This is a genomic window from Vibrio fortis, assembly GCF_024347475.1.
In the GTDB taxonomy this organism is placed as follows: domain Bacteria; phylum Pseudomonadota; class Gammaproteobacteria; order Enterobacterales; family Vibrionaceae; genus Vibrio; species Vibrio fortis.
Genome location: NZ_AP025487.1, coordinates 1,095,758 through 1,153,428 on the forward strand (window position 1 = coordinate 1,095,758; position 57,671 = coordinate 1,153,428).

At 44.2% G+C, this 57,671-nt stretch carries 46 protein-coding genes and 1 riboswitch (2 of these 47 running past the window's edge); of the genes, 24 read left to right on the forward strand and 22 right to left on the reverse strand.

Features of this window, described 5'->3' with window-relative positions; genetic code table 11:
• Both pflB and OCV50_RS05010 read right to left on the reverse strand, forming a co-directional pair.
• Positions 1–83: the start of a formate C-acetyltransferase gene (gene pflB, locus OCV50_RS05005; RefSeq protein WP_239840570.1), read on the reverse strand. The gene continues 2,194 nt to the left of window position 1, outside the view; only the first 83 of its 2,277 coding nucleotides appear in the window; its start codon is at positions 81–83; the stop codon falls past the left edge of the window.
• 342 nt (positions 84–425) lie between these two features.
• Positions 426–1,967, reverse strand: a complete 1,542-nt coding sequence (locus OCV50_RS05010; RefSeq protein ID WP_032549480.1) for a DUF3360 family protein — start codon at positions 1,965–1,967, stop codon at positions 426–428.
• Positions 1,968–2,407: 440 nt separating this feature from the next.
• On the opposite strand from OCV50_RS05010, the gene OCV50_RS05015 reads away from it, so the two are divergent.
• The 6 genes from OCV50_RS05015 to OCV50_RS05040 all read left to right on the forward strand — a co-directional run bounded on the left by OCV50_RS05015 (position 2,408) and on the right by OCV50_RS05040 (position 10,248).
• Complete coding sequence (locus tag OCV50_RS05015; RefSeq protein ID WP_261903861.1) at positions 2,408–3,940, forward strand: hypothetical protein; 1,533 nt, start codon at positions 2,408–2,410, stop codon at positions 3,938–3,940.
• Between the two features lie 246 nt (positions 3,941–4,186).
• Entirely contained in the window at positions 4,187–4,957 is a 771-nt protein-coding gene (locus tag OCV50_RS05020; protein WP_261903862.1) for an ABC transporter ATP-binding protein, read from the forward strand.
• A 107-nt stretch (positions 4,958–5,064) separates the two neighbouring features.
• Positions 5,065–5,835, forward strand: a complete 771-nt coding sequence (locus tag OCV50_RS05025; protein ID WP_032549476.1) for an ABC transporter substrate-binding protein — start codon at positions 5,065–5,067, stop codon at positions 5,833–5,835.
• Between the two features lie 79 nt (positions 5,836–5,914).
• On the forward strand, positions 5,915–6,655 hold the full coding sequence (locus tag OCV50_RS05030) for an ABC transporter permease (RefSeq protein ID WP_239840573.1): 741 nt from the start codon (positions 5,915–5,917) through the stop codon (positions 6,653–6,655).
• A 2-nt stretch (positions 6,656–6,657) separates the two neighbouring features.
• Positions 6,658–7,338 carry an ABC transporter permease gene (locus OCV50_RS05035; RefSeq protein ID WP_239840574.1) on the forward strand — a complete coding sequence of 227 codons (681 nt, stop codon included), beginning with the start codon at positions 6,658–6,660 and terminating at the stop codon, positions 7,336–7,338.
• Positions 7,339–7,515: 177 nt separating this feature from the next.
• Complete coding sequence (locus OCV50_RS05040; protein WP_261904123.1) at positions 7,516–10,248, forward strand: ImpA family metalloprotease; 2,733 nt, start codon at positions 7,516–7,518, stop codon at positions 10,246–10,248.
• Positions 10,249–10,295: 47 nt separating this feature from the next.
• On the opposite strand, the gene xthA is transcribed toward OCV50_RS05040, so the two are convergent.
• The 3 genes from xthA to emrD form a co-directional block, all read right to left on the reverse strand.
• Positions 10,296–11,102, reverse strand: a complete 807-nt coding sequence (xthA, locus tag OCV50_RS05045) for an exodeoxyribonuclease III (RefSeq protein ID WP_261903863.1) — start codon at positions 11,100–11,102, stop codon at positions 10,296–10,298.
• Between the two features lie 161 nt (positions 11,103–11,263).
• A complete protein-coding gene (locus OCV50_RS05050) occupies positions 11,264–13,354 on the reverse strand; it encodes a S9 family peptidase (RefSeq protein ID WP_261904124.1) in 2,091 nt (696 codons plus the stop codon).
• Positions 13,355–13,686: 332 nt separating this feature from the next.
• Complete coding sequence (emrD, locus tag OCV50_RS05055) at positions 13,687–14,892, reverse strand: multidrug efflux MFS transporter EmrD (protein WP_261903864.1); 1,206 nt, start codon at positions 14,890–14,892, stop codon at positions 13,687–13,689.
• 453 nt (positions 14,893–15,345) lie between these two features.
• Between emrD and OCV50_RS05060 the strand changes: the two genes are divergently transcribed.
• Positions 15,346–17,463, forward strand: a complete 2,118-nt coding sequence (locus tag OCV50_RS05060; protein WP_261903865.1) for a methyl-accepting chemotaxis protein — start codon at positions 15,346–15,348, stop codon at positions 17,461–17,463.
• A gap of 73 nt (positions 17,464–17,536) precedes the next feature.
• Here OCV50_RS05060 and OCV50_RS05065 read toward each other — a convergent pair whose 3' ends face one another.
• The 5 genes from OCV50_RS05065 to dinG form a co-directional block, all read right to left on the reverse strand.
• On the reverse strand, positions 17,537–18,670 hold the full coding sequence (locus OCV50_RS05065; protein ID WP_239840579.1) for a ribosomal protein uL16 3-hydroxylase: 1,134 nt from the start codon (positions 18,668–18,670) through the stop codon (positions 17,537–17,539).
• 56 nt (positions 18,671–18,726) lie between these two features.
• Positions 18,727–18,897 (reverse strand): pleiotropic regulatory protein RsmS, encoded by a 171-nt coding sequence (rsmS, locus tag OCV50_RS05070; RefSeq protein WP_239840580.1) that lies wholly within the window; start codon positions 18,895–18,897, stop codon positions 18,727–18,729.
• Positions 18,887–19,435 carry a primosomal replication protein gene (locus tag OCV50_RS05075; RefSeq protein WP_261903866.1) on the reverse strand — a complete coding sequence of 183 codons (549 nt, stop codon included), beginning with the start codon at positions 19,433–19,435 and terminating at the stop codon, positions 18,887–18,889. Before OCV50_RS05075 ends, rsmS begins: the two co-directional genes overlap by 11 nt.
• A gap of 18 nt (positions 19,436–19,453) precedes the next feature.
• Positions 19,454–20,233: a sulfite exporter TauE/SafE family protein gene (locus OCV50_RS05080; RefSeq protein ID WP_239840582.1), complete on the reverse strand. Its 780-nt coding sequence runs from the start codon at positions 20,231–20,233 to the stop codon at positions 19,454–19,456.
• Positions 20,234–20,343: 110 nt separating this feature from the next.
• Entirely contained in the window at positions 20,344–22,419 is a 2,076-nt protein-coding gene (gene dinG, locus OCV50_RS05085; protein WP_261903867.1) for an ATP-dependent DNA helicase DinG, read from the reverse strand.
• A gap of 514 nt (positions 22,420–22,933) precedes the next feature.
• Between dinG and OCV50_RS05090 the strand changes: the two genes are divergently transcribed.
• Positions 22,934–23,899, forward strand: coding sequence for a porin (locus OCV50_RS05090; protein WP_261903868.1), 966 nt, complete (start codon positions 22,934–22,936; stop codon positions 23,897–23,899).
• A gap of 93 nt (positions 23,900–23,992) precedes the next feature.
• On the forward strand, positions 23,993–24,655 hold the full coding sequence (locus OCV50_RS05095; RefSeq protein WP_390905125.1) for a YccT family protein: 663 nt from the start codon (positions 23,993–23,995) through the stop codon (positions 24,653–24,655).
• 62 nt (positions 24,656–24,717) lie between these two features.
• Here OCV50_RS05095 and OCV50_RS05100 read toward each other — a convergent pair whose 3' ends face one another.
• Positions 24,718–25,455, reverse strand: coding sequence for a pseudouridine synthase (locus tag OCV50_RS05100; RefSeq protein ID WP_261903870.1), 738 nt, complete (start codon positions 25,453–25,455; stop codon positions 24,718–24,720).
• Between the two features lie 317 nt (positions 25,456–25,772).
• On the opposite strand from OCV50_RS05100, the gene OCV50_RS05105 reads away from it, so the two are divergent.
• Positions 25,773–27,998, forward strand: a complete 2,226-nt coding sequence (locus OCV50_RS05105) for an NADP-dependent isocitrate dehydrogenase (RefSeq protein WP_261903871.1) — start codon at positions 25,773–25,775, stop codon at positions 27,996–27,998.
• Between the two features lie 124 nt (positions 27,999–28,122).
• On the opposite strand, the gene cspD is transcribed toward OCV50_RS05105, so the two are convergent.
• A complete protein-coding gene (gene cspD, locus OCV50_RS05110; RefSeq protein ID WP_032549456.1) occupies positions 28,123–28,344 on the reverse strand; it encodes a cold shock domain-containing protein CspD in 222 nt (73 codons plus the stop codon).
• 544 nt (positions 28,345–28,888) lie between these two features.
• Between cspD and clpS the strand changes: the two genes are divergently transcribed.
• Both clpS and clpA read left to right on the forward strand, forming a co-directional pair.
• The gene (gene clpS, locus OCV50_RS05115; protein WP_032549455.1) at positions 28,889–29,209 is read left to right on the forward strand and encodes an ATP-dependent Clp protease adapter ClpS; all 321 of its coding nucleotides are present in this window, start codon (positions 28,889–28,891) and stop codon (positions 29,207–29,209) included.
• A 42-nt stretch (positions 29,210–29,251) separates the two neighbouring features.
• On the forward strand, positions 29,252–31,522 hold the full coding sequence (gene clpA, locus OCV50_RS05120; protein ID WP_239840589.1) for an ATP-dependent Clp protease ATP-binding subunit ClpA: 2,271 nt from the start codon (positions 29,252–29,254) through the stop codon (positions 31,520–31,522).
• Positions 31,523–31,724: 202 nt separating this feature from the next.
• On the opposite strand, the gene infA is transcribed toward clpA, so the two are convergent.
• From infA to aat, 3 genes are all read right to left on the reverse strand, one after another.
• The gene (gene infA / locus OCV50_RS05125) at positions 31,725–31,943 is read right to left on the reverse strand and encodes a translation initiation factor IF-1 (protein ID WP_001040192.1); all 219 of its coding nucleotides are present in this window, start codon (positions 31,941–31,943) and stop codon (positions 31,725–31,727) included.
• Positions 31,944–32,025: 82 nt separating this feature from the next.
• Positions 32,026–32,724, reverse strand: coding sequence for an arginyltransferase (locus OCV50_RS05130; RefSeq protein ID WP_261903872.1), 699 nt, complete (start codon positions 32,722–32,724; stop codon positions 32,026–32,028).
• Positions 32,721–33,434 carry a leucyl/phenylalanyl-tRNA--protein transferase gene (gene aat / locus OCV50_RS05135; protein ID WP_261903873.1) on the reverse strand — a complete coding sequence of 238 codons (714 nt, stop codon included), beginning with the start codon at positions 33,432–33,434 and terminating at the stop codon, positions 32,721–32,723. The genes OCV50_RS05130 and aat overlap by 4 nt, the downstream gene beginning before the upstream one ends.
• A gap of 50 nt (positions 33,435–33,484) precedes the next feature.
• Between aat and OCV50_RS05140 the strand changes: the two genes are divergently transcribed.
• Together OCV50_RS05140 and aroA are read left to right on the forward strand one after the other, a co-directional pair.
• On the forward strand, positions 33,485–33,940 hold the full coding sequence (locus OCV50_RS05140) for an outer membrane lipoprotein (RefSeq protein ID WP_261903874.1): 456 nt from the start codon (positions 33,485–33,487) through the stop codon (positions 33,938–33,940).
• Positions 33,941–34,103: 163 nt separating this feature from the next.
• Positions 34,104–35,384 (forward strand): 3-phosphoshikimate 1-carboxyvinyltransferase, encoded by a 1,281-nt coding sequence (aroA, locus tag OCV50_RS05145; RefSeq protein ID WP_261903875.1) that lies wholly within the window; start codon positions 34,104–34,106, stop codon positions 35,382–35,384.
• Positions 35,385–35,523: 139 nt separating this feature from the next.
• On the opposite strand, the gene OCV50_RS05150 is transcribed toward aroA, so the two are convergent.
• Entirely contained in the window at positions 35,524–35,769 is a 246-nt protein-coding gene (locus OCV50_RS05150; RefSeq protein ID WP_239840592.1) for a YciN family protein, read from the reverse strand.
• A 437-nt stretch (positions 35,770–36,206) separates the two neighbouring features.
• On the opposite strand from OCV50_RS05150, the gene topA reads away from it, so the two are divergent.
• The 4 genes from topA (at position 36,207) to OCV50_RS05170 (ending at position 43,070) form a co-directional block, all read left to right on the forward strand.
• Positions 36,207–38,837 carry a type I DNA topoisomerase gene (topA, locus tag OCV50_RS05155; RefSeq protein WP_261903876.1) on the forward strand — a complete coding sequence of 877 codons (2,631 nt, stop codon included), beginning with the start codon at positions 36,207–36,209 and terminating at the stop codon, positions 38,835–38,837.
• Positions 38,838–39,366: 529 nt separating this feature from the next.
• Entirely contained in the window at positions 39,367–40,584 is a 1,218-nt protein-coding gene (gene glgC, locus OCV50_RS05160; protein WP_261903877.1) for a glucose-1-phosphate adenylyltransferase, read from the forward strand.
• Positions 40,574–42,028, forward strand: coding sequence for a glycogen synthase GlgA (gene glgA / locus OCV50_RS05165; protein ID WP_261903878.1), 1,455 nt, complete (start codon positions 40,574–40,576; stop codon positions 42,026–42,028). Before glgC ends, glgA begins: the two co-directional genes overlap by 11 nt.
• Positions 42,029–42,272: 244 nt before the next feature.
• The gene (locus tag OCV50_RS05170; protein WP_032549440.1) at positions 42,273–43,070 is read left to right on the forward strand and encodes an alpha/beta fold hydrolase; all 798 of its coding nucleotides are present in this window, start codon (positions 42,273–42,275) and stop codon (positions 43,068–43,070) included.
• Between the two features lie 91 nt (positions 43,071–43,161).
• Here the strand turns inward: OCV50_RS05170 and OCV50_RS05175 are convergent, their stop codons facing one another.
• The 5 genes from OCV50_RS05175 to torD all read right to left on the reverse strand — a co-directional run bounded on the left by OCV50_RS05175 (position 43,162) and on the right by torD (position 47,249).
• Positions 43,162–43,482 (reverse strand): DUF2007 domain-containing protein, encoded by a 321-nt coding sequence (locus tag OCV50_RS05175; RefSeq protein ID WP_261903879.1) that lies wholly within the window; start codon positions 43,480–43,482, stop codon positions 43,162–43,164.
• A 14-nt stretch (positions 43,483–43,496) separates the two neighbouring features.
• Positions 43,497–44,177, reverse strand: a complete 681-nt coding sequence (locus tag OCV50_RS05180; RefSeq protein ID WP_239840596.1) for a TVP38/TMEM64 family protein — start codon at positions 44,175–44,177, stop codon at positions 43,497–43,499.
• 124 nt (positions 44,178–44,301) lie between these two features.
• A complete protein-coding gene (locus OCV50_RS05185; protein ID WP_239840597.1) occupies positions 44,302–44,892 on the reverse strand; it encodes a TfoX/Sxy family DNA transformation protein in 591 nt (196 codons plus the stop codon).
• 128 nt (positions 44,893–45,020) lie between these two features.
• Positions 45,021–45,105, reverse strand: a riboswitch (cyclic di-GMP riboswitch).
• A gap of 171 nt (positions 45,106–45,276) precedes the next feature.
• Positions 45,277–46,281, reverse strand: a complete 1,005-nt coding sequence (purR, locus tag OCV50_RS05190) for an HTH-type transcriptional repressor PurR (protein ID WP_239840598.1) — start codon at positions 46,279–46,281, stop codon at positions 45,277–45,279.
• Between the two features lie 320 nt (positions 46,282–46,601).
• Positions 46,602–47,249, reverse strand: a complete 648-nt coding sequence (gene torD, locus OCV50_RS05195) for a molecular chaperone TorD (RefSeq protein WP_261903880.1) — start codon at positions 47,247–47,249, stop codon at positions 46,602–46,604.
• A 256-nt stretch (positions 47,250–47,505) separates the two neighbouring features.
• Between torD and torR the strand changes: the two genes are divergently transcribed.
• On the forward strand, positions 47,506–48,219 hold the full coding sequence (gene torR, locus OCV50_RS05200; protein ID WP_239840600.1) for a two-component system response regulator TorR: 714 nt from the start codon (positions 47,506–47,508) through the stop codon (positions 48,217–48,219).
• Between the two features lie 112 nt (positions 48,220–48,331).
• On the opposite strand, the gene elyC is transcribed toward torR, so the two are convergent.
• Positions 48,332–49,207, reverse strand: a complete 876-nt coding sequence (gene elyC, locus OCV50_RS05205) for an envelope biogenesis factor ElyC (RefSeq protein WP_261903881.1) — start codon at positions 49,205–49,207, stop codon at positions 48,332–48,334.
• Positions 49,208–49,322: 115 nt separating this feature from the next.
• On the opposite strand from elyC, the gene cmoM reads away from it, so the two are divergent.
• The 5 genes from cmoM to fdhF form a co-directional block, all read left to right on the forward strand.
• Positions 49,323–50,105 carry a tRNA uridine 5-oxyacetic acid(34) methyltransferase CmoM gene (cmoM, locus tag OCV50_RS05210; RefSeq protein WP_239840982.1) on the forward strand — a complete coding sequence of 261 codons (783 nt, stop codon included), beginning with the start codon at positions 49,323–49,325 and terminating at the stop codon, positions 50,103–50,105.
• Between the two features lie 136 nt (positions 50,106–50,241).
• Positions 50,242–51,579 (forward strand): chromosome partition protein MukF, encoded by a 1,338-nt coding sequence (gene mukF, locus OCV50_RS05215; RefSeq protein ID WP_239840602.1) that lies wholly within the window; start codon positions 50,242–50,244, stop codon positions 51,577–51,579.
• On the forward strand, positions 51,560–52,324 hold the full coding sequence (gene mukE, locus OCV50_RS05220) for a chromosome partition protein MukE (protein WP_239840603.1): 765 nt from the start codon (positions 51,560–51,562) through the stop codon (positions 52,322–52,324). Before mukF ends, mukE begins: the two co-directional genes overlap by 20 nt.
• Complete coding sequence (gene mukB / locus OCV50_RS05225; RefSeq protein WP_261903882.1) at positions 52,321–56,775, forward strand: chromosome partition protein MukB; 4,455 nt, start codon at positions 52,321–52,323, stop codon at positions 56,773–56,775. Before mukE ends, mukB begins: the two co-directional genes overlap by 4 nt.
• 243 nt (positions 56,776–57,018) lie before the next feature.
• On the forward strand, positions 57,019–57,671 hold the 5' end (the start) of the coding sequence (gene fdhF / locus OCV50_RS05230; protein WP_261903883.1) for a formate dehydrogenase subunit alpha. The gene runs 3,571 nt beyond the window's last position; the window shows 653 of its 4,224 coding nt (coding positions 1–653); its start codon is at positions 57,019–57,021; the stop codon falls past the right edge of the window.

Here is a 57,671-nt window from a genome sequence, read left to right on the forward strand (position 1 = left end):
TGAATGAAATCACGAACGTTTACTTCGTTTTGCCACTCACCTGCAGCAAAACCTTCCCAAGCTTTAGCAAATTGCTCTGCCATGACATACCTACCTTTTTAGTAGAAAAAACACGTACTTTAACGCTGTTGAGCCAGCGCCCCTGTATAGGGTAGTACACTCTTATTAATAACAATATGTATTATCACATTGGATTCATATGATTATATATATTGTCATTACTTTTTAAATGGTGTCTCACTTCGATGTATTCAAGACTACGCTAAAAAAAATCTGCAAACCTTAAACTAAATCAATAAATGCTAAAAAAAGTTGAGAAAAAAGGGGTGGTGACTTTCACCACCCAAACTTTTTTTGAATTTACTCTGTTTATTTGAATCCAGCTGTGATGGCTAGATACGTTTGGTCAGAGTATTCAGACCAACTTACAGCCAAGCTTTAATGCCGTATTGGCCTTCAAGCATACCAACTGCAAGCATTGCAACAAGACAGATAACAAGTACGCCTACAGGGATAACAATCTTGTCTACAAAAGATAGACGCTTAGGACGCTCTTTGTCACCGATCAGACCGTTGTTATCTAGAAGCATCGTTAGAGCCCATGCAAGAACTGGGTTAACAACCGCTGAACCGAAGATACAGATACCAGCCGCTTGTGAATCTTTGCTGTCTTTTACCATTTGCATGCCTGCTTCAAGTAGAGGAAGAGATACACCAACTAGAAGTGCAACACGCATCACTGGTGGCCACACTGCAACATCCATTGGGAAACCAAGAATCGCAACGATGATACATAGAGAGCCAAGTAGGATTGCACCGCCTGGGATAGGACGTTTAGCGATCGCTGCTGGAATCATGTAAGTACCCCAAGATGAAGTGATGTTACCGCCACCTACAGCTGTACCAACCATTTGACGAACAGAACACATAGTCATTGTGTCATCTACGTCCATTAGTACTTTTTCAGATTTTTTAGGGTAGTTCAGTTCTTGGAAGATACGGTGACCTAAGAAGTCTGGTGACCACATAGCTACCGCAAGGATTGCAAATGGTAGAGACGCGATGAAGTGTTCCATGTTTGGAAGACCTAGCATCCAACCTTCTTCAGTAGAACCCCACCAGTAAACTGGGTTTAGGTTTGGAAGACCTGTTTCTGTAACGAATTTAATGTCGAAGCCTGCACCAAGAACTAGAGCAATCGCTAGACCAGTAAAGGCACAAACAGGAATCGCTAGCCAACGCTTGTTCACTTTAGCAAGGAAAGCGTAAAGACCGATGGTAACGGCAAGTACAATAAGACCAATGTAACCCATGCTGCCTGCTGCAACTGTGTCTGATTCAAGACCAACTGCCCAAGCTTGGATTGAGTTAATTTGGCTCATGGTACCTGTTAGACCTAGGAAGATGAGCAAGCCACCGGCCGTACCTTCAGAGGTGAGGTTTACCAGTTTAGAGCCGCCTTTCAGTAGACTTAGGATTAAACCAAATACACCGATAAGGATTGCCAATGCCAGAGGGTGAGCACCTGCAAGAGCAATGGTACCGATAAGTGGGATCATTGGGCCGTGGTTACCGGCAAGGTTTGCTTTCGGGTTGAAGAAACCAGAAGCAAGAATACAGAAGAGTAGTGCAGGAATAAGCATTTCTACACGAGCCACTTCAATGGCGAAGTCTTTGCCTAGGTTTACGTGGTCCCAAGCTTGCGTCAGACCTTCAGCCCAAGACATCATAACCGCTGAGTACATCGCGATGATGCCGATAGTACCAGCAAGCGCTGGAACAAGGTCTTCAAGTTCAAAACGGAAGTCACGACCAGGAAGGTTAAGGCCGAAGCGACGAGGCTTCATGATTTGCAGCTCGTGATCTAGATAGTCGGAGCGGCTTTCGAATTCAGAAGCAGGGCGGTGTAGCTCTTGATAGCTTTTTTCTTCTACTTCAGAGTTCGCATTGTTGACAACGTCTGACATAGATTCCTCATATTTTTATTTGGTAGTAATTCTAAAAATGAATTCTATAAATGCGCAAAACTGCGTCATCTCTTTTGTTTATAACTCATTAGCATAATGTTGCACATTTTTTATGTGCCTTATACGGCTAAGTTAAAAGAAACATTTGGCATTTTTATATGCCTTATTGTGTGTCGAGGAGTCTAACAAGCTTACCCTTTAGGGTGATTGATCTTGATCACTTTATGAGTTTATGTGAAAGAAAGCTACAAAATGACAAAGCTCAATAAGTAAACTTTAAAAAAACGTGTAATTTGTTTTCACAACTTGACGTTTATCTCACCCCGTCACATTTCTATCAGAAAAACAATTAAGCCTTTTAATGCTTGGCGTGTTTTTTGCTATATCTTCCGCAGAGACTAAATTTTGGCGCGCTGTTGCCACAAACAGGACGGAAATAGATGAAAAAGACACAAATGTTGCCACTAGCGGCAATGATCTCAGGACTACTTGTTGGCTGTGGCGGCGGAGGCGGCGGTGGCGGTGGAGGCGGTGGCGGTGGTAGTACGCCTTCTACACCTAAGTATACTTGGCAAATTGTCGAATTGGTTAGAGAGTCATCGCCAAGTTCTAGTTGCGCAACGTTTTATGAATACACAGATGTAAACAACAGCGCAAATAATTACTCAGTGATCGCGAGAATCGCAACTCGAGGATACAAGGTTCTGTTCCACGAGGAGGATGGAACAGTAATTAGTGAGCATACTATACAAGGTAGTGATATTCCTGCATCGGGGAGGGTCACAATTGATTCCGGCAACGTACCAGAAAATGGTTATGTGTCACTTGAAGAGACTGTTGGAGCAAACTCTGGAGACAGAGAATCTTATCAAATAGCTTTCCAGAAGCCGTTTTTGCAAGATATGACTCTCAGCGTTCGTCAAAGCCAGGACGGAAACTCTTGTATGAATGGGTCTAGGTACAACATAGAACCAAACTCTGATACAGCCCGCATTTCTGTTGTTTCTTCAGGCTCTGTGGAATATTTCCATGCAAGCGCTTCATCTCAGTTGATAACTGGAGCTGATGGTACATCGCCTCTAGATATACCGATAGCAGCCCGCAATCCTGCAGTAGAAAGAAAAATAGTAACGTCATACAGCAGAGAAAGATCTGCTAGCAACTTTGATACACTAAATAGCTATGTAGTTATTGATTCTAACAAGGTCTATGAATCTGGAAGCTCAGATCCAGACGTTTCAATTATGTCTACCAATGTGGATTCATTTGATATAAGTGTAGATAGCAGGCTCGTTCATTCGAGCGATGGTAATGTCACTACAGTCTTAGATAAGGCAGTATACTCTTGGCAACCAATTTATAATCAAACTGATAATTTAACATCTTCGGGTTACGCTCCGGGCGACAGTCAATTGTCTGGCTGGAACGTAAACTTTTTTGCTAATACTGACGCTTCAAGCGGGGCTTGGGAATACAAAGAGAGAGCGATCATAGATGGAAATACAGTGTCTATATCTCAACCGTCAAACATCTCTGATTTTAGCGCAACGAGTATTACAGCTACTGGCGTACTGACGACATCTTCTTATACGGATAGTGATTGGCAACTTCAAAGAACTCATGTTAGAACAGTATCGGATTCTAATGCTAGACCTATATTCCAATCTATCTACGCAGTGCCTAATAGTTCTCAACCGATGATGGGAAGTCCGACTGAATCGCTTGGCGACGTAACTACAGCGAAGATACACGTAAGTTTAGTTAAAGTAGAAGATAACTATTTGGACAATGTATTTGAGGAACTGCTTTCAAACTCGATTGATTACGAAGTAATGTCGGATAAAAACCATGATGTAGATTCTCATCAATATGATTTGAATGGGGCGGTCTATTGGCAAGACGAAATTATAGAACAACAAGTTGCATTGTCGGGTAATGAAGTAAAAATGGTTTCAAATAAACTAGGCTGGTAACGTTACCTTGCTTTGGTTAACAAAAATAAAACATAAAAGCTCCGTTAATCGGGGCTTTTTTATAACTACTATTCATGAAATTGAGAGGAAAACGCTACCTTGTGCATAATAAATCAGAGTGAAGTGCTATTTATTCCTAAATGATAGGTTAATAATTTGTTGCATGTTGCTGCGTTGGGTGCTAGTTTGTATCGCATGAAAAGGTCGGAGTACCTTGCATTTACACAAACTTGGGAGAGAAAGCGCATGAAAGATGTACCAGCGCTGGACATAAAGGACTTACACAAAACGTTTGGTCAAAATGAAGTTTTAAAAGGAATTTCGCTTTCTGCGCATAAGGGAGACGTGGTTTCAATCATCGGTTCCTCTGGCTCTGGCAAGAGTACCTTTCTTCGCTGTATCAACCTACTAGAAACACCAACTGCCGGCGAGATTTGGGTAAACGGCGAGCTTATCCAAATGAAAAATAACCGCCTTGGTGAATCAATTCCTGCTAATGAAAAACAAGTTCAGCGAATCCGTTCTCGTTTAGCGATGGTTTTTCAAGGCTTCAACCTATGGTCTCACCTAACGGTTCTTGAGAATGTGATTGAGGCGCCTGTCCACGTACTGGGTGTTCCTAAAGCGCAAGCGATTGAGAATGCAGAAATGCTGCTCAAGAAAGTGGGGCTTTACGAGCGTAAAGACTATTACCCTGGCCACCTTTCTGGTGGTCAACAACAGCGTGCCGCTATCGCGCGTGCATTGGCTGTTGACCCAGAAGTAATGTTATTTGACGAACCTACATCGGCACTTGACCCAGAGCTTGTGGGTGAAGTACTGGGTGTTATGCGCGATTTGGCCGAAGAAGGTCGAACCATGCTGGTGGTAACACACGAAATGGCGTTTGCGCGTGATGTTTCTAATCATGTGATGTTCCTACACCAAGGTCTAGTGGAAGAGCAGGGCGATCCAGCTAAACTCTTTACTAACCCTGAGTCAGAGCGTTTACAACAGTTCATCTCATCGATTTATTAACGTATTGCGAGTATCGCTATCAAGGTATGAGGCGATACTGTGTAATGAACACAACAACCAAACTATAAACACAACATTAAAAATATCTAAATCACAGGAGTAGGGATATGAAAAAGTGGTTACTGGTAGCAGCACTTGCTGCAACTGCTGCAACTGGCGTAGCTCAAGCAAAAGAGTGGAAAACAGTTCGTTTTGGTATTGAAGGTGCTTACCCTCCATTTAGCTGGACAGAGGCTGACGGCTCTCTAAAAGGCTTTGACGTGGATATGGCGAATGCACTTTGTACTGAGATGCAAGTGAAATGTAAGATTGTTGCGCAAGACTGGGATGGCATTATTCCTTCTCTACTTGCTCGTAAATATGATGCGATCATTGCGGCAATGTCTATCACTGAAGAGCGTAAGAAGAAGATTGACTTCACAGGTAAGTACGCTCTGATTCCAAACAAATTCATCGCGAAAAAAGGCGCTGGTCTAAACTTTGACGATCTAAGCGGTCAAAAAATCGCGGTACAGCGTGCAACAACGCACGACAAATACCTAACAGACAACTACGGTGACACTGTAGACATCGTTCGTTACGGTTCTTTCGACGAAGCTTACCTTGACCTAGCAAACGGTCGTGTTGCAGCGGTACTAGGTGATGCATCAGCACTTGAAGAAGGTGTTCTAAACAAAGCGGGCGGTGAAGCGTACGAGTTTGTTGGTCCATCTCTAACAGATCCAAAATGGTTCGGTGAAGGCTTTGGTATCGCAGTACGTAAGCAAGACAAAGACCTAACTAAGAAACTAGACGAAGCGATCATTTCGCTACGTGAAAAGGGTATCTACCAAGATATCGCGGCTAAATACTTCAACTACGACGTATACGGTCAGTAATATCCTGAGACGACTCTAGGGAGAGAGCACATCTCTCCCTTTCTCTCCCAACTTTTTCGCTGTTCTGTTGGAATTCATTATGTTTGATTTACAAGGGTATGAGGCTTCGATACTTAATGGAGCTGTACTCACAATTCAAGTTGCGTTGCTTTCGCTGTTTCTAGCTATGGTGCTAGGAATGTTAGGTGCATTAGCAAAACTAGCACCTTATCGATGGGCAAGAGCCATTGCCACACTTTACACCACCATTATCCGCGGTATTCCAGACCTCGTATTGATGATGTTGATCTTCTTTGGTGGACAGATCCTTTTAAACAACAGTTTGTATTCCATCAATGAGTGGCTCAATGAGTGGTTCACTTCAAGCGATCCAAATCATGAGTGGACCTCATACTTACCAGATTACATCGATGTGAGCCCGTTTGTAGCAGGTGTCCTCACTATCGGATTCATTTTCGGTGCTTACATGGCTGAAACGTTCCGTGGTGCGATCATGGCGGTTGATTCTGGCGAGATGGAAGCAGCAAAAGCTTACGGTATGAGCCCTGTAAAGGCATTTCACCGCATATTGCTGCCTCAGATGATTCGTCACGCATTACCGGGCTTTGGTAACAACTGGCTTGTACTGCTTAAAACAACTGCTTTGGTATCGATCATCGGCTTAGAAGATATGGTACGAGTCAGCGCGTTAGCGGCAGGCTCAACGAAGATGCCATTTACCTTCTACATGGCAGTCGCACTGATTTTCTTGTTCTTTACCAGTGTTTCAACAGGCTTGTTAAAGCTCGTTGAACGTAAATTTAGTATTCACGCGAGGTAACTATGGACTTTTCATTGATTGTTGAAAGTTTTCCAATTTACCTGAGCGGTCTTTGGACGACAGCGTGGATGGTAACAATAGCTCTGATTATTGGCCTTTTTGTCGCGATCCCATTAGCGATAGCGCGCAATAGCCACAATATGCTGATTAATGCACCTGCATGGTCATTTATCTACTTCTTCCGTGGCACGCCACTGCTGGTTCAGCTTTACTTGATTTATTACGGCATGGATCAGTTCTTCCCTGTGAAAGACACTTTATGGGAAAACGCTTGGTTCTGTGCGTTGGTGGCATTCATCCTGAATACTTCTGCCTACACGGCTGAGATCATCCGAGGTGCGATTAACGGCTTACCGAAAGGTGAAGTAGAAGCTGCGAAAGCTTATGGTATGAGTACGGCAAAAACTTACCGTCGTATTATCTTGCCAAGTGCATTAAGAAGAGCACTACCTGCATACAGTAACGAAGTTATCTTCATGCTGCACGGTTCAGCGGTTGCGGGTATCGTAACGATTATGGATTTAACAGGTGCAGCGCGTTTGGTTAATTCACGTTACTACGCTCCATTTGAATCTTTCCTAACGGCAGGCCTGTTCTATATGGCACTGACCTTTATCATCATCGCCGTATTTAAATATGCTGAGAAACGATTCTTGGCTTACCTAAGACCACTTAGTAGTTAATTAAACGGCGCCTTCGAGCGCCGTTTTACTTTGTTCTACGTTCATTCAAAAGCGGAACTATTACTTACCTAAAACCGTTAACTTCGTTCAGAACTCTCGGTGGTATTGAGTGTATAAATTGATTTAGAAAAAATGAAAGATACACTCAGCTCAATCTTATTAGAGTGTCGTACAGTAATGAAAAAAATCTCACTATTCTTATGCATGGCTATCCCATCTCTGTTGCTAACTGCTTGCGGAGGAGATAGCGGTTCTGGTGGTACAGCACAACCAAAAACGGCTGTACAGAAAGCACTTGAGAGTGGAGATGCCTCTATGGTCTCGGATAGCAACGAGTTTATATCCGCTAGCGAATCTTTAGTTGCAAATCTCAATCATCAATACAACCAGATCAAGACCCATTTAGTTCAAGGTGACAATGGGCAACCACTTAATCAGTTACATTGGGATCCAACCCATGATACGGCCATTATCTCTCCCACCTATGGCTTTAACGATACCATCCTTAAAACCAACAAAGCGATGAACGAGAACTATGCTGACCAAGAGCTCGTTATCGGTGTCGCCGGTTACTCGTCATCTCAAACTCGATATGCGGCATTAGCAAGTAATCCATTTCGAACCCAACAACGCTTCCCGGATTCAGTTAATGAGCAAATGGAGACATGGCTGAAGAACTTATTGAGCTGGACGAGTGGGACGGACAACCCAACCAAGATCGTGTTGGCTCAATTAGATCAGTCATACTACTTCCCTGATGACGGTGCGACACGAAATTGGATCAAAAACACAATCAATTCAGAAGCGTCGATCAACGAAGATGACGCATGTGACGCAGGCAAACTAAAGGCCTGTCTTGAGGATAAGCCAGATCTTCTCATCATTTCCCAAAAACTGAATGATGGAGACAACCTAAACGATGTAGTCGACGGTCTATTGTATGCATTCGAAAACCAGATCTCTGTGCTGTACTTGCACTTAGACGGAGGAATGACTGAGTTAGGTCGCGCTCTTTTTGCTGAAATGCACATCCAGTATGTCGGTGATAATTACTGGCGTAAATTAGGCTTGTCGGATTGGGACCCAAATCAATTAATCGATCAAATCCCAGACTCTATTGTGGCGGAGCAAGCTTTACTTAAACGCCTTAAAGATGACAGCTTCAATGTCGATCTTAAGTTATGTGACGATAAGTCGTGTAGCGATGAATCATTGATGGATGTTGAGTTTTACCAAGCCGCCAATACCATCCGTACTCACCTAAACAATCTGGATAAGCAAAAAGTTGACTTGTTTGCTAACAGTGATTACGAATATGAAAAATTGATACTGCTTTTGGCGGACAGCTATCGACAAGGTGTCAATTATCCGATGGATAAGAACAGCACTGAGCGAATCGATTTTCTAAAGTCCTATTTTAGTGATTATGTGCAGTATCAAAGTCGTTCGTTGAATCCCGCGCAACCAAGTTTAGGCAATTTCAGCACTAAAACATTCGAAGATGTTCAACTGAGCACTAAAACGGTGACACTGGAATCGAAACGTAATTTCCGCTCGGCGGGCTTGTATGCGTTACCCGGCCAAACAATCAAAGTCACACGTGTCGATAAGAATGATGTGAGTACTTCGATAGCATTCAACTCATTGCGCAGTGGTGCTACTCATGAGTTTTCAAAAGATGGCGGCTACGCAAGGCCAAAGTTCCTAACATCGGTCGCTTATCCTGTTGAACACGGAGAGACCATCACCTTGACCTCTGCTTATGGCGGGACACTTCAGGTGCATTTTGATAAGAACGATGTTGATGTCGAGTTGAAATTCGAGAATGTCGCTCAACATCCAGTTTGGCGGAGTGAAGATGATAATGAGCGTTTTGTCGCAGAGTTAGCGGAAGCGAAATTTGATTGGGCTGAATTGATTACTCCTGGGTTTGAGGTGCACTCAAAGCTAGACAAGATGCAAACATCCATCGGGTCTAGTGATTGGAATCAGCCACACGACATGGCGTTGGCAACCGAGCGGTACATGCACAATTTCCCACATGCGTTAGCAGGGTTTAGAGGCCCAGGCATCAATGAAATTGCTGAAATCCATACGTATGGAGATAACAAAGGTTGGCAAGTCGAGACGATTGATATCGTTAAACATATGAATGCTGACCAAGCGACTTGTGGCTATGGCTGTTCTGGTAACCCTTATGATGCATACTGGTCTTTTCATCCTTTAGGCCATGGAGATTTGCATGAGCTAGGCCATGGTTTAGAAAAAGGTCGTTTCCGTTTTAGTGGTTGGGATGGTCACGCCACAACCAACTACTATTCTTACTACAGTAAGTCTCAATACTATCGAGATACGGGTAAAGAATCTTCGTGTCAGAGTTTAGACTTTAAAGGTCAGTACGAACTGCTTCAACAAAGTCGCACTCAACCTGATCCCAATGCGTTTATGGCTCAACAAAATCAAACCAGCTGGAGTTGGGGAGCGCGTGTTTTCATTCAAATGATGATGCTAGCGCAAGATCAGGGCGTATTAGATTATGGTTGGCATATGTTAGGACGACTTCACTTGATTGAACGTGAGTTTAACCGCCTTAAATCCAGCGATGAGCTTTGGAACACCAACAAACAGACGATTGGATTTGATAGCTATTCTAGAGATGAAGCAAACCAAATCACCAATGATGACTGGTTGTTGATTGCATTAAGCTATGTGAATGAGCGTGATATGAGAAACTACCTAGACATGTGGGGCTTTAGTTTTACCGATAAAGCCAAGTCTCAAGTAGCGACTCTGAGCCTAACCCCAATGCCGTTGACCTACTTTGCAAGTTCGAGCAAAGGGTATTGTGTTGATGAGTTTGCTAAAACACCAATTAGTGTCGATGGTGTGACAGCTTGGCCGCTTAACTAACAAAAAAGGGGGAGCCTCTGTGGCTCCCCCTTTTACATAGAATCTGACTACTTAAACGTTGACCAAATCGGCGCGTGATCAGACGGTTTTTCGATGCCACGCAGTTCGTAGTCGATGCCTGCTTCAGTACACTTGTCGGCGAGCTTTTGAGTCGCTAGTACCACATCAATACGAAGGCCGCGGTTGTCGACAAAGCCCTTCGAGCGGTAATCAAACCATGAATATTGGTCCGTAACATCAGGGTGAAGCTGGCGGAAAGTATCAATAAAGCCCCAATCTAATAGTGTTTTCAACCATTGGCGCTCTTCTGGTTGGAATGAGCACTTGCCCGTTTTCAACCAACGTTTAGCGTTTGGCTCACCGATACCGATATCGGCATCAATTGGGCTAATGTTGATGTCACCCATAACAACAATCTGTTCGTCATTGCTGTGGTGATCGTTTAGGTAAGTCATTAGGTCTTTGTAGAACTGACGCTTGTATGGGAACTTAGTCTCATGGTTAATATTATCACCTTGAGGGAAGTAACCATTGAGTACGGTTGTCTTTTCGCCATTCTCATCTTCAAACGTTGCCATGATCATACGTTTTTGATGTTCTTCATTGTCTGTTGGGAAACCTTTCTGCACAGAGATAGGCTCTTGCTTACATAGCATCGCGACACCGTAGTGCGCCTTTTGACCGTGGAAGTAAACCTTATAGCCCATAGCTTCGACATCAGCGAGTGGAAAAGCTTCGTCATGAACTTTGATTTCTTGTAGGCCAATGACATCTGGTTGGTGCTTCTCGATCACTGCTTGCAGTTGATGAAGGCGGGCTCTTAGGCCATTGATGTTGAAGCTAATTACTTTCATTTATTTTTATACCTCTCGTAAACCTTTGCCTATAGTGCAGCAAAGATTATTTGATTTGGTGAGTTTCATAGTTAATCGTATTTAACCACGCTTCATAATGTATGTCGCCACTTGTAGAGACAAAATGGCGACATGAAATGGTGTGGATACTAACGTTGAATCTACTGAGTCTTGAGTAAATCTAAAAAGAACGCGTACTCCAGTGCATCTTCTTTCAGTCGTTTAAATCGACCTGATGCACCACCGTGACCTGCTTCCATGTCGGTTTTGAACACTAGTACGTTGTTGTCTGTTTTCATCTCACGCAGCTTCGCTACCCACTTCATAGGTTCAAAGTATTGTACTTGCGAGTCATGCAGACCTGTTGTCACCAACATATTCGGGTAATTCTGAGCTTTCACGTTGTCGTATGGCGAGTAACTCAACATGTAATCGTAGTAGGTCTTAATATTTGGGTTACCCCATTCGTCGTACTCGTTAGTTGTAAGAGGAATCGACTCATCAAGCATGGTCGTTACTACATCCACAAATGGAACATGAGCCCCAATGCCTCGATACAACTCAGGCGCTTGGTTGATGATTGCTCCCATCAACAGACCGCCCGCTGAACCACCTACTGCGAACACTTTATCTTTAGCGCCATAACCTTGTTCAACTAGGCCTTTGGTGACATCGATGAAATCATTGAACGTGTTTTGTTTAGTAAGCTTTTTGCCATCTTCATACCAAGGGCGCCCCAGCATCTCTGAACCACGAATATGTGCAATGGCATAAACGAAGCCTCGATCTAGCAGGCTAAGGCGAACTGAGCTGAAAGTCGGTTCTATGGTCGAGCCGTAAGACCCATAGCCGTATTGGTAAATTGGGTTAGTGCCGTCTTTCTTGAAGAGATCTTTGCGATAAACCAAAGAGACAGGCACTTGCTTGCCATCGCGAGCCGTAATCATGATTCGCTCTGATTGGTAATTATCCGCGTCGAAATCACCTAATACCGGCGTTTGCTTCATGATCTCAGATTGACCTGTCGTTAGGTCGAAGTCATAGTAAGTACCCGGAGTCGTTAAGCTGCTGTAATAGACTCGTACTTTTGAGTTATCTAACTCATAGTTGCTAGTTAGGTAGGTAGCAAAAGCGGTGTCATTGAACTCAAGTGGAAACTCTTTGCCTGTAGATAGTTGACGAACCTTCACTGTAGACAAGCCATTTGAACGCTGCTCGTAAACCAGATGATCATTAAACAGCTCAAAATCGACAAGCTGTGAGTTGTCGTCAGCTGGAATCACATCGACCCATTTTGAACGGTCATGCATATTTTCAGCCGTTGTTTTCATCAACCGGAAGTTGACCGCTTGGTAGTTGGTGTAGATGTAATACCAATCCTCTAGCTTGGCGATGCTGTACTCTATGCCCGTTTCTCTTGGGTAGAAGGCTTCTGCTTTTGCATTTGGGTTGTTGGCATCAATAATTGAAACACCACTGGTTTCAGTGCTCGAGTGCCAAATGTATACCTGCTGGCCATCTTTACTCTTACTGATGCTGGTGTAGTAAGCGCTGTCAGCTTCTTCGTAGATCAGCTCATCGCTTGTTTGAGGTGTGCCCAATACATGGCGGTAAACTTGATAGCCAAGTAGAGTTTGTGGATCTTTCTTGATGTAGTAGAAGGCTTGGTTGTCGTTTTGCCATGCGATAGCGCTCGAAGCCCCTTTAATTTCATCGTTTAGGTATTCACCTGTCGTCAGGTCTTTAATCTTAATGGTGTAAATACGGCGGCTCAGAGTATCCTCGCCATAGGCCAACATATTTTCGCTCGGGCTGACAAATAGACCACCAATACTGAAAAATTCATGTTCTTTGGCGAGTTCGTTAACGTCTAAGATGACTTGTTTGTCTATTCCTAAAAAGTGTTTTTCGCGCAAATGAACTGGGTATTCGTTGTCACCTGTGAGTTTATTTGAGTAGTAGTAGCTGCCTTTGCGAACCGGTACCGAATTGTCGTTTTTCGCGATTCGGCCTTTGATTTCTTCAAATAATTGTTTTTGAGATGCTTCTGTATGCTTCAGAACAGCCTCTGCATACTGGTTCTCTTGCTGGAGGTGCTGCAAGATCTCTGGGTCTTGGCGTTCGTCATCACGCATCCAATAGTAATCATCAATTCGTGCGTCACCATGAGTCGTCATTGAATGAGGGACTTTCTTAGCAACGGGAGCTTGGGTTTGTTGAGCGATGAGTTGCGATGGAGAGTAGTGGTTCATGGTTGTTTTTCCTTGATTGCTGCATCCGGCGACAAGCGCGACCGATACGGCTAATGTGGTTAAAGCGAAACGCATCTTTATATCCTTAGCGTGCAGCTTACTCGTTTTATTGCCAGCATCCTTTAGTGGTTAGTTTCCTTCCAGTGATATTATTTATAATTGGATTCTGGATATGCACTTTCATCGTAAGTGTCTGTTATTGTTTTTTAAAAATCAAAGTAATGTTTGATGAAATTAGTGGTAGACATGAGACGAGGGTAAACGGGTAATAAAAAAGGGACACACTTTTCAGCATGTCCCTCTTCTCTGTTTGGGCAAGGTTCGAGTTTGTTTTAGATAGCCAATGGCATTTCGTTTGAGTGATCAGGTTTACGATTAACCCAACGTAAACCAAGCATGGCGATAAGTGACATGGTAATCATCAAGCAACCCAGTGGCAGTTGGTCTTGAGCTGGGAAGAACGATGCCAACAGTGTTGCGATGCCAGCACCTAAATTCTGCATACCACCTAAGATCGCGCCGCCAGTACCTGCGTGGTATGGGAATGGCGAAAGTGCTCCCGTTGTTGCAGCTGGGAACAAAATACCAGCACCCAAGAAGTAAATGGTTGCGCCGCCAATCAAAGTTAATGCGGTTGTTTGACCAAACAGACCTGGGATAAGCACTACGGCTGAGCCTACCAAGATCGAAACTAAACCAACATTCAACGCGCGGCGCTCTGAGCGACGTTGCGCGATGTAACTCGATAGGCCAGCACCCACTAGGTAACCAGGAATCGGTAACACAAATAGCAAACTTACTGTGGTTGCTGGCAAACCAAGTACACCACCAAGCAATACACCTGCTGCTGCTTCGAACACTGCTACGCCTGCAAATGTTGCCACCAATACCAATAAGAAGCCTTGGAAGCGTTTGTCTGATAGAACAAACTTGTAGCTGTTGACGACCGACTCATTTTTACGTCGTTCTTTTGGCAATGTTTCCATCATGCTCGTCATCATGGTGATCACAACAGCGATACCAAACAGTGCAAGAAACAAGTAGCTAGAACGCCAGCCGAAAGCTTCTGTTAGGTAACCGCCCAGTACAGGTGCCATCAATGGGGAGAAAATCACACACATGCTGATTAAGCTGTTCGCACGGTGTAATTCAGCGCCCTCAAAACAGTCGCGAGTCAATGTACGAGACATCGCGCCGCCACAACCGACTCCCAGTCCTTGAATAAAGCTACCCGCCAAGAACCATTCGTATTCATGAGCGAATAGGGCGACTAAGGTACCTAGGATGTAGATGACTAAGCCTGCGACGATGATTGGTTTACGACCGAGGCGATCAGAAAGCGGACCGTAAACAAATTGCGACAAACCATAAGGGATCAGGTAACACGCCATCACTGCTTGAAGTGAAGACGCAGAAACCAAGAACTCACCTGCCATATGACCAATAGAAGGCACGTACATCGTTTGAGTCATTTGACCTACGGCTGTCAGAATAGCGATTAAAAAGGTAAGTTTCGCTAATGGAAACGAGGCGGACATTTGCGTATCTCTCCAAAAATTAAAAACGTAAAAAGCCTTAGCGCTCCATTAGGGAGAGCCAATTGAATAAAGCGACTAGGGAATCTAGGCGCGAGATATTAGAGTTTGATTGCCGAATTAGCAATCAAAAAGTGTGAAGTTGAACAAGATAAAAATCTATAATGTGGATTAGAAAAATTAATCCGAAATTAGTGGCATTTAAAGATGTGGAACGTGCGAGTCGGCTTCATTGACATGCCTCTGTGACAAGTCGAAAGTGATTGAAAATCAGTGTGTAAAAATAGAAAGATACGATTTATTAACATTTATATAAACTTTCGTTTTATATGTGACCGATTTGTGCTGTAATTGTCGGCTAAGCTATTCGTCTAACAGACATAAGTAGAATGGTATTTTTGCTATCGGTATGTTTTTAGGTTCACGGAAGTCTTTTGGCTTAAATAAGGATATTCAATGCGCTCACTTTCGGTACAGTGGAAAATCACCCTTTTGGCTGGGTGTTGTTTAATCATCACGTCACTCTCTCTTATTGGTTTCTCGATCTACAACGCTTCTAGTAATCAACAGGTGATCAAGTCCCAAAGTTCGGACTCTGTCATTAACAAAACTGAACAACTATTGGCTTCAGTTTCGCAGTTAAATGCACAAGAAACTCAACGTTATGTAGATGAGGCTATCTATCGTGCTGAAATGTTGGCCGCGAGTGCAAAATTTCTAAAAACAAACGCTGAAGAGAACTTCACGCCAAGCGAAGAGTTAAGAACCGCCTTAGACGAGATGATTCGTCGTTCAGTATTGGACTTTGAGTCAATACTCGGTGCTTACTTGGTGTTTCGTCCAGATATGTTAGACGGTGAAGATGGCAACTATGTGGATGCAGACTATGTAGGTTCTAACGAGGTGGGTCGTTTTGCACCATATTGGAAAGTAGCAGACAACGGAGAAAACGTACTGTCTAATGTTCTGTCTGAACAGATCCTAAACGATAACTCAAACAGCGAACGCTTTTATTGTCCGTTGTCGAGTGGTCAAACATGTATCAGTACGCCAAAGGTTGTGACTAGTGGTGGTCAGTCACTGCTAACATCTTCTATCTCGGTACCGATAATGGTTGATGATACGGCGATTGGTTTCCTTGGCATTGATCTTCGCTTGGATGCACTTACTCAAATTGTTGCAGAATCAGATGCTGAATTATTCGAAGGTAACGGCGCGATTTACGTGGTGAGCTTAGATGGCTCCGTAATTGCTGCAGACAACGCCTCTATTGCAACGGGTTCACAGTTTGCTAGTAATCATACGAGTAACGACCAACTCACAGATTTCATGTTTGGCGGAGAAACGATGACTCAGTGGAGTGACAATGGCGAGTGGCTATTAGCTTTTGCCCCTGTTGTTGCTGCAAACCAAACGTGGGGAATCTTGTTAGAGATCCCGCGCGACAGCGTAGTCGCTGATGCCAACCTGCTTGATGCCATCATTAGTGACAAGCTGAGTGAAGGTATCAAAACCGAGATGATCGCTGGTGGTCTATTTATTTTGATTGGTTTAGCTATCATCGCGTTTGCGTCGCTTTCGATTGTTAAGCCTATTCGTCAAGTAGTTGAAAGGCTTGATGATATTGCCTCTGGTGAAGGGGATCTCACCCAACGACTTGAAGTGAAGTCCCAAGATGAAGTAGGACAACTGGCTCAAGGCTTTAACCGTTTCCTAGATAAACTTCAGCCGACGATCAAAGAAGTGATCGCGACATCAGAGCAAGTCGCCAGCACTACAAGCGCAGCAAAGGCTTCGGCTTCAAGCACACGTCAAAGCAGTGAATCACAATTCAAGGAAGTCGACCTAGTTGCAACCGCAGCAGAAGAGATGACTCAGACTGCAAGTCTCGTTGTACAGAATGCTGAAATCGCGGTAGGCGCTGCGAGTGAAGCAAATTCTTCAGCGAAGCAAGGTCAGCAAGTTATTGAGTTGTCTGCTGGTGAAATGAGAAAGCTGGTAGAACGTATGTCTAGTGCCGTTCCGATTGTCGAAGAGTTGGCGAAGAACAATGCAAACATCACAGACATTTTGGGTGTCATTGAAGGCATCTCTGAGCAAACCAACTTGTTGGCGTTGAATGCTGCGATTGAAGCTGCCCGTGCGGGTGAACAAGGTAGAGGCTTTGCTGTGGTAGCGGATGAAGTACGAAACCTTGCTAGTCGCACACAAGCCTCGGTTGGAGAAATTCGCCAGGTCATTGATAAAGTTCAGGCTGGGACTCAGGATGTCGTGGAAGCGATTCAAGAGGGTAACATTTTAGCCAATGATACGGCTCTACATGTTCAAAATGCGGTTGAAGATTTAGGCTCAATCTTTACATCGATTGAAGCCATTAGTGACATGAACAATCAGATCGTGAGAGCGGCTGAAGAGCAACAATCGGTATCCGGTGAAGTGAATCAGAGTGTAGTGAATATTCGCGACCTAAGTGCACAAATTCTTGAGCAAGCTTCGGCGTCAGAAGAGCAGGGGAATCAGATTGATACGCTATCGCAACAGCAACAAGCCTTAGTAAACCAGTTCAAGGTTTAGAGTTGCAGATAGCTACAAAACTAAAAAGGGACACGTATATGCGTGTCCCTTTTGGTATGCGTTAACTGCGTAACTACTCTTCGATGAACCAGTAGCCTTTATTGACTAGGTTAGTGATAAGAGCAATAGCGGATGGACTTAAGGCATTCTCTGATGTGATGACTGAGTCATTACACAGCGACGTTAATAGAGCGCTGTCATTATCTTCAACCTTAATAACTTCACCATTGATGTAAGCAATGTTGGTCTCAGTTTCGTGGTATAGGGCTTTAAGACCTGAAACTTTGTAGATCTCGCCTTGTGCTGCTAAATGGTTAGAGACTTCTTCGGCACGCCATAGTGGATCAGGAGCAACGATATCAAGTTGATGGCGTGACTGGCTAAGCAGACATCCCATAAAGTCACTGACTGTGTTCGGTTGCTCAAGCGCTGAATGTAGCATTTTTGTCAGGCTTGCAAGGTCTGATTGGCGTATCTGACCGAAGTTGTTTTGCGTCTTGAACTGCGGATCATGGAGATGTGTGTCACCCATGTCATGCGCTAATACGAAGTCGGCAAAGTTGCTGATTAGCTCCTGCTCTTTCGGTGAGCGGTAGCCAATGGAGTAGCTCATTGAAGGCTCTAATGTGGTACCTTCATGTGGGAAACCTGGTGGGATGTACAGAATATCACCGGGCTCTAACACTTGGTCGATGATAGGCTCAAAACCCTCAATTTGACGCAGTGCAGAAGCTTGGATGCTCTCTGTGTATTGCCCTTCGTCTTTCGCCCCCACTTTCCACTGGCGCTTGCCATGACCCTGCACGATAAACACATCATATTGATCAATATGAGGACCCACACCACCATGCTCCGCTGAGTAGCAGATCATAAGATCATCGAATAGCCAGTTCGGAAGGGCTTGAAATGATTCTGCCAATTGGGCAGCTCCTTGATGCCAATGGTTGGCAGCTTGAACAATAAGTTGCCAATGGCTTTGAGGGAGCTGACCAAACTTATCTTCACTAAATGGACCGTGCTCAGCCGACCACTTATTATCTTGGTTAGATACAAAGCGAGAGTCGACTTCTTCTTCCATTGATAGGCCTGCCAGCTCTTCTGGGCTGATCGGGTCAACAAAATCTTTGAATCCGCCTTTGATGATGGTTGGTTGTTTATGCCAGTATTGTTCAACAAACTCGGCCATAGAGAAGTTAAGTTGGTACATGTGTATCCTGTTATATTCGTGCTAGGTGCTAGGTGCTAGGTGCTAGGTGCTAGGTGCTAGGTGCTAGGTGCTAATTTAGCTTGAAGGTCTTTCTCGACGATCTTAATTGCCTCTAAAGCAACTTTGGGATCGATTTCGTTGCTCTCAAAAAGGTAGATAAGATCAACCGCAAGTTTGATCTCATCTGGAGCGTTATCAAGTGGTGACTGGGTTTGTTCAGTGCTCATCTCTATTGGGAACCTCTAAGTCTATCTGTCTGTGTATCTTTTTCATGGACTCTTCACAGCGCTCTAGTCGCTCAGTCGCCAGTTTCCATGCTTTCTCTGCCTGTTCTTTTTGATAGGCGGGAGCGGAATCAAATGATGCCTTTCTCTGTTGAACTAAGCTTGATAATCGATTGTGCCAGTCTTGATGTTGCGCGAGGTTGTTGTAGAGCTGGTTGGTCGAGTGCTCTTGGTTGAAGTTTCGGTCACTACGCAAATCATAGTTCGCCAATTCGCGTTGTAGCGCTGCGACTTGATTGGTCAGCTTTTCCGTTAAGTGTAGGGCTCTCTCGGCAGATAATTGCTGGTGACTTTGTTCGAGCAAGATACGCTTATAGTTCGCTTGCGCTTCAAGCGCGTAGGGCATTAATAATTTTGCCCGTGAGTTAAATAGCGTGCTATCAAATAGTGGTTGATGATAAGTACCACGCGCTCCATCGACTTGTTGACAGTGGCCGATTAAGGTTTCAAGTATCTTAGCGAGTTGATTGAATTTAGACATGCCCAAACATTCGCTCAGTTAAAGGTTTACAAACCAAGCTTCGTAAGCGAGTTTGATGGCAAGGATGCTCACGACCGTAACAAAGACCGGGCGGATAAACTTAGCGCCAAAACGGATAGCTGAATGAGCTCCAACAAATGCGCCAACCATTAAGCAAACGCCCATCGTTAATCCAAGAACCCAATCAATATGACCTAGAATTGCGAACGTAACTAAAGAAGTGAAATTGCTGGTGAAGTTCATCGCCTTTGATAAACCAGATGCGAGCAAAATGTTTAGGCGATAAAGAGCCATAGAACTCACTGTCCAGAAAGCACCGGTTCCGGGACCTGCCACGCCATCATAAAACCCTAATGTAAAACCTTGAGCTATCTGTTTCTTCTTCAAAACTGGGCATGGCTTGAGTGGCACGCTCTGGTTTGCATTCGGCGTTTTGTGAAAAATGGTGTAGATCGCAGCGGCCAAAATCACAAGAGGAAGCACTTTTTCAAGCCATTCTGTACTGATGGCGTCGACGACTAGAGTTCCGACTGTCGCGCCAATTAAAGTTGCAACAAAAGCGTTGAGCCAACATTGAGGCTTGAACAGCTTTTTCTTGTAATAGGTAAACGCGGCTGTTGAAGACGCAAATGTAGCTGCAAGCTTATTAGTGCCGAGCGCAATATGAGGTGGTAGTCCCAGAGACAATAAAGTAGGTACGGTTAGCATACCGCCGCCACCGGCAACGGCATCAATAAAACCCGCAGCAAAGGCAACTAGGGCTAATATGACCAACATGGTTGGTTCAATCATTTCCATAAAATAGCTATTATTCTCGTTATATGCTGTATGAGCAGCGTAGCTTTGTAATTTGCTGGTCTGCAAATCAAAAACAGTTTTTATTAGGAGTGCGTTTGCAGCTCAATTCGTTAATATTTTATCGTACGTTTAAAAGGCGGTAGAGAGTCTAATAAGGACTTGCCATAACGCTTTGTGACTATGCGTCGATCAAGGATCGTGACTTTACCAGAATCTCGTTCTTTACGCAGTAGTCGACCGACAGATTGGATCAGTTTTTTACTCGCTTCAGGAACCGTGATTTGCATAAACGGATTTCCTCCCTTGGACTCGATGTATTCTGAATGAGCCTGCTCTACAGGTGAGGTAGGAACACCAAACGGAATCTTGGTAATAATGAGGTTTTCCAATAGCTCGCCTGGTAAATCAAGCCCTTCTGAAAAGCTACCTGTACCGAAAAGCACACTGGTTTTTCCTTTATCTATAAGGTTTTTATGTTTTTTTAGAATTTCCGCACGTGATGTATCGCCTTGCACCTGCAAAGCCCAACCCTTTTTAACGAAATCTGTGGATAAACCTTCGGCAACCTGATTCATTTGCCAGTATGAAGAGAATAAAACGAGGTTGGCTTTGTTGTCTTCAATTACCTTAGGCAAAATCTCGATAAGATATTCAGTAAACTGCGGAGCTTGTGGTTCATACTTCATTGCTGGAACTACTAGCTCGGCTTGATTTTGATAATCAAACGGAGACGCTAATGCAAGAAACTGCACACCATCCTCAGGTTTTTGACTGATGCCGGCCTGATGACAGAAGAAACTGAATGAGTTTAAAGCTCGCATGGTCGCTGAGACGAGAACCGCACCGACGCAACGGCTCCAAATCTGCTGATCCAACTGCCAGCCAACCTCTAAAGGCGACACATTAACAATGAAATCGCCTTCACTCTCTTTATTTAGTTCTAACCAGCGTGCTAGAGGTGCGCCTTTTTCTCGTTTGGGTTCTGCCATTAAGCGCCAGACTTGTGCGAGGTTTTCTGTTCGTTGTATATAGAAGCCAATTTCAGCGAGGGCTGGTTCCGCGAGTTTGGCGGAAAGCTCACCATCTTTCACTCTCTCTGCAATAAGGTCTGCAATTTTTGCGACGGCTTGACTCGCTTTTTGGCTTAACTGCTTTAGATCTTTTGATTCGCTTTCAAGCCATTCGGGAAGATCGCCATGTTCGAAACGATATAAGCCATCTTCAAATTGTGTTGCGTCGAAGCGATTACTCAACTGAGAAAGGGTTGGTATGAGCTGTTGAACTGAGTCTTGAAGCTCATTTCTGAATCGATAGACTCGTTTCTCTTCTGCTAGGCCTGAAAGTTTGCTGATCGATTGATTCAAACGTTCTAACCATGAAGCGGCACCTTTTAAACTTGCTGCAGCCGATGAGTGATCACGCGCAACGTGAGGCAAATGGTGTGCTTCATCGAATACATAAATGCTGTTCTCAGGCTCTGGGAGAATAACGCCACCGCCTAAGTCTGCATCTGCCATGACTAAACTGTGGTTCGCAATAATCACATCCGCTTTATCAAGTTCGGAGCGGGCTTTCTGAAAAGGGCAGTCTCGATGTGCAGGCATACTGTTGTTGCAGCTGTGCTTGTCGCTCACGATCATTTGCCAAATCATGTCGTCAATGGGTTTAGGCCACGAGTCTCTATCGCCATCCCATTTACCTTGAGCAAGGCTTCGGTACATGGTTTCAAGTTGCTCTATGTCTTTCTTCTTAGGCTTAGATTCAAACATCGCCATCTGGCCACCATCAGCGCCACATGCCACTGCAAGCTTTTCGGCACAACAATACCGTTGCCTGCCCTTCGCTAAGATAAAAGAGAACTCTCTGTCGGTGAGTCGTCTATATAGAGGGAGGTCTTTATTTACGAGCTGTTCTTGTAGCGCCACAGTCGCAGTTGAAATAATGATTTTTCGGTTGTTGAGCACCGCGACAGGAATCGTCGCCATTAAGTAAGAGAGCGATTTACCGATTCCAGTACCCGCCTCAGCCACAATCATGCGGTTACTCTTGTGGTATTGCCCACATAGTGTCTTCGCTATTTCAGCAACAAGATAGTTTTGAGCGCGTCTAGGTACAAAGTTTTCCAACTGAGATTGAAGGTTTTGATAACTAGTGCGAATAGAATTTTGTATTTTAGTGGTTAGCATACTGTGACCCAAGTAACGAAGCCGCGATAGTAGCACATTTCACTAGCCTGTTCATTTTCCGCGAAATAGGTCGCTTTTGAATCAAAGGTAGATCTTGTTCACAAAAAAAAACTGAACCTTCATGAAGTTAGCGATTTTATTTATTGTGCGAAATATAAATATCAAAAAAAATACCACTTTAAGTGTATAACTCTGAAAGTTGGTTGTTTAGTGTGTGTTTTTTGGTGTTTTTGACTGTGTTGGTTGTTTTTAGGTCTATTATATTTTTGCTAAAACAGGTCGAGAAGTGTCTCGTAAAATGATGAAAAAAATTGTAAGTAATTGAATTTGTTTAATTTGTCTTTTTTTTAGGTTTGTTTTTAGTTTATTTGACACGCAGGATAATCTTTTGCAATCTAGACCTCGAAATTTAGTGACGGTGATTAACCAACAAAGAGTGGTAATGACCATCACAAAAAATAAAAAGGGAACCGGGCAAGGATCTCCCATTCTTAGAAAAGGCAGTGGATTTATTATGAAAAAGACTCTATTAGCTCTAGCAGTTATGACAGCAGCTGGTTCTGCAAACGCAGCAATCGAAATTTACAACCAAGACGGTGTTTCTGTTGATCTTAAAGGTGACATCGAAGTTGTATACAGCAACGAGTTCAAAAAAGGTTCTTCAATGGAACAAAAAATCGAAGATGCAGACTTCGGTTTTGACGTAAAATACATGGTAAATGAAGAGTGGAAGGTAGGTGCTTACTGGGAGTTTAACGGCTCTGAGAATGCAAATGCTGAAGACACTAAAAACGGCGATACATATGTAGCGGCTTACCATGAGACTTTTGGTTCTATCAAATTCGGCCGCCTATGTACAGCAGTTGATGATCTAGGTATTGGTGGTGACGAAGCGTTCGGTATTTCTACCTTACTAGACAACGAGACTAACGAGTGTGCAGACGAAGCCGTTCGTTACGATTTCGACAATGGTGACTTATACGCTACACTTGGTTTCGTTCAAGATAAAGTTGATGGTTCTTCTAACTCAGAAGCTGAAGGCTCTAACTCAGAGTATTTCGATGCGCGCCTTGGCTACCGTCTAACTGACTTTGACATCTCAGCATTTGTTGCGAACCTTAAAGCTGACGGTGCAGGCGTAGATCATCAAGGTTTTGGTGCTGAGCTAGTATATTCTGGTATCGAAAACGTTTACCTATCTACAGCTTACTACGGCACATCTTCTGATGCTGACAACGATGACAACTCAGTTATCGCATTTGCAGCTGGTTACACTATGGGTCTTTGGGGCTTTAACGCTGGTTACTCAATCGGTGATCACGATGTAGACGTTAAAGACGAAGACCGTTGGTTTGTTAACTCAACTTACGCAATCGCACCAAACACTAAAGTATACGCAGAAGTGGGTGGTATCGATTCAGACAACACAGATTACAAAACAGACTCTGGTCTAGCTATCGGTGTTGAAGCATCATTCTAATTGACCTCTTAATCGAGTCATAAAAAAAGCCACCTTAGGGTGGCTTTTTTGTTAGAATAAATAATAGTTTACTAGATTATAAAGGGAGATACATTGATGAAAGTATGGTTAGTTTTGGGCTTATTCACTATGCTTGTTGGCAGTGTAAGCGCTGCGACTTTAACTCCCCAGAAAGGGGTGTCAATTTTGTTCATTAATGAACAAAAAGCTGAAAACAAAATTAGTGGGAATCATATTAATGAGGGTTTTAACCAAGTTCTAGTTCGCTTCGATAAAAAATTTGGTAATAGTGGGGTCTATTCTTCGGCACCTTATATATTGAGCTTTCATGTTACCGGTGATGAAGTGAAGATTAAGCCCCCAAAAACGCGTAGCTATATTGAAGCAGAGAAAGTCTTCGAAAGCGAAAATCCTTCATGGGATGTTGTGCAAGATGACGTAGCAATTAAATTTCAACAGGATGTCATTGAACGTAAGCCTGGGTTTGTACCTTTTGGTGGGTTAGACTCCCGGTTGGTTGAGTATAATGAAAGTAATGCGATTTATTTCAAGGATGGTGTATTGCTTGATAAACCGGCTGAAGCTGTAGTTTTAGCTCCTGTGACAACAGGAATTACTCCAAAAAACGAGACGAAAATTCAACCGCAATCGAATGAAACAGAAGCTCATAACGTTGAGCAGTTGAAAGCTTGGTATCTAAAAGCTTCTAAACAAGAACGCAAAGAATTCCGTAAATGGATGATTGATCAAGAGTAATCAATCACTATGTACAAAAAAGCGAGACATAATTAATGCCTCGCTTTCTTGTATAGCATGAGTTAAACCTCTTTCCATTCCCCTGGTAGCAAATCACCTAAAGTCATTCCACCCATCGAGTAACGAATAAGACGAAGAGTCGGGAAGCCAATGTTAGCTGTCATGCGACGTACTTGACGATTTCGACCTTCGATAATAGTAATGGCAAGCCATGTCGTTGGGACCGCAGCACGAAATCGTACCGGTGGATTACGTTCCCAAACACTAGGCTCTGGCATAACCTCTACTTTGGCTGGTAATGTCATACCATCTTTGAGCTCGACACCTTTTCTCAATTTATCTAAATCGTTCTCTGTTGGAGCACCTTCTACTTGTACCCAATAGATTTTCGGTGATTTAGAGTTAGGTTGAGTCAACTTAGCTTGATAAATACCATCATTAGTTAACACCATTAATCCTTCGCTGTCTCGATCCAAGCGGCCTGCGGCATAAACGTCTTTGACGGGGATAAAGTCAGCTAGAGTTTTTCGGCCTTCACCGTCGGTAAACTGACTCAGCGTGTCGAATGGCTTATTGAAGAGAATCACTTTTCTGTCTTCAAGAGCGACTCTAGGTTTATCGCTGCTTGGTTTACGTTTGTAGCGCTGTTTACTGGATGATTGACTCTTGCTTGTAGAAGAAGAGCGGCGTTCATTTCCTTTGTGGTTTTGACGCGATGAGGTATTGCTGCCTTGTTTAAATTGACCACCTTGTCGAGAGGAGCCATTAGAGCGCGAAGTGCTACGAGAGCGAGTAGACATGTTAACTACCTTGCAAAAATGTAAACGAAGTGTGCTGAAAAGTTTTCACTGAAACGGAATTGAGCTATCATTTGCGCGCCTAAAAGACACAAAATAGAACAAGTTAATGGACTATAACGCCCAATTTGTTTAATTATACCAACGTGTTTTATTATAACAACGCACTCACGGATTTGGTTCATGCCGTCATAAAACGGTATGAAAAATAAGATAGAGTACGACTATCGAGTAGACCTTCGTTGCTCTCAAGCACTGTCTACTGGTCAATTTAAACATTCTCACGTTGAGTGAGCTTGTCAGAACTATAGGGAAATTTCATGCCTACTGAAAAACCAACCATCATCTATACGATTACAGACGAAGCACCAGCACTAGCGACATACTCTCTACTGCCTATCATTCAGTCATTCACTGCTTCTTCTGGTATCAACGTTGATACTCGTGATATCTCACTTGCAGGGCGTATTATTGCTAACTTCCCTGATTACTTAACTGAAGAGCAACGTATTGGTGATGCACTTGCTGAACTTGGCGAGTTGGCAAAAACACCGGAAGCAAACATCATCAAGCTTCCAAACATTTCAGCGTCTATCCCACAACTTCAAGCAACCATTAAAGAGCTTCAAGCGAAAGGTTACGCGCTTCCTAACTACCCAGAAGAAGCAAGCACTGACGAAGAGAAAGCGATCAAAGCAACTTACGACAAGATTAAAGGTAGTGCAGTAAACCCTGTACTGCGTGAAGGTAACTCTGACCGTCGTGCGCCACTTTCTGTAAAAAATTACGCGAAGAAAAACCCACACTCAATGGGTGCATGGGCTGCAGATTCTAAGTCTCATGTAGCGAGCATGGACGGTAAAGACTTCTTCGGTAGCGAAAAATCAACCACTATCGACGGTGCAACAGAAGTAAGCATCGAGTTTGTTGGTCAAGATGGCGCGAAGAAAACACTGAAACCAGCTTTCGCTCTGCAAGACAAAGAGATCATCGATACTTCAGTAATGAACAAGGCTGCGCTTGTTGCTTTCTTTGAAAAAGAGATTGCTTCAGCAAAAGAGCAGGGTGTACTGCTTTCTCTGCATATGAAAGCGACAATGATGAAGGTTTCTGACCCTGTGATCTTTGGTCATGCGGTTAAGGTTTATTACAAAGACGTATTCGCAAAGCACGGTCAGTTGTTTGAAGAGCTAGGTGTTGACGTGAACAACGGTATTGGCGATGTATACGCTAAGATCGCATCTCTACCACAAGACCAGAAAGAAGCTATCGAAGCTGATCTACAAGCGGTATACGAGACTCAACCGCCTCTAGCAATGGTTGATTCAGATCGTGGCATCACAAACTTACACGTACCAAGTGACATCATTGTTGATGCGTCAATGCCAGCGATGCTGCGTTCTTCTGGTCAAATGTGGGGTCCGGATGGCAAGCAGAAAGATACTAAAGCGATGATCCCAGATCGTAGCTACGCGAGCATCTACCAAGCTGTTATTGATTTCTGTAAAGAGAATGGTGCATTTGATCCAACAACAATGGGTAGCGTACCAAACGTTGGCCTAATGGCTCAAAAAGCAGAAGAGTATGGTTCTCATGACAAGACGTTCATCCTAGATGCTGCTGGTACGGTTCAAGTTGTAGACGCAAGTGGTGCCGTTCTTCTTGAGCAAGCGGTTGAAGAAGGCGACATCTTCCGTATGTGTCAGGTGAAAGACGCACCAATTCAAGATTGGGTTAAGCTTGCAGTAACACGTGCTCGTGCTTCAGGTACTCCAGCAGTATTCTGGCTAGACGAGTCTCGTGCACACGATGCAGAGCTGATTAAGAAAGTAAATGCTTACCTACCTGAGCACGATACAGATGGTCTAGAACTGAAGATTCTTTCTCCACTTGAAGCAACTAAGTTCTCTCTAGTTCGTATTAAAGAAGGTCTAGATACAATCTCAGTAACGGGTAACGTTCTACGTGACTACCTAACGGATCTGTTCCCAATTCTTGAGCTAGGCACGTCAGCGAAAATGCTATCTATCGTTCCATTAATGAACGGTGGTGGTCTGTTTGAAACGGGTGCTGGCGGCTCTGCTCCTAAGCACGTTCAACAGGTAGAAAAAGAGAACCACCTACGTTGGGACTCTCTAGGTGAGTTCCTAGCACTTGCGGCTTCACTAGAGCACCTAAGCACAGTTACGGGTAATGCTAAAGCTCAGGTACTAGCGGATGCTCTAGATAAAGCAACAGGTGAATTCCTAGATATGAACAAGTCACCATCTCGTAAAGTGGGTGAGCTTGATAACCGTGGTAGCCACTACTACCTAGCGACATACTGGGCTAAGGCTCTTGCTGAGCAAACGGTTGATGCGGATCTAGCACAAGAGTTTGCAAGCGTAGCGGCTAAGCTATCTGAAAGTGAAGAAGCAATCGTTGGTGAGCTAAACAGTGCGCAAGGTGTTAAAGGTGAACTGGGTGGTTACTACCTATTTGACGATGCTTTGACTTCAGCTCTAATGCGTCCAAGCGCAACACTAAATGCTGTGATTAATGCATAGTTATGATTTAGGTTAATCTAAACCTTATTTAAAAACGCTCCGCTAGGGGCGTTTTTTATTGGCCAAACAAAAAACGCCCTGTTTTAAACAGGGCGTTTAGGTAAGAGCAGTAAATGAATAGCGACTACTTTGTTTGGCTAGTTTCTACTGGTACTACGGAGCTTGCATGTGAGCCTTTCGGGCCGCTTTCAACTTCGTAATCGACTTGTTGCCCCGCCTTGAGTGTTCGGTAACCCTCCATTTGAATCGTTGAATAGTGTGCAAAAATGTCACCCTCTTCACCTTCTGGACAAATGAAACCAAACCCTTTGGCATTGTTAAACCATTTTACTGTACCTGTAGCCATGCTATACATCCCTCATGCATTTTGTTACTGATGTTGTTTATATCAACTTTAAAAGTGTCATTGATACGATTCTGAAACGATGAAAATGATCACCGTTATTCTGAACTTCTACATTGCTGACATGAAATATCGCTGCCTTGCGTAATTATTCCGTGTTGTTAAATTTTAATGTAAAAAAACCTTTTAGCTCCAATGTAGCTAATGATTGAGCACAGTCAATAGCAAATTGGTAGAAAATTGATCATTTTTAATAACAAATCACACCTGAGAATCTGCACTATTTACTAACTTATTTGTAACTTATGAGCGCAAATATATGTTTTGCGTATGTTTATGCTGCCTTTTTAATCAATCACATATGTTAATCGACGCAATAGCCATCTTTTATTTGCAGCAAGGTAAATGGTGGATTAGGCTGAATGTATAGGTTTGATTTTTGGTCTCGTTTTCTAGCACTGTTTCTTAGTACACCCCAAACGGTGAATGTGGTAGATTTAAGTCTCGCATATGTCCGATGTCCAAAAACAACCTTAGCAAAGCTAACATGAGTAGAAACTTTGAATGGGCGGCTCCAGGCTCTGATTTACTGGAGAAAGAAAAAACGAAAGTTAAGCCACCGGCAATGTATAACGTCGTACTCAATAACGATGACTACACGCCAATGGACTTTGTAATCGAGATCCTAGAGCGATTTTTCTCACTAGATATCGAGAAAGCAACGGAAATTATGCTCAAGGTTCATTATGAAGGTAAAGCTATCTGTGGGACTTACAGCGCAGAGATAGCGGAAACAAAAGTAGCGCAAGTAACGATGTACTCAAAGGAAAATGAGCATCCGCTACTATGTACAATGGAGCAAGCTTAAAGACTTGTTCGGACAACACTGTTGTTCCCTTAGGAGGTACTTATGCTGAATAAAGAATTAGAATCAAGCTTGAACGGCGCTTTTGCTCGAGCGCGAGAAAAGCGACATGAGTTTATGACTGTCGAGCACCTCCTACTTGCATTATTGGAAAATGATGCGGCTAAGGAAGCGTTATTGGCATGCCAAGCCGACCTTGATGCTTTGCGTAATGAACTCGATATTTTTATCGATCAAACGACTCCTCTTATCCCAGAAAGCGACGAAACGCGTGAGACTCAGCCGACGCTAAGTTTTCAACGCGTTCTACAGCGTGCAGTTTTCCATGTTCAGTCATCGGGTCGCAGTGAAGTGACCGGTGCCAACGTTCTTGTGGCTATTTTTAGTGAACAAGAATCTCACGCTGCTTACTTGTTGAAGAAAAACGATATCAGTCGCTTAGATATTGTTAACTTCATTTCTCACGGTATTACTAAAGCAAGTAACGAAGGCGACAGCGCTTCCTCTTCTGATTCATTCGGCGCCGAAAGCGCAGAAGAAGCGAGTTCAGAGGACAGATTAGAAAACTTCGCGACTAACCTTAATGAAGTGGCAAAGAAAGGTAATATCGATCCACTTATCGGCCGTGACAAAGAACTTGAACGCACCATCCAAGTACTATGTCGTCGTCGCAAAAATAACCCCCTACTTGTCGGTGAAGCAGGCGTAGGTAAAACTGCGATTGCCGAAGGTCTTGCGTGGAGAATCGTAGAAGGTCAAGTGCCTGAAGTGATTCAAAGCAGTGTAATCTACTCATTAGACATTGGCTCTCTACTTGCGGGTACTAAATACCGTGGTGACTTTGAGAAACGTTTTAAAGCGATTCTTAAACAGTTAGAGAAAGAAGAAGATGCGATCCTATTCATTGATGAAATTCACACCATTATTGGTGCAGGTGCAGCTTCGGGCGGTCAAGTAGACGCAGCAAACTTAATCAAGCCACTACTAAGTAGCGGTAAACTGCGTTGTATCGGTTCAACCACCTATCAAGAGTACAGCAGTATCTTTGAGAAAGAGCGTGCATTGTCTCGCCGTTTCCAAAAAATTGATATTGTTGAACCATCACTGGACGATACAACCAAGATCCTGATTGGTCTTAAGCCTAAGTATGAAGCGCACCACGAAGTTCGCTATACCAACAAAGCCTTGCGTGCTGCAGTAGAGTTATCCGCTAAATACATTAATGAGCGTCACCTGCCAGACAAGGCGATTGACGTTATTGATGAAGCGGGTGCTCGTAGTCGCTTAGCCCCAGCAAGCCGCCGTAAGAAAACGGTTAGCGTAGCGGACATCGAGTCTATGGTTGCGAAAATGGCTCGCATTCCTGAGAAATCAGTTTCTTCTTCAGATAAAGATATTCTTCAGAACCTTGATGACCGTATGAAAATGTTGGTATTTGGCCAGGATACGGCGATCGATGCATTGAGTGAGGCAATTAAGCTAACTCGTGCTGGTCTTGGTGCTGACAACAAACCAGTAGGTTCATTCCTGTTTGCTGGTCCAACAGGTGTTGGTAAAACGGAAGTGACAGTTCAACTATCTAAACTGATGGGTATAGAACTACTGCGCTTTGATATGTCTGAATATGGTGAGCGTCACTCGGTAAGCCGTTTAATTGGTGCGCCTCCTGGTTATGTTGGTTACGACCAAGGTGGTTTGCTAACGGATGCTGTTATTAAGAACCCTCACTCAGTTGTCCTACTGGATGAGATCGAGAAAGCACACCCTGATATCTTTAACCTGCTATTACAGGTAATGGATAACGGTACACTAACAGACAACAACGGCCGTAAAGCTGACTTCCGCAATGTGATCCTAGTGATGACAACCAACGCGGGTGTGGCGGAAACAGAGAAGAAATCGATCGGCTTGATCCAACAAGATCATGCGCCAGACGCGATGGGTGAAATCAAGAAAGTGTTTACGCCTGAATTCCGTAACCGTCTTGATAACATCATCTGGTTCAACAGCCTAGATCCGACAGTAATTAGCCAAGTGGTTGATAAGTTTATTGTTGAGCTACAAGTTCAACTGGACGCACGTGGCGTGTCTTTAGAGGTATCAGAAGATGCTCGTCATTGGCTAGCCGAGAAAGGCTACGACAAAGCGATGGGTGCTCGTCCTATGGGACGTGTTATTCAAGAGCAACTCAAGAAGCCTCTGGCCAATGAACTGCTGTTTGGTAGCCTGGTTGACGGTGGTACTGTGAAAGTAACGCTGAAGAAAGATGAGCTGCAATTTAGCTATGTTGGTGCGAAGGAAGAAGTGATGCACTAGTCATCCTCTTCTATAAACACAATCTAAAACGTACGGCTTCGGTCGTGCGTTTTTTTATGTTTTGAAGATACGAGATACGAGATACGAGATACGAAGAGAGATGGAGAAAGATAAAGAAAGCGGTTAAGACCAAGCGCCAAATGTTGGGCAATAAAAAACGGAGCACTAGGCTCCGCTTCTTATCGTATTCACTAATGAGACATTAACGAGCACGGAAGACGATGCGGCCTTTAGAAAGGTCGTATGGAGTCATCTCAACAGTTACTTTGTCACCAGTAAGAATACGGATGTAGTTCTTACGCATTTTACCAGAGATGTGTGCTGTCACTACGTGACCGTTTTCAAGCTCAACACGGAACATTGTGTTTGGTAGAGTATCAAGGACAGTGCCTTGCATCTCGATTACGTCTTCTTTAGCCATCTAATCCTCTTTCGACATTTGGCGGTTTTCAACGGCGATGATAGTGCCGTCAAAATCAAATTATGTAAAGTTGTGGCGTATTCTACCCTTGCCACACTTGATTTACTAGCCTTTGATGACGTTGAAATCGCACTTTATAGTTCATAGCGGGGCATTCGTCGATTTGATAACCCAAATAAAGCCACTGTTTTTGGGTTTGTTGAGCATGTTGAATTTGAAACAAAACTCCAAGCGTACCTAGCGATAAATCGATATCTGGGTCAAAAAAGGTGTAAAACGCACTGGTACTTTGACTCATCACATCTGTAACGGCAATCGCCACTAATTTTTCATTGTGGTAGATGTGCAAATATTGAGTGTCCAACCAATCGTTCTTTGAAAACTGCAAGAATTCGTCTTTCTTAGGCGGGTACATGGTCCCTGAGCGGTGGCGAGCGGTGATATAACGGCTATACAATTCAAACCACGTCTCATCCATTTGCGGTTTCATTTTCCAAGTTAATGATTTGGCTTTATTAAGAAGACGCTTTTGGCTTTTCGAAAGCTGTATCTCTGGAATAAAGAGCCTTAAGGCGTGACAAGAAGAGCAATTGTCGCAATGAGGTTTGTAGATGGTTGCACCGCTGCGACGAAACCCATTGGCCAACAGAACTTCATAATTATCCGGCGTGTGCATGTGTTCGTCCAGTGTGACAGCAACACGCTCTTGTCGCTCTGGTAAGTAGCTACAACTATGATTATCGGTCAATCCGATTCTGATCTGGTGTAAGCCTGAACTCATTCCGAACAATCCTCGAGCCATTGTGGTTGAAAGCATGCAGCTGCAATAGACTGCTCTTTTAATAATGACAGAGATTCGAGAAAAGTCTCTCTTTCGATCTCCATTGCTCCGAGCGACTCCAGATGTGGGTTCATTACTTGGCAATCAATGAGTTGCCCACCATATTGTGAAAAGTGGCGGCAAAAGTACCAGAGTGCGATCTTAGATGCGTTGGTTTGAGTGCTGAACATGGATTCACCGCAAAAGAGTTGACCACGAAGAATGCCATACAAACCGCCAACCAATTCCTCTCCTTTCCACACTTCAACGGAATGGCAATGCCCCATTTTTGCCAGTTCGATATAGGATCGCTGCATATCTTGGTTTAGCCATGTCTCTTCAGCAGGGCGTAAGGATGAGCAAAGCCCGATCACTTTGTCTGTCGCTTGGTTGATACTGACACGGTAGCTGTGCTTGCGCTGAAATTTTTTGACACTTTTAGCCGGTTTAAATGTCTTAGGAACAAACACGGCTCGCGGAGCTGGACTCCACCACAGAATGGGTTCACCTGGACCGTACCATGGAAAAATGCCATGACTATAAGCATTGAGAATACGTGCAGGAGAAAGGTCTCCACCAAAAGCCAGTAATCCGTTGGGATCATCAAGCGCTTCAAATGGTGAAGGGAATTCTATACTAGTAGTATCCAACTCTGTTAAGTATATAGTCATTGCTATCGCTTATAGATTTACATAGACCAAAGGTCATTAGGAGTGTTGTCATGAAGAAATTGCTTTGGATTTTACTGTTTTTGCCTCTTATAGCAAATGCAGCCTACAACAGGAATCAAGCTCGACCGGTCAATGAGGTTGTTTACGGTGAAATTGATACCGTTCGTTATATCACTCAACAAGAGATTGTAGAGTCGAAAGCCAACGGTTGGGAAACGCTGCTTGGCGCGGCGATTGGTGGCTTGATTGGTAACCAGTTTGGTGGTGGTACCGGTAAAGAAGTGGCGACAGCCGTTGGTGCAGTGGCGGGCGCAGGTATAGCCATAAACAGAGCCAATACCCAATATCGAGTAGAGTACAAGCTTGTCGAGTTGTTGGTCAAAACCGATGACAATAAGCTGGTCAACATTATTCAAGATGTCGACAGCTCGATGCTTTTTTCTCGCGGTGATGACGTGCGAATTCTGTACTTTTCTGATGGCGTACGTGTTGATCTAGTGTACTAGTTTGAAATTACACCTTGTTTGGAGGCTGATTGAGGTTTTTCTGGTCGATTTGCTCTGGAGTTCATCGAAAAAGTTCGTTAGTCTGCAATTACGAAGAATTATTCATCGCCTGAAAATAAATCGAAGACGGTCAGTCAGGTGATACAAGGATTAAATAAATTTAATGGAAAGCCTTACGTTACAACCAATACAAAAAGTGAGTGGGGAAGTTAACCTACCTGGCTCAAAAAGTGTTTCTAACCGAGCATTGCTACTTGCAGCGCTTTCGAGTGGTAAAACGCGCCTAACTAACCTTTTAGACAGTGACGATATTCGTCATATGCTGAATGCTTTGGCTAAGCTGGGCGTTAGCTACCAGCTGTCAGACGACAAAACGGTTTGTGAAGTGGAAGGTCTTGGTGGTGCGTTCGCAAGTCAAGAAGCGTTAGAACTGTTTCTTGGCAATGCTGGCACTGCGATGCGTCCGCTTGCGGCAGCACTGTGTCTAGGTTCAGGTGAGTACGTATTAACTGGTGAGCCGCGCATGAAAGAGCGACCAATCGGCCACCTAGTCACGGCACTTCGAGAAGCAGGTGCAGATGTTGAATATCTTGAGAATCAAAACTACCCACCATTGAAAATCAAAGGCACAGGCTTGAAGAGTGGTACGGTATCAATTGATGGTTCTATCTCTAGCCAGTTCCTAACCGCTTTTTTGATGGCTGCACCGCTTGCTGAAGGCGAAATCACCATCAAGATCGAGGGTGAGTTAGTTTCTAAACCTTACATCGACATTACTCTGCATATCATGAAACAGTTCGGTGTTGATGTTATCAATAATGACTACCAAGAGTTTGTGATCCCAACAGGCCAGCAATACGTTGCGCCGGGTGATTTTCTTGTCGAAGGTGATGCGTCATCAGCATCTTACTTCCTAGCAGCTGCTGCAATTAAAGGTGGTGAGATTAAGGTAACGGGTATTGGTAAAAACAGCATCCAAGGTGATATTCAGTTTGCAGACGCACTTGCGAAAATGGGTGCCGAGATTGAATGGGGTGACGACTACGTTATCTCTCGCGTTGGCCAGCTGAAAGGTATTGATATGGATTACAACCATATCCCTGATGCTGCGATGACGATTGCAACCACGGCACTGTTTGCCGAAGGTACGACTGCAATTCGCAACGTGTACAACTGGCGCGTAAAAGAGACAGATCGTCTTGCTGCAATGGCGACTGAGCTGCGAAAAGTGGGTGCTGAAGTGGAAGAGGGCGAAGATTACATTATTGTTCAGCCTGTTTCTGAGCTTAAACATGCGGCAATTGATACGTACGACGACCATCGTATGGCAATGTGTTTCTCTTTGGTAGCGTTGAGCGATACTCCTGTAACAATCAATGATCCTGGCTGTACGTCAAAGACTTTCCCTGACTACTTTGACAAGCTAAAAATGCTTAGTCAGTAGAACGATAATAATGAAAAAAGCTTGCTCCAGGGCAAGCTTTTTATCTATTTGTTCAGCATAGTCTTCATTGGTTTAACGAAAGCTATTGTCGCGACAACGTCATCTACCTGTCGGATCCGGAACTGTTCCCGTATCGGCATTATTGCTGCAGCGTAAACTCTTTGGAGAGGTGGTGAGCTAGGTACTTGAACATATTGAATACTGCGGTCGTATTTTCAGTTGGTAAGCCATTGCTGTCTAGGAAGTATTCGCCTTTAAATACCAACACGTCATCCTTCTCTGTGACGCTATCCGCACGCATTCCCTCTATATAGTCATCATGAGATTGAATGACTTGGTTAGCGATAAGCAGAAGGTCGAACTCTGTGATTACTTGTTTACTCATTGAGATTCTCTAATAACGATGGATAGGTGGAGTTTAGAGCGACAAAGTAGAAATTCAATGACCTGACCCCAAGTAGGGTAGGAGTTTTCTATTTTATGTTCGATATTTTGTGATTTATGACAAAAATAATTGAACAGGGCTCGCCATTGAAACATAGACAAGATTAGTATGACCCCGTTTATATAAGAAGCTTGAAAAACAGGCATTTTGAAGTACGGTTTGATTGTACTTTACTCTCAAATCCTATTGTGCCCCTTTTCTCAACTGAGTCGCTGAATTGTCGAGCGATCAGATCCAATTTTGAAAAAAGCGGTTGATCTTCTTTTAATCTCGCACAATAGTAAAAAAAGAAGCAATGAATTTAGAATATCATGCGTAAAAGCCCACAGTAGATTTGTTGGTGCTGAAGCATCGTGATTAAGGACGTTAGTGTCAATATGGGTAAATCGCTCGTTATAGTGGAGTCGCCAGCCAAGGCTAAAACTATCAATAAATATCTTGGCAAAGACTTTGTCGTTAAGTCGAGTGTAGGTCACGTGCGTGACTTACCAACCGCAGGACAAAGCACAGGCAAGAAGGCGGCTGCTGTTTCAACAAAGGGTATGAGCCCAGAAGAGAAAGCTCGTATCAAGAAAGAAAAAGATCGCAAAGCACTCATCAAGAAGATGGGTATCAACCCATATAAAGATTGGGAAGCGAACTATCAGGTTCTGCCAGGCAAAGAAAAAGTCGTGGCTGAACTCCAAAAGCTAGCTGAGAATGCAGACCATGTATATCTCGCAACCGATTTGGACCGCGAGGGAGAAGCTATCGCATGGCACCTTCGTGAGATCATCGGTGGCGATGAAGCGAGATATAAACGAGTAGTATTTAACGAGATCACCAAGAACGCGATTCAACAAGCGTTTGAAACTCCTGGTGAGCTTAATATTGATGGTGTAAACGCTCAACAAGCACGTCGATTTATGGACCGTGTTGTAGGTTTCATGGTTTCGCCACTACTTTGGAAAAAAGTAGCTCGTGGTCTTTCTGCTGGCCGTGTTCAGTCGGTAGCCGTTAAGCTGCTGGTAGAGCGTGAGCGTGAGATCAACGCGTTCATTCCAGAAGAGTTCTGGGATATCCACGCGGATACACAAACTGGCGACAAAACTGATTTCCGTCTGCAGGTTGCTCAGAAAGCCGGTGTTGCTTTCAAGCCAGAAAATGAAGAACAGACTAAAGCCGCGCTGAGTATTCTTGAGAAAGCTGAATACGAAGTCTGCAAGCGTGAAGACCGCCCAACAAAGAGCAAACCGTCAGCACCTTACATCACTTCTACTCTTCAACAAGCTGCGAGCACGCGCTTGGGCTATGGCGTTAAGAAGACGATGATGTTGGCTCAGCGACTCTATGAAGCGGGTTACATCACGTATATGCGTACTGACTCAACTAACTTGAGCTCAGAAGCTGTTGAGATGGCACGTGAATATATCAATTCAGAGTTTGGCGATAAGTACCTGCCAGCTAAACCACTTGTTTACGGTAGCAAAGAGGGCGCACAAGAGGCGCACGAAGCAATCCGTCCATCAAGTGTTGAAGTGAAGTCTGAAGACCTGAAAGGTGTTGATGCAGATGCTCACAAACTGTATTCGTTGATCTGGAACCAGTTTGTGGCGTGTCAAATGACACCTGCACAATACGATTCAACGACGATCAGTGTAAAAGCTGACGAGTACACACTAAAAGCGAAAGGCCGTATCCTTAAGTTTGATGGTTGGACTCGCGTACAACGCCCTATGGGCAAGAACGACGATACTATCCTGCCGTCGGTTGAGTTAGGCGATAAGCTTAAACTTGTGACGCTTGATCCTAAGCAGCACTTTACTAAGCCACCTGCACGTTACACTGAAGCAGCATTGGTTAAAGAGCTTGAAAAACGTGGTATCGGTCGTCCATCGACGTACGCATCAATCATCTCGACTATCCAAGATCGTGGTTATGTGAAGGTTGAGCAGCGCCGTTTCTATGCTGAAAAAATGGGTGAGATTGTTACTGACCGTCTCGACCAAAGCTTTAACGACTTGATGAACTACGACTTCACTGCTCGAATGGAGCAGAAGTTGGACCAAATCGCAGAAGGCGAAGCGAACTGGAAAGGTGTTTTAGATAACTTCTTTACAGACTTCACTGGTGATCTTGAGAAAGCTGACCTTGACGAATCTGCTGGTGGCATGAAGCCTAACCACATCGTAGAAACGGATATTGAATGTCCGACTTGTGGCCGCAATATGGGTATCCGTACCGCGTCTACTGGTGTGTTCCTTGGTTGTTCAGGCTATGCATTGCCACCAAAAGAGCGTTGTAAGACGACGATTAACCTTGGTGACGAAGAAGGCATTATCAATGTTCTTGAAGAAGACGTTGAAACTGCTGCACTGCGAGCTAAGAAGCGTTGTCCTATCTGTGAAACAGCGATGGACGCCTACCTGATCGATGACAAGCGTAAGATGCATGTTTGTGGTAACAACCCGAACTGTGATGGTTATGTTGTAGAGCACGGTGAGTTCAAAGTTAAAGGTTACGATGGTCCGGTTGTTGAATGTGACAAATGTGGTTCAGACATGGTTCTGAAAAACGGTCGCTTTGGCAAGTACATGGATTGTACAAGCGATGACTGTAAGAACACGCGTAAGATCCTGAAGAACGGTGAAGTCGCGCCTCCGAAGGAAGACCCTGTGCATTTCCCTGAGCTTCCATGTGAAAACTCAGATGCGTACTTCGTACTTCGTGACGGTGCTTCTGGTCTATTTATGGCAGCAAGCAACTTCCCTAAATCTCGTGAAACTCGCGCTCCATTAGTGGAAGAGTTGGTTCGATTTAAAGACCGAATTTCACCGAAGTTCCAATACCTAACGACTGCGCCTGTGGCTGACCCTGATGGCAAGCCAACAGTAGTCCGCTTTAGCCGTAAGACCAAAGAGAATTACGTACGTACTGAAGTCGATGGTAAGCCATCTGGTTGGACAGCGTTGTTTATTGATGGAAAATGGGAAGTCACCGATAAGCGCAAAAAGCCTAAAGAAAAATAATTAACAAAAAAGCAGCCTAGTTTGGCTGCTTTTTTTTGTTTTGAATATGAGTTTTTATGCAACGCGGTGCAATATTTGTCTCAAAGGTGAAAAATAAATTCTTTTGATGTGTGAAATAATTTGGAAAAGAAAGTGTGTTTTCTTTGCGAGCATTAACATTAATGTAACTGAATTAAAATATTGTAATTAGTAGATCACCATTTTGATGTAGAAGGCATGTGTTTTCATTGTTAATGTAATGTTTCTGAAAGTCTTTGTAATGTGAGCTGCTTTAAGAGTTGGAAAAGCAATCGTTTCACATACCACAGAATGGCATCTTAAAAATTGAAATCGACTGAAAAGTCGATAACGTATATAAAACCAAGTGCAAAGAATAGTGCACAGATAACAACGTTTGGCTTAGTATTTTGTCACTGAATATGAATGGATATGTACTAAGTGCCTAAAATAAGAGTTGGTGCTTGCCCCCAAAGGTTTACCCCTTAATTAAGTACCAACATCGACAAGCTATAAATATATGGAGAATAAAATGGCTGGTGTATTGGGAATGATTCTTGCTGGCGGTGAAGGCTCTCGCTTAAGACCTTTAACTGAATCTCGCAGCAAACCCTCGGTTCCATTCGGCGGAAGCTACCGCTTGATTGATTTTGCTTTAAACAACTTCGTAAACGCTGATCTGATGAAGATCTACGTTTTGACACAGTTTAAGTCGCAATCACTATTCCATCACATGAAAAAAGGTTGGAATATCAGTGGGATAACAGATAGATTCATCGACCCAATTCCTGCGCAAATGCGTACGGGTAAGCGTTGGTATGAAGGCACGGCTGATGCGATTTATCAGAACCTTCGTTTCATGCAACTAGAAGAACCGGATCAAGTATGTATCTTTGGTTCTGACCACATCTATAAAATGGACATTAAGCAAATGCTTGATTTCCACAAAGAGAAGAAAGCGGCGTTGACGGTTTCTGCTCTACGTATGCCTTTGGCTGAAGCATCAGAATTCGGTGTTATCGAAGTTGATGCAGAAGGGCGTATGATTGGCTTTGAAGAGAAGCCGGCGAATCCTAAACCAATTCCAGGTGACCCTGATTCTGCACTCGTTTCAATGGGCAACTACGTGTTTGAAGCGAACGAATTGTTTGCTGAACTGGTAGAAGATGCAGATCGTGAAGGCTCTTCACATGACTTTGGTAAAGACATCATTCCAAACATGTTCCCACGTGGTGACGTGTTTGTTTACGACTTCAGCACCAACCGTATCACTGGCGAGAAAGAAGAAGTGTACTGGCGCGATGTGGGTACGATAGACGCTTACTGGCAGGCACACATGGACCTGCTAGAAAAAGATGCGCCATTCTCCCTATATAACCGTAAATGGCCACTTCACACTTACTACCCGCCACTACCGCCAGCAACCTTTACAGATTCTGCAAACGGACGTGTGCAGATCATCGATAGCTTGGTATGTAACGGTAGCTACGTACGCGGCTCGCGAATCGAGAAGTGTGTACTTGGTTTCCGCAGTAATATTGCATCTGCTTGTGATATCAGCGAAAGTATCTTACTTGGCGACGTTAAAGTGGGTGAGGGCTGTGTTCTTCGCCGTGTTATCGTCGATAAAGATGCAGATATCGCTCCGGGCACTCAAATCGGTGTGAATCTGAAAGAAGATAAAAAGCACTACCATGTTTCAGAAGATGGTGTTGTCGTAATCCCTAAAGGAGCACGAGTTGGTTACTAAGACTCTCTCGGTACTTTTTGTAGCGTCTGAAGTTGAAGGTTTAATTAAAAGTGGTGGCTTGGCTGATGTAGCCAAGGCACTGCCTAAAGCGTTGCAAACACTCGAACAGGACGTTCGAGTGACCATCCCCGCATACAGCAAAATCCCAAATGTTGAGTCGGCTGAAGTTATTTTGTCGACTGAACTCGATCACTGGCCTCATACGGCTTATCAAGTTAAGAAACTAAGCGTTGAAGGTGTGCAAGTTTTTGGTATTGAATGCCAACAGTACTTTGACCGCCCGGAAATGTATGCTGAGAACAATCAAGCTTACGCCGATAACGGTGAGCGATTTGCGTTCTTCAGTGCGGCATGTCTCGACATGCTGCCAAAGTTAGGCTTTCAACCTGATATTGTTCATGCCAACGATTGGCATACTGGCTTTGTTCCATACCTGCTGAAATCTCGTTATCAAGAGCACGATTTCTTCAAAGATATGCGTAGTGTTATTTCGATACACAATGCCGTCTTTAAGGGCGTATTCTCATATGATGAGTTGCAAAATCTGCCAGAAATGCACGGTCGATATGTACCGGAAGCAGCAGTCAGTGACACTCATGTCACCATGCTGAAAGCTGGCGTGATGTGTGCAGACAAGATTAACGCCGTTAGCCCGACTTACGCGGAAGAGCTCAAAACAGAACTTGGCAGCCATGGTATGGCGAAAGAGTTCCAACACCGTTCTAATGACCTATTTGGAATTTTAAACGGCTGTGACTATGGATCATGGAACCCTGAAACGGATGCTTATCTGCCGCGCAAATACAAGGCCACTAAACTTAGTATGGCGCGAGGCAAGTCTGCTTGTAAGCAAAAGCTGCAGCAAGACGTTGGCCTTCCTGAGGTAGATTGCGCCGTGTATGGAATGGTTTGTCGTTTGACGAACCAAAAGGGCGTTCACTACTTAATTCCAATCATTGAAGAGTTCTTAAAGAACGATCTGCAAATTGTGATAGTAGGTACAGGCGATCCGGTGTTGGCAAGTCAGCTTAAAGAGCTTTCAGCGTTGCATTCAGAGAAGTTTTCGTTTGTGGAAGCTTACAATAACGAACTGGCACATTTGGTTGAAGCTGGCTCGGACTTCTTCTTAATGCCATCGGAATTTGAGCCTTGTGGTTTGAATCAGATTTACAGCATGGCTTATGGCACGCTGCCAATTGTGCGTTCAGTCGGTGGTTTGAAAGACAGTGTTAATCATTACGATGATAATCCTGAAATAGCTACGGGTTTTGCTTTTAAAGAGCCAACGCCTCAAGCTTTGCTTTCAGTATTGCACCGCTCTTTACTGCTTTATGCTCAAAGACCTGCCGAAGTTCGTCGCGTTCAGCTCTATGCTATGCAACAGAACTTTTGCTGGGAAGATGCCGCTAAATCTTATTTAGAGATGTATCACACAGCGTTGTAACTTGGGAATGTGAAATGTAAGGTGTTCCATAGTGAACACCTTTTTTCGTTTTTAATGTGTCACAATAAACGTTTAAATTACCAATAATTCCATATAACGCTTTGGGAGTAATTGTGGTTGAGCTATTCATAACACTGATAAGATGATTGACACTACTATCACTTAATCGGTTTAATAGCGTGCTATCATTACCAAGCACATTTCCCCGGTGTTCAAGCAAATAAGTAGAATTAAAGCGATAGGTATGTCTGAGAGTTTATTATTCCATAAAACATTCAATCACCCGACTAGTGATGAGTGGGTCGTTTTCGTCCACGGTGCTGGTGGGAGTTCGTCCATTTGGTTTAAGCAGATCAAAGCTTACAAACAGCACTTTAATTTGTTGTTGATTGACCTACGAGGACACGGTAAGTCTGACAACCTTTTGAAAGAGTTGATCAGCAACCGTTACACGTTCAAAGCGGTAACGCTCGATATTCTTAAAGTACTCGACCATCTTAAAATTCGTTCAGCGCACTTTGTTGGTATGTCGCTGGGTACTATTATTGTTCGAAATGTAGCTGAGTTGGCTGCCGAGCGAGTTCGTTCAATGGTATTGGGCGGGGCTGTAACACGCTTGAACACGCGCTCTCAAGTCTTGGTTAAGTTAGGCAACTTGAGTAAACACATCATTCCTTATATGTGGCTCTATAGTCTGTTTGCATACATTGTGATGCCGCAAAAGAGCCAGCGCGAGTCTAGACACCTTTTCATTCGCGAAGCGAAAAAACTATGTCAGAAAGAGTTTAAGCGTTGGTTTATTCTCACTGCAGACGTTAACCCCTTGATGCGATATTTCAAAGAACGAGAATTACCTATTCCTACTTTGTATCTGATGGGAGAGCGTGACTATATGTTCATCAAGCCAGTTAAAGAGATGGTCGCGGCACACAAGTCGAGTGAACTGGTGGAGATTGCCAATTGTGGTCACGTTTGTAATGTTGAGCAGCCAGAAGAGTTTAACCAACGCTCTATCGAGTTTATTCAAAAGCAAATCAAATAGCGGTAATGTGTTGGGGTATGACCCACGGATATACAAAAACAGGAAGCGACTAGGCTTCCTGTTTTTTTTTGGGGACTCTTGTTACGACGGTCTATGTTTCGGGGCAAGGTGAACCACACTGCCAACAAGACCCAAACTGAGCTTCGTTGACTTCATGACATTGTGTACAGCGCCACTCTTCATAGATAATCGAATCTTGCTGCTTCTTATAGGCGTTGATGAGATTCAGAGCTGCTGTCGCATCAGAAGGCTCGTAAAGCCATACGTATGGGTCTGTTTCTTCCGAGAAAGGGATTTCCCCCTTTAAACCAAATAATCCTTCCCCACGCACTTCACAGGCGATTTTTTCACTCTCTAGAAGCCCACATATGATGTGAGCCTCAGTTGGGTTTGCAGCGCTGAATATTTTCATCAATTTTCCTTTATCTATTCAGCGACTGGCGCCGAACGAAACTTACTCATGATCCATTTAGCTGCAATTGGGAACACACCTAGTAGTGCGAAAGAAAGCAATACTGAAGGAGAGACAATACCTGACAGAGAATCGATCTCTGCTAACTGAGTACCTGCGTTTAGGTAAACCGCAGTACCTGGCAACATCCCCAATTGGCTAGTCAAATAATAGCGTCCTACGGAGATAGGTGTTAAGCCCATCAACAAATTAATTAGGAAGAATGGGAATACCGGAATCAAGCGCAGTGAGAATAGGTAAAACGCACCGTCTTTCTCTACACCTTGGTTAATAGTAGAGAGCTTATCGCCAAACTTACCCTGAACCCAGTCACGCAATAGAAAGCGACTACTCAGGAATGCTAATGTCGCACCTATGGTACTTGCAAAAGAGACCAGTAATAAACTCGTCCAGAAACCAAATAGCGCTGCGCCGAGAAGTGTAACCACAGCAGCACCTGGAATAGAAAATGCGGTGATCATTATATAGAGGATAAAGTAGGTCGCTGCTGCGACAACAAAGTTAGTCTCTATATAGTCATTAAGAAGTGCCTGCTGAGCTTTGGCATTTTCGAGAGTCAAGTATTGACCAAAGTTGACGGCTAGCAACACGATTGTGGCAACTAAAATTATGCCTAAAATCATTTTCTTACTCATAGGAGCGTCCCTTAATCTTTTGCTTATTGTTAGTATAGTTAGACAGGCGAAGGAAAGATTAACTTTCAAAAGAAAATAAAAAAAGCCACAAAAATGTGGCTTTTTGCAATTAGGTGATTTGGACCTAATTTATATAACTGATGAGCTCGTCGCGTCTTTGTTGTGGTATCACAGACCAGTGTGTGCCATTGATAGCACCTTCAAGTGCCCAAAGTAGCTCTAAGCTAACACTCGATGAATGAGACTCTTTAATTGCTTTGTAAGCATTAACAGAACCTGATTCATACAAGCTCTCAACTGTGTCGATACCTGCTTTTTTCAGCATACGCTCTGTAGCAAGACGAAGGTTCGGCAGATCTTTCAATCGGGTCGGTTTAGCCGATGACTGAATTTGCTTCTCTTCTTTAGCACAGTTAAGGGAGGCTTTTGCCAGTTCGATAATGCGTTCTTGAGCCTGCCAGAGGTCTTCTGGGAGGGCAAAATACTTAGTTACGACTGGGAAACCACGTTTCTTGTAAACGTAAGGTTCAAAGCCCTGTTGTTCAAATTGTGAAGTAGTATTCTTGTCAGCTCGAATGTGTAACTGGTTGTTTACGACCAATGCAAACATAGTGTCGTCGGCAAATAGGCCGAAACCGCCAAACATTGAGCGTGACTTTATCTTTCCAAGTGGCTCAAATAACTTCATTGAGTCCTTGAGTATCGGTTTATCCATATTGTTTATCTCGGTGTATTTGAATTACGCCACCAAATAAGCAGGTCCGAGAGATTAGCAAAATGTCGCAATAAAATTGTCAATAAGCCGTAAATTACTACTAAAGGTAGGAAATACTGCATTTTGCCATCGGTAACCCCGCTACCATACCAATAATGGGTTAGGCCGGAGGCTTTGCGTCTCACCCTTTCAAGTGATTTGCCCTGTGCGTGACTGTATAATTAAGAATAAAGTTTTTTGTTGAATGAGGTTCACACTTGTTGCTCAAAAGTGTGATCTCGGTTCAGTTAATTGTTGCCTTAATATGCAACTGAGCTTTTACTTTTAACAAATAAAAAAAACGCACCAAACGGTGCGTTTTATTAGAATTATCTAAAGTTTACGTTACTTTAACGTTTTTACTGTAGCGCGCTCGATAATCTCTGGATGCATCTCGAATACGCGTTTTTCATGGTCTTTGTCTTTGATGCGCTCCAACAGAATTTCAAACGCATTCTTACCGACACGACGTTTTGGTTGGTGAACCGTTGTCAGTGGTGGTGAGAAGTACTCTGCCAGCTCAATGTTGTCGTAACCAATCACAGAAATATCTTCAGGGATCTTAATGCCTTGCTGCTGTAGGCGGCTCATAAGACCAAGTGCCATCGTGTCGTTAAAGCAGAATACTGCAGTAGGGCGGTTTTCCATTGCGACGATTTTATCTGCTGCGATAACTGCAGTATCACACTCGAAGTTACCTTCAAGAATTAGGTTGTCATCTGCTTGGATGTCAGCTTCTGCCAATGCACGACGGTAGCCTGCGATACGTTCAACACATGCCGCTTTATCTAAATGACCACTTAGACAAGCAATACGCTCATGCCCACGTTCAACTAGGTATTTAGTTGCCAGATAGCCACCCTCTTCAGAGTTGTCGATGATCTTATCCGCTTGTGAACTCTCAGGGCCCCAGTCCATAACAACTTTTGGAATGTCAGCATGGCGGTCAAGCATTTCACGAAGTTCTTCTGTTAAGTCTGAACACATCACCAAGATGCCATCTACCCGCTTTTCAGCAAGCATTCGGATGTAGTCACGTTGCTTCTCGTAAATACCACCAGTGTTACATAGAATCAGCGTGTAACCTTGACGGTAACAGTAGCTTTCTACACCATCAATAACTTCAGAGAAGAATAGGTTGGTTGATTGAGTGACCAACATACCGATAGTGCGTGTAGAGTTACATTTCAGGCTACGAGCAACCGCACTTGGTGCGTAATTTAATTCGTCTACGGCTTTGTTTACTTTTTCTTGAGTCGCTTCTGCTACGAAACGTGTCTTGTTGATCACGTGAGAAACGGTGGTTGTTGATACGCCGGCTAAGCGAGCGACATCTTTTATAGTTGCCATGGCTTTATCCTATTGATAGCTACTTTCTCAGAAGTACGGAGTAAGTAGCCGTTTAAGCTACCAGAACAAGAGCTTAGAATTTGTAGGGCTCTCTCGGTACTAAAGTGCTAAAAAACAAAAAACCGCTAATGAGAGCGGCTTGTCTTAACACCGAAATGCTCTTAGCTAATTTAAAGCATAGCATTTCGAGAATGTTTCATATTTTATCGTTTGCGGTCACAATTTTAGACTGACTAGAAAATACTCGCAATAACATTCACCCAGAAATCTGGGTGAATTGTCACATTCTACCTAAATTGTGCCTTTAGTCATTAGTGAATTTATTCACCAGCTAAATATTGCGCATCAAGTTTACAGAAGGCAGTTAGCAATTCTGCAACACACGCGTAAAAACCAAATTCATCAAATTCACGACATTTTGTTGCAAATTGTGGAACCCAGCTAAGAAGTTGTTGCTCAACAAACTCATGTTGTGCAGTGAAAGCCGCTTCTAGTTCCTGCTCGGTTTCAAGATCGTTTGAACGAATAATGATGTTGCCTAGGAAATCTAATTCGATGGCTAGGTGATCGGCCGGCTCTTTTAGGTCTTGGTTTACTGCAATACCATAAGAAGCCATGATCGCTTCCATATCTTGAGCAGGCTTCGCATTCAAAAGGCCGCTCTTGTCTAGGTAAATAGAAGCGTACGGTAGAGCGCCATACTTGTCAGACTTTAGGAACAATTCGCAAAAATCTGATGAAAGCTCTAACTGAGCATCTTCACGGTTCTGCAATCGGTTAAGCGCATCGACTAGACTATTGATGGCTGGTTTTAGTGTTTCATTATCACCGAGACCAGTTAAAAACGAACGAATCTCAACCGAGTGGTAGTTATCCAATTCTTCTTGAGTCAGTTCTTTTGCGAACAGGCTCGATAGCCACCAGTAAATTTCAGCTCGTTGTTCATTGAACGCTTTCGTTTCTTTCATCTCAATAATCCTAATATCGTCTTTCGTAATATCTGCGGTACGAAGGCTGACTAACCGTTGTATTTGCAAACTGCAAAGTTACTCGTTAGTAGTAATGCCTATATTGAATTGCGATGGAGGTTAAATAGCAAGGTTTAAGATTGTCTTGTATCAAAAAAAATTCAGGTTTCTGGCTTTTATCTTGCGTACTACTAGAATTGTTACTAGTTATGAATAGAATAGTCACTGAAACTATTAAATAAGAAAAGTGGTGTAGATGAGCTATCACGTATTAGTCGTAGAAGATGATGTGGTAACCCGTAGTAAGCTGGTTGGATATTTCCAGAACGAAGGTTACACAGTAAGCGAAGCAGAAAGCGGCGCGCAAATGAGAAACGTTTTAGAAGAGAATAACGTTGACCTCATTATGCTGGACATCAACTTACCAGGCGAAGATGGATTGATGCTAACTCGCGAATTACGCAGTCAATCAGACATTGGGATTATTTTAGTTACTGGACGCACGGATAGCATCGACAAAATTGTAGGCCTAGAGATGGGCGCAGATGATTATGTTACTAAACCATTCGAACTTCGCGAGTTGTTGGTTCGAGTGAAAAATCTACTTTGGCGAATCTCGGCTGCTCGCAAGTCACCATCAGGTGTGGCGGAGCAAGCGGAAGATGAATCTATTGTTCGCTTTGGCGAGTGGACATTTGATATTCCACGTCGCGCGCTGAGTAAGAATGGTGAACCTGTGAAGCTAACCAAAGCTGAATATGAGCTATTGGTTGCGCTGTCATCATACCCGAACCAAGTATTAAGCCGTGAGCGAATCCTAAACATGATTAGCCACCGTGTAGACGCGCCAAATGATCGTACCATCGACGTACTGATTCGTCGCATGCGTGCGAAGATGGAGTTTGATCCAAAGAACCCACAAATCTTTGTGACGGTTCATGGTGAAGGTTACATGTTTGCTGGCGATTAACGCTCAGAATTAAAATGCTCAACAATCGAAAATGAAAAAGCCGAGATACTCAGTATCTCGGCTTTTTGTTTGTGTTATTAGCTTAGTATTGCGCAACCACCTCTAAACAGGTTTAGGGCGCTGGCTGTTCGTCATTTGTCAGTGATGCATCGGCCACTGTGGAGGCGTCATCGTCAAGGGTTGATGGTTCAGGGATAACGATCGGCTCTTGGGTTTCAGAGCTCTGATTATCTAGCCAATCGCGCAGTGATTGCCAAACCAATCCCATGGTTTCATGCCAGTAACGCTCGGTTTGCTCCAAGTAAATTGCTTTCGGCATGTACTTATTCCAAGGTTGCTCGATACCGTCTTGCGCAAGGTAATTAGTGGGTGCTGGAATCGGCTTCATACCAGCATCATGGAACTCATTAAGAGCGCGCTGCATATGGCTTGCTGACGTGACGAGTACCATTCGTTTGTTTTTTACGAATGCCGCTGCTTGGCGCGCTTCTTCCCATGTATCTTTGGCTGTCTCAAGTAAGATGATGTCGGGTTTAGATACACCCAATGCAAGGGCAACTTTCGCCATCATACGGGCGTTGCTGACCTCAGTGCCACCACCATAACCAGAGAGAATCAATTTAGCGCCAGGGTAGATTCGTTGGATGCGAATGCCTTCGCTAAGTCTCATGAGACCGGTACGGCTGAGCTCAGACGTTGGCGGGATTTGATCATCAACCACATGGCCGCTGCCCAATACCATCACATAGTCGACGGGTTCATTGGTCGGCAAGAAAGCAGTGTGCTGTCGTTCCATTGGCATGAGAAGTTGACTAGAAACAGGTTGGAACGCGATGAGGAAAATACCACATAGTGCAGACAGCGTGATAAGGCACCCTGTTTTACGTTTTGTAGTGAACATAACAAGGGCCAAGCCCAGAAAAGCGAGAATTAACATTGCTGGCAGTGGCATCAACAGTGAAGACACTACTTTTTTCAGCTCAAACATATCCGAATAGTCCGAAAAAACATCACTTAGTACTAAAAAGAGACATCGCCTCTTTATTCCTGAAATTCCTGTGACAGAATAGCAGGCACGATAGGACATGATAACCCAAGTAGCTGTGACTGAAGACCGTAATTTCGACGATATCGCCCACAAATTTGCAAAAAATATTTACGGCTCTGACAAAGGAGAGATCCGTCAGATCATCGTATGGGAAGATTTAGAGCAAGCGTTAAGCACATTCAAAACCGATGATACACCTTTGCATATTCTGGATGCAGGAGGCGGTTTAGCACAGATGTCGCAAAAGATAGCTAGCTTGGGACATAAGGTGTCACTGTGTGATCTTTCTTCTGAAATGCTGAAATTGGCACAGCAAGATATTGATAAAGCCGGCTTGCTTGAACAGTATCGATTCATCCATTCTCCGGTTCAAAATATTGCACAGCATATGGATGAGCCAGTGGACATGGTGATGTTTCATGCCGTGATGGAGTGGTTGGCCGATCCAAAAGAGGCCTTGGATATCTTGCTCGAGCAAGTGAAGCCTGGTGGTGTGGCATCAATTATGTTTTACAACCATCACGGATTAGTCCTTAAAAATGTGATTTGTGGCAATATTCCTCATGTATTAAATGGGATGCCACATCGAAAACGGTTTAAGCTGCAACCCCAAAAAGGTTTGAAGCCTGAAGAGGTCTATCAATGGATAGAAGAGGCTGGTCTAGAGATCAAAGGAAAGTCGGGTATTCGCTCGTTTAGCGATTACATTGGAAACATGGAGTACATGGGCGACTACCAATTCGAAGATGTGCTTGAGCTTGAGAAGCAGTTATGCCGTCAAGAACCTTACCTCTCTTTAGGTCGTTATATTCACGTTTGGGCGCAAAAACCAGAATAAAAAAGCGGAGAATGTGATACAAGAGTTGTCATCGCATTACTAGGCTACAGTCGATAATCTCGTAGCTAGCGTTATAAAGAAAAGGCGTAACATCGACAGTTGCTCGGTGTTACAAAGAACAGTAACAGGAACCACAATGAGTGAAATGACTCAAACTGCCGAAGAGCAGCCAATTGATGAGTTGGTGGGCTGGGTCAAGCAGCATGATTTTTCATTAAACTTGCCGCCTGAGCGATTGGCATTTCTAATTGCTATCGCAGTACTAAGCAACGAAAGGTTCGATGAAGAGTTAGGTGAGGGTGAATTGCACGATGCATTTACCATTGTCACTCGTTTGTTCGAAGATACCGGCGAAGCCTCAGCGTTTCGCGCAAACAATGCAATCAATGAACTGGTAAAACAGAAATTGATTAGCCGTTTTACCAGTGAGATCACCGATGGTGCGAGCATTTATCGTCTATCGCCGCTCGCAATTGGTATTTCAGATTATTATCTACGTCACCGTCAATTCTCTAAGTTAAAACTATCGATTCAACTATCGATGGTTGCTGACGAGATGGCAAAAGCTATTGAAGCTGCACAAAAAGGCGGAACGCCGGGGCACTGGCGTAAGAACGTATACGGCGTACTTAAATACTCAGTTGGTGAGATTTTCGATCAGATCGACCTTAACCAACGTGTGATGGATGAACAGCAGCAAACAGTTAAACAGCAAATCGCCGACCTTCTTAATAAAGATTGGCGCGAAGCGATCAATAACTGTGAAGCATTATTGTCTGAAACTTCAGCGACGTTGAAAGAGCTTCAAGATACGCTGCAAGCCGCGGGTGATGAGCTGCAAACACAGATTCTTGATATCCAAGAGATTGTTTATGGCGACGACGAGCTAGAGTTCGTTGGCGAAACCCTATTTGGTCTACAAATGAAGCTAGACCGAATCACAAGCTGGGGCCAACAAGCGATTGACCTCTGGATTGGTTACGATCGCCACGTACATAAGTTCATTCGTACTGCGATCGACATGGATAAAAACCGAGCGTTTAGTCAACGACTGCGCCAATCGGTGACCGACTACTTTGACGCGCCATGGCTATTAACCTATGCCGATGCTGAGAAGTTGACGGACCTACGTGATGAAGCGTTAGTGCTTCGTGACGATGAGGTAATGGGTCAAGCGCCACTCGATGTTGAGTATGAAGAATTTGAACAAGTGAACGACTATCTCTCAGATAAAATTGCGGAGATGTTGAAGGTTCACAAACAGCAAGGGACGCCAATCGACCTTGGCCTAGTACTGCGAGATTACCTTGCAGAACACCCTCGCACACACCATTTTGATTTAGCCAGAATTGTTGTCGACCAAGCAGTGCGCTTAGGTTACTCAGAGTCTGACTATCAGGCGATCCAGCCTGACTGGCAGGCAATCAACGATTTCGGTGCAAAGGTACAAGCAAATGTCATTAACAAGTACTGATGATTACATGCCAGAGAAACTGGTAAAAGCGATTGCGAACCCACTATTCCCAGCGCTTGATAGCATGCTGCGTTCGGGTAAGCACATTTCAACAGAAGACCTAGATAATCACGCACTATTGTCGGATTTCGAACTGGAACTTCAACAGTTTTACCAGCGCTATAACACTGAGCTGGTAAAGGCCCCTGAAGGCTTCTTCTATCTGCGTCCTCGTTCGACCTCTTTGATTGGCCGAAGCGTCCTATCAGAGCTTGATATGCTGGTGGGTAAAGTACTGTGTTTCCTTTACTTGAGCCCAGAGCGTCTTGCTCACGAAGGTATCTTCACTAATCAAGAGCTATTCGAAGAGTTGATGGCACTTGCTGATGAAAAGAAACTAATGAAGCTGGCAACCAACCGTGCTTCTGGCTCTGATTTAGATAAAGAGAAGCTTTTCGAAAAAGTAAGAACGTCTCTGCGTCGTCTGCGCCGTATCGGTATGCTTATCTCCATCGGTGAAACGGGTAAGTTCCGTATCAGTGAAGCGGTGTTCCGTTTCGGTGCTGATGTACGCGTTGGTGATGATATGCGCGAAGCACAATTGCGACTAATTCGTGATGGTGAAGCAGTTGTTCATACTCAAGAGCCAAACCAAGGCAGCTTGCTAAATGAAGAGCAAGAAGAGACAGAACAAGATGCTCAACAAGATATTTTCGGCGACGAAATGCTTAGCAACGAACAGATTAAAGAAGAAGGTGAAGCATGATTGAAAGAGGTAAATATCAATCATTAACCATGGTCAACTGGAACGGCTTCTTCGCACGTACTTTTGATATTGATGGATTGGTTACAACGCTTTCTGGCGGTAACGGTGCAGGTAAGTCGACCACGATGGCCGCATTTATTACGGCACTGATCCCAGACCAAACACTGCTTCACTTCCGTAACACAACGGAAGCGGGTAGCTCTCAGTCATCACGTGACAAAGGTCTCTACGGTAAGCTACAGCCGGGCGCATGTTATGCCGCTCTTGATGTAGTGAACTCACGTAACCAGCGTCTATTGTTCGCGGTAAAGCTTCAACAAGTAGCGGGCCGTGACAAGAAAGTAGACATCAAGCCGTTCTTGATTCAAGGCCTGCCTAGCCACGTTAAGCCAACGGATGTACTGATCGAGAACGTATCAGACAGCCACGCACGTGTGTGTCAGCTTAATGATGTAAAAGCGGCAGTTGCTCAGTACGAAGGTGCGCACTTTAAAGCGTTCTCTTCTATTGTGGATTACCACGCGCAGATGTTTGAATTCGGCGTAGTGCCGAAGAAACTGCGTAACAGTGGTGACCGTTCTAAATTCTACCGTTTGATTGAAGCATCACTTTACGGTGGTATTTCCAGTGCGATCACGCGTTCTCTACGTGACTACCTATTGCCACAAAATGGTGGGGTTAAGAAAGCCTTCCAAGATATGGAATCGGCGCTACGCGAAAACCGCATGACACTGGAAGCGATCAAGACGACTCAGTCGGATCGTGACTTGTTCAAACACTTGATCACCGAGTCGACCAACTACGTAGCAGCAGACTACATGCGCCATGCGAACGATCGTCGCAATAAGCTTGATCAAACGATGAAGCTACGTGGTGAGCTGTTTGGTTCGCGTGAAACGCTACTTGAGCAAAACAACCTGCTTAATCGCGTTCAAGAAGAACTTGAGCTACTGGTTGAGCAAGAATCTTCTCTTGAACAAGATTACCAAGCGGCTTCAGACCATCTACAACTTGTGCAAACAGCGCTTCGTCAACAAGAGAAAATTGAGCGCTACAGCGAAGATCTTGAAGAGCTAAGCGAACGCCTTGAAGAACAGATGATGGTCGTTGAAGAAGCTCAAGAGCGTGTTCTTCTTGCTGAAGAGCAGGCAACCATTACTGAAGATGAAGTGGATAGCCTGAAAACTCAGCTTGCTGACTACCAACAAGCCCTCGACGTTCAGCAAACTCGCGCGTTGCAGTACCAACAAGCGGTACAAGCGTTAGAGAAAACCAAGCAGCTTTTGGATGATGAATCTATTACCGCTGAAGGCGCATTGACGCTCGTTTCGGATCTTAAAGCGCAAGAAGAGCAGAGCACGCAACATCTGCTAGCAACCAAACACAAGCTGGATATGTCATCAGCAGCGTCGGCTCAGTTCGAAAAAGCACTGTCTCTCGTTAAGAGCATTGTTGGTTCCGTTGAGCGTAGCGATGCGTCACAAGTGGCTAAACAAGCACTTGATAAAGGCCGTAACGCGAAACACGTTGTTGAAAATGAACAGCAATGGCGAGCACAGCACCGCGATATGGCTCGTGATGTTGCACAGCAGCGTCAAGCCAAAGAGCTAGCTGAAGAGTATCAGAAGCAGCACAACACTCAGCTTAATGACGAAGCGATCTTTGAAGAAGAGCGCGAGCGTCATGCAATGCAGATCGAAACCCTTGAGTACGCTCAAGAGGAACTGCGTGAAGCGAAGAGTGAAAAGCGCCGCGTGCAGCAGAATCACGACCAAGAAATTCAAAAGCTTGAAGCGATTGCACCTGCGTGGATCACAGCAAATGATGCACTCGATAGCCTGCGTGAGCAAACGGACACTGAGCTAGAAGATAGCCAAGCAGTTATGACGCAAATGCAGCAAGTGCTTGAAGATGAAAAAGCGCAGTCTGTCGCCAAAGACCAATTGGCGAAGCGTCGTGGTGAACTTGAACTAGAAATTGAGCGCCTTGCTTCTCCTGGTGGTTCAAACGATCCTCGTCTAAAAGGTCTGGCGGATACTCTAGGTGGCGTACTTCTATCTGAGATCTACGATGACATCACGATCGATGACGCACCGTACTTCAGTGCAATGTACGGTCCAGCTCGTCACGCTATTGTGGTGTCTGATCTTGACGGCATCAAAGAGAAGCTGGTGGACTTAGAAGATTGTCCTGAAGATCTATACATCCTTGAGGGTGACGTTGATGCATTCGACGACAGCTCATTTAATGCTGATGAACTAGAAGGCGCAGTGTGCGTTCAGTTAAATGATCGCCAAATGCGTTACTCACGTTTCCCAGACATTCCTTTGTTTGGTCGTGCGGCGCGTGAACAGCGTCTAGAGAAGTTGCGTGAAGAGCGTGATGTCGTGGTTGAGAACCATGCTAAAGCTGCGTTCGATTCACAAAAGCTTAATCGCCTATACCAAGCGTTCAATACGTTTGTGGCAAAACACCTACACGTTGCATTTAACGCAGACCCTGAGCAAGCACTGGCTTCAGTACGCGATAAGCGCAACCAAGTTGTTCGAGCACTTGCTGAACTGGATGCAAAAGAGCAACAACAACGTAGCCAGCTGACACAAAGCAAACAAGCGTTGGCAGCTCTAGATAAGCTAGGGCCTATGGTTCGTATTCTTGAAGACGAAACATTAGTCGAGCGCTTAGCTGAACTGGAAGCGCAGCTTGAACGTCTTGGTGAAGCAAAATCGTACCTTAACAATCACGGCAAAGCACTGCAAAGCCTAGAGCAAATTGTCAGTGCGTTGGATGCTGACCCAGAGCAGTTTGATGCTCTAGAAGCAGAATACAAGCAGGCGGACCAAGCGCTGCAAGCTCTGAAAGCGAAAGTATTTGCGCTGTCTGATCTGATTGAACGTCGTCACTACTTTGCTTACTCAGATTCGGTTGATCTACTGAACAAGAGCAGCGAACTGAGCGAGCAGCTTAAAGCGAAACTGGTTCAAGCTGAGCAAGCGCGTACTAAAGGCCGTGATGGCTTGAAGCAAGCGCGCGAGCAGATGAACCAATACAACCAAGTATTGGCGGCTCTGAAGAGTTCACACCAAGCGAAACTGGAAACGGTTCAAGAGTTCAAGCAAGAGCTTCAAGAGTACGGTGTGAATGCCGATGAAGGTGCACAAGAGCGCGCTGTTCGTCGTCGTGATGAACTGCAAGAGCGTCTGCATACGTCGCGCAGTCGTAAGAGTGAATACGAGCGTACCATTACCTCAACTGAGCTTGAGATGAAGTCTCTGGCAAAACGTTTGAAGAAAGTACAGAAAGAGTACACCGAGCTTCGTACCTTTGTGGTTGCAGCAAAAGCAGGTTGGTGTTCAGTACTGCGTTTGGCTCGTGAAAACGATGTTGAGCGTCGTCTGCACAAGCGTGAACTGGCTTACCTATCAGCGGGTGAGCTGCGTTCAATGTCGGATAAATCTTTGGGTGCACTGCGTTTGGCGGTTGCTGATAATGACGACCTGCGTGATGCACTGCGTCTATCGGAAGATAACGCACACCCAGAGCGTAAAGTTCTGTTCTACATTGCGGTTTACCAACACCTTCGTGAGCGTATTCGCCAAGACATCATTCATACCGATGATCCAGTAGAAGCGATCGAAGAGATGGAAGTGGAACTGGCACGACTAACAGAAGAGCTGACACAGCGTGAAAACCGTCTAGCGATCAGTTCTGAATCGGTAGCGAGCATCATTAAGAAGACGATCCAGCGTGAGCAGAACCGTATTCGTATGCTAAACCAAGGCCTATCGAACATCTACTTTGGTCAGGTTAAGGGTGTACGTTTGAATGTGAAGATCCGTGAAAGTCACGAGATCTTGCTAACGGGTCTTGCGGCTCAGCAAGAGCAGCACAAAGATCTGTTTGAAAGCACACGCTTTACCTTCTCAGAGGCGATGGCGAAGCTGTTCCAGCGCGTAAACCCTCATATCGATATGGGGCAACGCTCACCACAAGTTTTAGGCGAAGAGTTGCTTGATTACCGTAACTACCTTGAGCTAAGTGTTGAAGTTAACCGTGGTTCGGATGGTTGGTTACAAGCAGAGTCAGGCGCACTATCAACTGGTGAAGCGATCGGTACTGGTCAATCTATCCTATTGATGGTTGTTCAGAGCTGGGAAGAAGAGTCACGTCGCCTGCGCAGTAAAGACATCATTCCATGTCGTCTGCTGTTCTTGGATGAGGCAGCGCGTCTGGATGCGAAGTCTATCTCAACGCTATTCGAGCTTTGTGATCGTCTTGGTATGCAGTTGCTGATTGCAGCTCCTGAAAATATCAGCCCAGAAAAAGGCACAACCTACAAACTGGTTCGTAAGGTATTTAAAGACCACGAACATGTACACGTAGTTGGTCTGCGTGGTTTTGCACAAAACCGCACTGAATCGCCAGTTCAAGAGCTGATAGAAGAAGCTTAACGATTCAATTGATAGCGAATCGTAAACCGATCTCAATAAGCCCCTTTCCGAAGGGGCTTTTTTGTACCTGAAAGTAATCCTGACAAAATCCCTTCATACTTTATGGTTAATCTCAATGGAACGAGTTTGAGGTCACACGCACAAAACCACAATTAATGTATGGTAATAGTAACGCTGATGAAATATTAATAATATTGTATTACTTAATTGTTGGTTTTAGATGCTGTGTAAGGAAGGCTCGCTATGATTCAGATTGTGATTGATGGGAAGTACCGTATCGTCGAACAAGGACAGACGGTGCTGGAAGCGGCGAACACCTGTGGCGTTGAGATCCCTTCATTGTGTGGTCTTAATCGTTCGGGCGATAAAATTCCCTGTGACCTCTGTGTCGTGGAAGTGGAAAGTGGCGGAACCAAGCGTGCGTGTGAGCTTGAAGTTTATAATGGGCTAACGGTGGCTACCCAATCCCCACAGCTAACACAACATCGTCATCGAGCGCTCAATCGAATCATGTCAGATCACTATGCTGATTGTGAAGCGCCTTGCCAAACTGCATGTCCGGCAGGTGTCGATATCCAATCGTATCTCCACCATATTGCACAAAACGATCCTATAAAAGCGGTTGAAGTGATCAAACAAACCTTACCCATGCCGCTGTCTATCGGTCGAGTGTGTCCTGCCTTTTGTGAGACAGAGTGCCGACGTAACCTTGTTGATGACTCAATCGCTATACGTCAGCTAAAGAGACACGCCGCCGATATCGACTTAGAGGCGCAGCAAAGCTATATACCGCCGAAAAAAACGATGAATGGAAAGCGTGTAGCCGTTGTAGGTGGAGGACCCGGTGGACTCACCGCAGGGTATTATCTCGCCAATGAAGGCTACGATGTTGTGGT

What these genes read in the sequence shown, in the direction of transcription:
- OCV50_RS05130 (WP_261903872.1), bottom strand. Translation starts at nt 32,724, where the DNA reads ATGAGTTCAGGCTTACACCAGATCAGAATCGGATTGACCGATAATCAT.
- infA (WP_001040192.1), bottom strand. Translation starts at nt 31,943, where the DNA reads ATGGCTAAAGAAGACGTAATCGAGATGCAAGGCACTGTCCTTGATACT.
- OCV50_RS05030 (WP_239840573.1), top strand. Translation starts at nt 5,915, where the DNA reads ATGTTTGATTTACAAGGGTATGAGGCTTCGATACTTAATGGAGCTGTA.
- cspD (WP_032549456.1), bottom strand. Translation starts at nt 28,344, where the DNA reads ATGGCTACAGGTACAGTAAAATGGTTTAACAATGCCAAAGGGTTTGGT.
- glgC (WP_261903877.1), top strand. Translation starts at nt 39,367, where the DNA reads ATGGCTGGTGTATTGGGAATGATTCTTGCTGGCGGTGAAGGCTCTCGC.
- elyC (WP_261903881.1), bottom strand. Translation starts at nt 49,207, where the DNA reads ATGTTTGAGCTGAAAAAAGTAGTGTCTTCACTGTTGATGCCACTGCCA.
- clpA (WP_239840589.1), top strand. Translation starts at nt 29,252, where the DNA reads ATGCTGAATAAAGAATTAGAATCAAGCTTGAACGGCGCTTTTGCTCGA.
- aat (WP_261903873.1), bottom strand. Translation starts at nt 33,434, where the DNA reads ATGACTATATACTTAACAGAGTTGGATACTACTAGTATAGAATTCCCT.
- OCV50_RS05100 (WP_261903870.1), bottom strand. Translation starts at nt 25,455, where the DNA reads ATGTCTACTCGCTCTCGTAGCACTTCGCGCTCTAATGGCTCCTCTCGA.
- OCV50_RS05065 (WP_239840579.1), bottom strand. Translation starts at nt 18,670, where the DNA reads ATGTACCAACTTAACTTCTCTATGGCCGAGTTTGTTGAACAATACTGG.
- OCV50_RS05150 (WP_239840592.1), bottom strand. Translation starts at nt 35,769, where the DNA reads ATGAGTAAACAAGTAATCACAGAGTTCGACCTTCTGCTTATCGCTAAC.
- OCV50_RS05090 (WP_261903868.1), top strand. Translation starts at nt 22,934, where the DNA reads ATGAAAAAGACTCTATTAGCTCTAGCAGTTATGACAGCAGCTGGTTCT.
- aroA (WP_261903875.1), top strand. Translation starts at nt 34,104, where the DNA reads ATGGAAAGCCTTACGTTACAACCAATACAAAAAGTGAGTGGGGAAGTT.
- OCV50_RS05185 (WP_239840597.1), bottom strand. Translation starts at nt 44,892, where the DNA reads ATGGATAAACCGATACTCAAGGACTCAATGAAGTTATTTGAGCCACTT.
- mukB (WP_261903882.1), top strand. Translation starts at nt 52,321, where the DNA reads ATGATTGAAAGAGGTAAATATCAATCATTAACCATGGTCAACTGGAAC.
- clpS (WP_032549455.1), top strand. Translation starts at nt 28,889, where the DNA reads ATGAGTAGAAACTTTGAATGGGCGGCTCCAGGCTCTGATTTACTGGAG.
- OCV50_RS05180 (WP_239840596.1), bottom strand. Translation starts at nt 44,177, where the DNA reads ATGAGTAAGAAAATGATTTTAGGCATAATTTTAGTTGCCACAATCGTG.
- OCV50_RS05035 (WP_239840574.1), top strand. Translation starts at nt 6,658, where the DNA reads ATGGACTTTTCATTGATTGTTGAAAGTTTTCCAATTTACCTGAGCGGT.
- OCV50_RS05050 (WP_261904124.1), bottom strand. Translation starts at nt 13,354, where the DNA reads ATGAACCACTACTCTCCATCGCAACTCATCGCTCAACAAACCCAAGCT.
- OCV50_RS05105 (WP_261903871.1), top strand. Translation starts at nt 25,773, where the DNA reads ATGCCTACTGAAAAACCAACCATCATCTATACGATTACAGACGAAGCA.
- mukF (WP_239840602.1), top strand. Translation starts at nt 50,242, where the DNA reads ATGAGTGAAATGACTCAAACTGCCGAAGAGCAGCCAATTGATGAGTTG.
- OCV50_RS05080 (WP_239840582.1), bottom strand. Translation starts at nt 20,233, where the DNA reads ATGGAAATGATTGAACCAACCATGTTGGTCATATTAGCCCTAGTTGCC.
- OCV50_RS05015 (WP_261903861.1), top strand. Translation starts at nt 2,408, where the DNA reads ATGAAAAAGACACAAATGTTGCCACTAGCGGCAATGATCTCAGGACTA.
- topA (WP_261903876.1), top strand. Translation starts at nt 36,207, where the DNA reads ATGGGTAAATCGCTCGTTATAGTGGAGTCGCCAGCCAAGGCTAAAACT.
- OCV50_RS05075 (WP_261903866.1), bottom strand. Translation starts at nt 19,435, where the DNA reads ATGTCTAAATTCAATCAACTCGCTAAGATACTTGAAACCTTAATCGGC.
- OCV50_RS05040 (WP_261904123.1), top strand. Translation starts at nt 7,516, where the DNA reads ATGAAAAAAATCTCACTATTCTTATGCATGGCTATCCCATCTCTGTTG.
- mukE (WP_239840603.1), top strand. Translation starts at nt 51,560, where the DNA reads ATGTCATTAACAAGTACTGATGATTACATGCCAGAGAAACTGGTAAAA.
- purR (WP_239840598.1), bottom strand. Translation starts at nt 46,281, where the DNA reads ATGGCAACTATAAAAGATGTCGCTCGCTTAGCCGGCGTATCAACAACC.
- OCV50_RS05060 (WP_261903865.1), top strand. Translation starts at nt 15,346, where the DNA reads ATGCGCTCACTTTCGGTACAGTGGAAAATCACCCTTTTGGCTGGGTGT.
- emrD (WP_261903864.1), bottom strand. Translation starts at nt 14,892, where the DNA reads ATGTCCGCCTCGTTTCCATTAGCGAAACTTACCTTTTTAATCGCTATT.
- OCV50_RS05010 (WP_032549480.1), bottom strand. Translation starts at nt 1,967, where the DNA reads ATGTCAGACGTTGTCAACAATGCGAACTCTGAAGTAGAAGAAAAAAGC.
- dinG (WP_261903867.1), bottom strand. Translation starts at nt 22,419, where the DNA reads ATGCTAACCACTAAAATACAAAATTCTATTCGCACTAGTTATCAAAAC.
- torR (WP_239840600.1), top strand. Translation starts at nt 47,506, where the DNA reads ATGAGCTATCACGTATTAGTCGTAGAAGATGATGTGGTAACCCGTAGT.
- torD (WP_261903880.1), bottom strand. Translation starts at nt 47,249, where the DNA reads ATGAAAGAAACGAAAGCGTTCAATGAACAACGAGCTGAAATTTACTGG.
- OCV50_RS05170 (WP_032549440.1), top strand. Translation starts at nt 42,273, where the DNA reads ATGTCTGAGAGTTTATTATTCCATAAAACATTCAATCACCCGACTAGT.
- rsmS (WP_239840580.1), bottom strand. Translation starts at nt 18,897, where the DNA reads ATGAGCACTGAACAAACCCAGTCACCACTTGATAACGCTCCAGATGAG.
- xthA (WP_261903863.1), bottom strand. Translation starts at nt 11,102, where the DNA reads ATGAAAGTAATTAGCTTCAACATCAATGGCCTAAGAGCCCGCCTTCAT.
- OCV50_RS05175 (WP_261903879.1), bottom strand. Translation starts at nt 43,482, where the DNA reads ATGAAAATATTCAGCGCTGCAAACCCAACTGAGGCTCACATCATATGT.
- OCV50_RS05020 (WP_261903862.1), top strand. Translation starts at nt 4,187, where the DNA reads ATGAAAGATGTACCAGCGCTGGACATAAAGGACTTACACAAAACGTTT.
- OCV50_RS05140 (WP_261903874.1), top strand. Translation starts at nt 33,485, where the DNA reads ATGAAGAAATTGCTTTGGATTTTACTGTTTTTGCCTCTTATAGCAAAT.
- OCV50_RS05025 (WP_032549476.1), top strand. Translation starts at nt 5,065, where the DNA reads ATGAAAAAGTGGTTACTGGTAGCAGCACTTGCTGCAACTGCTGCAACT.